Annotated in this window: 51 protein-coding genes (1 of these 51 running past the window's edge); 24 read left to right on the top strand and 27 right to left on the bottom strand. The window is 72.5% G+C overall.

Features of this window, described 5'->3' with window-relative positions; genetic code table 11:
• Window positions 1-423: the beginning of a TerD family protein gene (locus SSP24_RS14115; protein WP_141309939.1), read on the bottom strand. The gene continues 798 nt to the left of window position 1, outside the view; the window shows 423 of its 1,221 coding nt (coding positions 1-423); the start codon lies at window positions 421-423; its stop codon lies off the left edge, out of view.
• A 296-nt stretch (window positions 424-719) separates the two neighbouring features.
• Here SSP24_RS14115 and SSP24_RS14110 point away from each other — a divergent pair, with 296 nt between their 5' ends.
• The 4 genes from SSP24_RS14110 (at window position 720) to SSP24_RS14095 (ending at window position 5,400) form a co-directional block, all read left to right on the top strand.
• Complete coding sequence (locus tag SSP24_RS14110) at window positions 720-1,154, top strand: DUF6643 family protein (protein WP_141309861.1); 435 nt, start codon at window positions 720-722, stop codon at window positions 1,152-1,154.
• 40 nt (window positions 1,155-1,194) lie between these two features.
• Complete coding sequence (locus tag SSP24_RS14105; RefSeq protein ID WP_141309860.1) at window positions 1,195-2,019, top strand: MOSC domain-containing protein; 825 nt, start codon at window positions 1,195-1,197, stop codon at window positions 2,017-2,019.
• 178 nt (window positions 2,020-2,197) lie between these two features.
• Window positions 2,198-2,800, top strand: a complete 603-nt coding sequence (locus tag SSP24_RS14100; protein WP_141309859.1) for an Rv1733c family protein — start codon at window positions 2,198-2,200, stop codon at window positions 2,798-2,800.
• 158 nt (window positions 2,801-2,958) lie between these two features.
• Window positions 2,959-5,400 carry a right-handed parallel beta-helix repeat-containing protein gene (locus SSP24_RS14095; RefSeq protein WP_167529580.1) on the top strand — a complete coding sequence of 814 codons (2,442 nt, stop codon included), beginning with the start codon at window positions 2,959-2,961 and terminating at the stop codon, window positions 5,398-5,400.
• Between the two features lie 4 nt (window positions 5,401-5,404).
• Here the strand turns inward: SSP24_RS14095 and SSP24_RS14090 are convergent, their stop codons facing one another.
• Window positions 5,405-7,732 carry a hypothetical protein gene (locus SSP24_RS14090; protein WP_373306721.1) on the bottom strand — a complete coding sequence of 776 codons (2,328 nt, stop codon included), beginning with the start codon at window positions 7,730-7,732 and terminating at the stop codon, window positions 5,405-5,407.
• A 302-nt stretch (window positions 7,733-8,034) separates the two neighbouring features.
• Here SSP24_RS14090 and SSP24_RS14085 point away from each other — a divergent pair, with 302 nt between their 5' ends.
• Both SSP24_RS14085 and SSP24_RS14080 read left to right on the top strand, forming a co-directional pair.
• The gene (locus tag SSP24_RS14085; RefSeq protein ID WP_141309858.1) at window positions 8,035-8,865 is read left to right on the top strand and encodes a DeoR/GlpR family DNA-binding transcription regulator; all 831 of its coding nucleotides are present in this window, start codon (window positions 8,035-8,037) and stop codon (window positions 8,863-8,865) included.
• Window positions 8,866-8,946: 81 nt separating this feature from the next.
• A complete protein-coding gene (locus tag SSP24_RS14080) occupies window positions 8,947-9,417 on the top strand; it encodes an SRPBCC family protein (RefSeq protein WP_141309857.1) in 471 nt (156 codons plus the stop codon).
• 266 nt (window positions 9,418-9,683) lie between these two features.
• Here the strand turns inward: SSP24_RS14080 and cds1 are convergent, their stop codons facing one another.
• Window positions 9,684-10,808, bottom strand: a complete 1,125-nt coding sequence (gene cds1, locus SSP24_RS14075) for an L-cysteine desulfhydrase Cds1 (protein ID WP_141309856.1) — start codon at window positions 10,806-10,808, stop codon at window positions 9,684-9,686.
• 522 nt (window positions 10,809-11,330) lie between these two features.
• On the opposite strand from cds1, the gene SSP24_RS14070 reads away from it, so the two are divergent.
• Both SSP24_RS14070 and SSP24_RS14065 read left to right on the top strand, forming a co-directional pair.
• The gene (locus tag SSP24_RS14070) at window positions 11,331-11,654 is read left to right on the top strand and encodes a hypothetical protein (RefSeq protein ID WP_141309855.1); all 324 of its coding nucleotides are present in this window, start codon (window positions 11,331-11,333) and stop codon (window positions 11,652-11,654) included.
• Window positions 11,655-11,921: 267 nt separating this feature from the next.
• Window positions 11,922-12,446: an ATP-binding protein gene (locus tag SSP24_RS14065; protein ID WP_141309854.1), complete on the top strand. Its 525-nt coding sequence runs from the start codon at window positions 11,922-11,924 to the stop codon at window positions 12,444-12,446.
• Window positions 12,447-12,494: 48 nt separating this feature from the next.
• Here the strand turns inward: SSP24_RS14065 and SSP24_RS14060 are convergent, their stop codons facing one another.
• Genes SSP24_RS14060 through SSP24_RS14050 form a run of 3 tightly spaced genes read right to left on the bottom strand, consistent with a single transcriptional unit; the run spans window position 12,495 to window position 16,092 of the window.
• On the bottom strand, window positions 12,495-15,056 hold the full coding sequence (locus SSP24_RS14060; protein ID WP_141309853.1) for an ABC transporter permease: 2,562 nt from the start codon (window positions 15,054-15,056) through the stop codon (window positions 12,495-12,497).
• Window positions 15,053-15,805, bottom strand: a complete 753-nt coding sequence (locus SSP24_RS14055; RefSeq protein WP_141309852.1) for an ABC transporter ATP-binding protein — start codon at window positions 15,803-15,805, stop codon at window positions 15,053-15,055. Before SSP24_RS14055 ends, SSP24_RS14060 begins: the two co-directional genes overlap by 4 nt.
• Complete coding sequence (locus SSP24_RS14050) at window positions 15,802-16,092, bottom strand: SHOCT domain-containing protein (protein ID WP_141309851.1); 291 nt, start codon at window positions 16,090-16,092, stop codon at window positions 15,802-15,804. Before SSP24_RS14050 ends, SSP24_RS14055 begins: the two co-directional genes overlap by 4 nt.
• Before the next feature lie 164 nt (window positions 16,093-16,256).
• On the opposite strand from SSP24_RS14050, the gene SSP24_RS14045 reads away from it, so the two are divergent.
• The 6 genes from SSP24_RS14045 to SSP24_RS14020 all read left to right on the top strand — a co-directional run bounded on the left by SSP24_RS14045 (window position 16,257) and on the right by SSP24_RS14020 (window position 21,270).
• Window positions 16,257-16,844: a TetR/AcrR family transcriptional regulator gene (locus SSP24_RS14045; protein WP_167529579.1), complete on the top strand. Its 588-nt coding sequence runs from the start codon at window positions 16,257-16,259 to the stop codon at window positions 16,842-16,844.
• 4 nt (window positions 16,845-16,848) lie between these two features.
• Window positions 16,849-17,433: a DUF4865 family protein gene (locus SSP24_RS14040; RefSeq protein ID WP_141309849.1), complete on the top strand. Its 585-nt coding sequence runs from the start codon at window positions 16,849-16,851 to the stop codon at window positions 17,431-17,433.
• Window positions 17,430-18,338, top strand: coding sequence for a phosphotriesterase family protein (locus SSP24_RS14035; protein WP_141309848.1), 909 nt, complete (start codon window positions 17,430-17,432; stop codon window positions 18,336-18,338). The genes SSP24_RS14040 and SSP24_RS14035 overlap by 4 nt, the downstream gene beginning before the upstream one ends.
• Before the next feature lie 76 nt (window positions 18,339-18,414).
• Window positions 18,415-18,999 carry a TetR/AcrR family transcriptional regulator gene (locus tag SSP24_RS14030; protein ID WP_141309847.1) on the top strand — a complete coding sequence of 195 codons (585 nt, stop codon included), beginning with the start codon at window positions 18,415-18,417 and terminating at the stop codon, window positions 18,997-18,999.
• A 59-nt stretch (window positions 19,000-19,058) separates the two neighbouring features.
• Complete coding sequence (locus tag SSP24_RS14025; RefSeq protein ID WP_268255089.1) at window positions 19,059-20,453, top strand: MFS transporter; 1,395 nt, start codon at window positions 19,059-19,061, stop codon at window positions 20,451-20,453.
• A 52-nt stretch (window positions 20,454-20,505) separates the two neighbouring features.
• The gene (locus SSP24_RS14020) at window positions 20,506-21,270 is read left to right on the top strand and encodes an SDR family NAD(P)-dependent oxidoreductase (protein ID WP_141309845.1); all 765 of its coding nucleotides are present in this window, start codon (window positions 20,506-20,508) and stop codon (window positions 21,268-21,270) included.
• Window positions 21,271-21,337: 67 nt separating this feature from the next.
• Here the strand turns inward: SSP24_RS14020 and SSP24_RS14015 are convergent, their stop codons facing one another.
• On the bottom strand, window positions 21,338-22,582 hold the full coding sequence (locus tag SSP24_RS14015) for an ROK family protein (RefSeq protein WP_141309844.1): 1,245 nt from the start codon (window positions 22,580-22,582) through the stop codon (window positions 21,338-21,340).
• A gap of 43 nt (window positions 22,583-22,625) precedes the next feature.
• Window positions 22,626-23,276 carry an alpha-ketoglutarate-dependent dioxygenase AlkB family protein gene (locus tag SSP24_RS14010; protein ID WP_141309843.1) on the bottom strand — a complete coding sequence of 217 codons (651 nt, stop codon included), beginning with the start codon at window positions 23,274-23,276 and terminating at the stop codon, window positions 22,626-22,628.
• A gap of 67 nt (window positions 23,277-23,343) precedes the next feature.
• On the opposite strand from SSP24_RS14010, the gene SSP24_RS14005 reads away from it, so the two are divergent.
• A complete protein-coding gene (locus SSP24_RS14005) occupies window positions 23,344-24,477 on the top strand; it encodes a methyltransferase (RefSeq protein WP_141309936.1) in 1,134 nt (377 codons plus the stop codon).
• Here SSP24_RS14005 and SSP24_RS14000 read toward each other — a convergent pair.
• Both SSP24_RS14000 and SSP24_RS13995 read right to left on the bottom strand, forming a co-directional pair.
• A complete protein-coding gene (locus tag SSP24_RS14000; RefSeq protein ID WP_141309842.1) occupies window positions 24,467-25,330 on the bottom strand; it encodes a class II fructose-bisphosphate aldolase in 864 nt (287 codons plus the stop codon). The two genes, SSP24_RS14005 and SSP24_RS14000, sit on opposite strands and share 11 nt — an antisense overlap.
• 675 nt (window positions 25,331-26,005) lie before the next feature.
• Window positions 26,006-26,881 carry an SIS domain-containing protein gene (locus SSP24_RS13995; protein WP_141309841.1) on the bottom strand — a complete coding sequence of 292 codons (876 nt, stop codon included), beginning with the start codon at window positions 26,879-26,881 and terminating at the stop codon, window positions 26,006-26,008.
• Window positions 26,882-27,009: 128 nt separating this feature from the next.
• Between SSP24_RS13995 and SSP24_RS13990 the strand changes: the two genes are divergently transcribed.
• Both SSP24_RS13990 and SSP24_RS13985 read left to right on the top strand, forming a co-directional pair.
• Window positions 27,010-27,789 carry a DeoR/GlpR family DNA-binding transcription regulator gene (locus SSP24_RS13990; protein ID WP_141309840.1) on the top strand — a complete coding sequence of 260 codons (780 nt, stop codon included), beginning with the start codon at window positions 27,010-27,012 and terminating at the stop codon, window positions 27,787-27,789.
• A gap of 145 nt (window positions 27,790-27,934) precedes the next feature.
• Window positions 27,935-29,767 (top strand): glycoside hydrolase family 15 protein, encoded by a 1,833-nt coding sequence (locus SSP24_RS13985; protein ID WP_141309839.1) that lies wholly within the window; start codon window positions 27,935-27,937, stop codon window positions 29,765-29,767.
• A gap of 46 nt (window positions 29,768-29,813) precedes the next feature.
• On the opposite strand, the gene SSP24_RS13980 is transcribed toward SSP24_RS13985, so the two are convergent.
• From SSP24_RS13980 to SSP24_RS13930, 11 genes are all read right to left on the bottom strand, one after another.
• Window positions 29,814-31,073: a phosphodiester glycosidase family protein gene (locus SSP24_RS13980; RefSeq protein WP_141309838.1), complete on the bottom strand. Its 1,260-nt coding sequence runs from the start codon at window positions 31,071-31,073 to the stop codon at window positions 29,814-29,816.
• Between the two features lie 157 nt (window positions 31,074-31,230).
• Window positions 31,231-32,787 (bottom strand): ABC transporter ATP-binding protein, encoded by a 1,557-nt coding sequence (locus SSP24_RS13975; RefSeq protein ID WP_141309837.1) that lies wholly within the window; start codon window positions 32,785-32,787, stop codon window positions 31,231-31,233.
• Window positions 32,784-33,584, bottom strand: coding sequence for an ABC transporter permease (locus tag SSP24_RS13970; protein ID WP_141309836.1), 801 nt, complete (start codon window positions 33,582-33,584; stop codon window positions 32,784-32,786). The genes SSP24_RS13975 and SSP24_RS13970 overlap by 4 nt, the downstream gene beginning before the upstream one ends.
• Window positions 33,581-34,534, bottom strand: coding sequence for an ABC transporter permease (locus SSP24_RS13965; RefSeq protein WP_141309835.1), 954 nt, complete (start codon window positions 34,532-34,534; stop codon window positions 33,581-33,583). The genes SSP24_RS13970 and SSP24_RS13965 overlap by 4 nt, the downstream gene beginning before the upstream one ends.
• Window positions 34,531-36,102, bottom strand: a complete 1,572-nt coding sequence (locus tag SSP24_RS13960; RefSeq protein ID WP_141309834.1) for an ABC transporter substrate-binding protein — start codon at window positions 36,100-36,102, stop codon at window positions 34,531-34,533. The genes SSP24_RS13965 and SSP24_RS13960 overlap by 4 nt, the downstream gene beginning before the upstream one ends.
• A 30-nt stretch (window positions 36,103-36,132) precedes the next feature.
• On the bottom strand, window positions 36,133-36,927 hold the full coding sequence (locus tag SSP24_RS13955; RefSeq protein WP_141309833.1) for a class I SAM-dependent methyltransferase: 795 nt from the start codon (window positions 36,925-36,927) through the stop codon (window positions 36,133-36,135).
• Window positions 36,928-36,936: 9 nt separating this feature from the next.
• On the bottom strand, window positions 36,937-38,178 hold the full coding sequence (locus SSP24_RS13950; protein WP_141309832.1) for an MFS transporter: 1,242 nt from the start codon (window positions 38,176-38,178) through the stop codon (window positions 36,937-36,939).
• Window positions 38,175-39,209, bottom strand: a complete 1,035-nt coding sequence (locus SSP24_RS13945) for a dipeptide epimerase (RefSeq protein WP_141309935.1) — start codon at window positions 39,207-39,209, stop codon at window positions 38,175-38,177. The genes SSP24_RS13950 and SSP24_RS13945 overlap by 4 nt, the downstream gene beginning before the upstream one ends.
• A gap of 11 nt (window positions 39,210-39,220) precedes the next feature.
• On the bottom strand, window positions 39,221-40,300 hold the full coding sequence (locus SSP24_RS13940) for a PLP-dependent cysteine synthase family protein (protein WP_141309831.1): 1,080 nt from the start codon (window positions 40,298-40,300) through the stop codon (window positions 39,221-39,223).
• On the bottom strand, window positions 40,297-41,124 hold the full coding sequence (locus tag SSP24_RS13935) for a Rossmann-like domain-containing protein (RefSeq protein WP_141309830.1): 828 nt from the start codon (window positions 41,122-41,124) through the stop codon (window positions 40,297-40,299). The genes SSP24_RS13940 and SSP24_RS13935 overlap by 4 nt, the downstream gene beginning before the upstream one ends.
• A complete protein-coding gene (locus tag SSP24_RS13930; protein WP_174864645.1) occupies window positions 41,121-42,377 on the bottom strand; it encodes an ATP-grasp domain-containing protein in 1,257 nt (418 codons plus the stop codon). The genes SSP24_RS13935 and SSP24_RS13930 overlap by 4 nt, the downstream gene beginning before the upstream one ends.
• A gap of 147 nt (window positions 42,378-42,524) precedes the next feature.
• On the opposite strand from SSP24_RS13930, the gene SSP24_RS13925 reads away from it, so the two are divergent.
• Window positions 42,525-44,021 carry an alpha/beta hydrolase gene (locus tag SSP24_RS13925; protein ID WP_229865351.1) on the top strand — a complete coding sequence of 499 codons (1,497 nt, stop codon included), beginning with the start codon at window positions 42,525-42,527 and terminating at the stop codon, window positions 44,019-44,021.
• Between the two features lie 182 nt (window positions 44,022-44,203).
• Window positions 44,204-44,692 (top strand): GNAT family N-acetyltransferase, encoded by a 489-nt coding sequence (locus SSP24_RS13920; protein ID WP_141309933.1) that lies wholly within the window; start codon window positions 44,204-44,206, stop codon window positions 44,690-44,692.
• A 21-nt stretch (window positions 44,693-44,713) separates the two neighbouring features.
• Here SSP24_RS13920 and SSP24_RS13915 read toward each other — a convergent pair whose 3' ends face one another.
• Window positions 44,714-46,159: a glyceraldehyde-3-phosphate dehydrogenase gene (locus tag SSP24_RS13915; protein WP_141309828.1), complete on the bottom strand. Its 1,446-nt coding sequence runs from the start codon at window positions 46,157-46,159 to the stop codon at window positions 44,714-44,716.
• A 238-nt stretch (window positions 46,160-46,397) separates the two neighbouring features.
• On the opposite strand from SSP24_RS13915, the gene SSP24_RS13910 reads away from it, so the two are divergent.
• Window positions 46,398-46,907: an RICIN domain-containing protein gene (locus tag SSP24_RS13910; RefSeq protein WP_141309827.1), complete on the top strand. Its 510-nt coding sequence runs from the start codon at window positions 46,398-46,400 to the stop codon at window positions 46,905-46,907.
• Between the two features lie 110 nt (window positions 46,908-47,017).
• Window positions 47,018-47,758, top strand: coding sequence for a maleylpyruvate isomerase family mycothiol-dependent enzyme (locus SSP24_RS13905; protein WP_141309826.1), 741 nt, complete (start codon window positions 47,018-47,020; stop codon window positions 47,756-47,758).
• A gap of 21 nt (window positions 47,759-47,779) precedes the next feature.
• Here the strand turns inward: SSP24_RS13905 and SSP24_RS13900 are convergent, their stop codons facing one another.
• A complete protein-coding gene (locus SSP24_RS13900) occupies window positions 47,780-48,175 on the bottom strand; it encodes a MarR family winged helix-turn-helix transcriptional regulator (RefSeq protein ID WP_141309825.1) in 396 nt (131 codons plus the stop codon).
• Between the two features lie 86 nt (window positions 48,176-48,261).
• Between SSP24_RS13900 and SSP24_RS13895 the strand changes: the two genes are divergently transcribed.
• On the top strand, window positions 48,262-49,743 hold the full coding sequence (locus tag SSP24_RS13895; protein ID WP_141309824.1) for an MFS transporter: 1,482 nt from the start codon (window positions 48,262-48,264) through the stop codon (window positions 49,741-49,743).
• Window positions 49,744-50,000: 257 nt separating this feature from the next.
• On the top strand, window positions 50,001-50,285 hold the full coding sequence (locus SSP24_RS13885; RefSeq protein WP_141309823.1) for a DUF6332 family protein: 285 nt from the start codon (window positions 50,001-50,003) through the stop codon (window positions 50,283-50,285).
• Here SSP24_RS13885 and SSP24_RS13880 read toward each other — a convergent pair.
• The 3 genes from SSP24_RS13880 to SSP24_RS13870 are packed head-to-tail and all read right to left on the bottom strand — an operon-like array spanning window position 50,246 to window position 54,332.
• Window positions 50,246-50,911 carry a response regulator gene (locus SSP24_RS13880; protein ID WP_141309822.1) on the bottom strand — a complete coding sequence of 222 codons (666 nt, stop codon included), beginning with the start codon at window positions 50,909-50,911 and terminating at the stop codon, window positions 50,246-50,248. The two genes, SSP24_RS13885 and SSP24_RS13880, sit on opposite strands and share 40 nt — an antisense overlap.
• Entirely contained in the window at window positions 50,908-52,125 is a 1,218-nt protein-coding gene (locus SSP24_RS13875) for a sensor histidine kinase (protein WP_141309821.1), read from the bottom strand. The genes SSP24_RS13880 and SSP24_RS13875 overlap by 4 nt, the downstream gene beginning before the upstream one ends.
• Window positions 52,126-52,178: 53 nt before the next feature.
• A complete protein-coding gene (locus SSP24_RS13870; protein ID WP_141309820.1) occupies window positions 52,179-54,332 on the bottom strand; it encodes an MMPL family transporter in 2,154 nt (717 codons plus the stop codon).
• A gap of 144 nt (window positions 54,333-54,476) precedes the next feature.
• On the opposite strand from SSP24_RS13870, the gene SSP24_RS13865 reads away from it, so the two are divergent.
• Window positions 54,477-55,271: an AfsR/SARP family transcriptional regulator gene (locus tag SSP24_RS13865; RefSeq protein ID WP_141309819.1), complete on the top strand. Its 795-nt coding sequence runs from the start codon at window positions 54,477-54,479 to the stop codon at window positions 55,269-55,271.
• Between the two features lie 236 nt (window positions 55,272-55,507).
• Here the strand turns inward: SSP24_RS13865 and SSP24_RS13855 are convergent, their stop codons facing one another.
• A complete protein-coding gene (locus tag SSP24_RS13855; protein ID WP_141309818.1) occupies window positions 55,508-56,758 on the bottom strand; it encodes a geranylgeranyl reductase family protein in 1,251 nt (416 codons plus the stop codon).
• Window positions 56,759-56,799 lie beyond the last annotated feature (41 nt).

Here is a 56,799-nt window from a genome sequence, read left to right as displayed (position 1 = left end):
CCGGTAGAACTCACCGAGCACGAAGGCCGTTTCCACGGTCGCGCCCGCGCTGTCGAACCGGGCGGCCACCGTGCCCTGGGCGGCGTCCTTGACCTCGATGTACAGACCCGGCACCTGCGCGAACGTCCCGCCGTCCGCCGACGCGACGAGCACGATCGTCTCGATGGCGGGCTCGACGCGCGCGAGGTCGACGAGCAGCGTGTCGGTGACCCGGCCGCCGGCGTCCCGCTTGCCCTCGTGCCGGATCGCTCCGGAGGAGTGCTGCGGCTGGTTGTAGAAGACGAAATCCGCGTCCGAGCGCACCTTTCCGCCCACCAGCAGCAGCGCCGAGGCGTCGGTGTCGGGGACGCCCGGTCCGGAGCGCCACCCCAGTTCCACCCGCAGCGCCGTCGTCGGCACCGGGACATTCGATCCCTTCGGCATTGACATGTCCGCCCCCATCACCTGTCACCGCCAGGTCGCGTCCCGGCAGCCCATCGGGTTCTCCGTGCGTTCCAACGTATTGCCCATGACGTCGAACGCCCATGGGGAGTGCGAAAGACGAGTGGCCAACCGCCGGTAACCCCCTGGGAACTGAGCCTTTACACGATTCTGCCGCCGCTTGGCGCCCCTTTTTCCCAAGTTCGCTCGCATTGGGGATCCCACGTCACCACGGACGCAGAAAACAACCCTCTTATCGGTCTCCCCAACCAGCACATCGTGGGCTTAACTTATGTGCCATGACCTCCCCCCGCTCCACCTATGGCGGCGGCTACTACTCCGCCTCCTTCCCGGACACTCCGATCTACGACTCGCTCGTGGCCGAGCGGGGCACCCCGCAGATCGCCCCGATCCGGGTCCCCGCCGCGTACGACACCCCGGGCAGCCACCTGCCCGCGCTCCCGTCCGCGCTGCCCGCCCTCCCGGCGGCACCGTCCCAGCCCTCCTACGGCTACCCCCAGGCGCCGCAGCCCGCTCCGCTGCAGCAGGCGCCGACCGCGTACATCCCGCAGCAGGCGGCCGCGCCCCGGGGCTACCCCGGCCCGCAGCCGCAGCAGCCGCGCCCCGCGGCGCCCGGCGGCACGGGGTACGAGGCGATGCGCCCGGCGGCTCCCCGGCCCACCCCGGCGCCGTACCAGGACCCGTACAACAACCAGCAGTACCGCGGCTACTGATCCCCGCGTGGTTGTCGGTGCCGCCTGGCACGATGGCCTCATGGGGAACGCGGAGCTGCATTCGATTCACGTCCATCCGGTCAAGGCGTTCCGGGGCCTGGCGCCCCGTGAGGCCGTTGTGGAGCCCTGGGGGCTGGCCGGGGACAGACGCTGGGTGCTGATCGACGACGGGGGAAAGGTCGTCACGCAACGCCAGCAACCGCGCCTTGCGCTGGCCGCCGCCGAGCTGCTGCCCGGCGGCGGCGTCCGGCTGTCCGCGCCGGGTCTCGACCCCCTGACCGTGCCCGTCCCGGAGCCGGCCGCCATGGTCACGCTGGACATCTTCGGGACCAAGGTGGAGGGGGTCCTCGCCGCCGACGCCGCGCACGCGTGGTGCAGTGCGTACGTCGGTGCGGGCACACGTCTGGTCCACATGGACGACCCGGCCACCCGTCGGCCCGTCGACCCGGACTACGCGCTGCCCGGTGAGACGGTCTCGTTCGCCGACGGCTATCCCCTGCTGCTCACCTCGGTCGCCTCCCTCGACGCCCTGAACTCGCTGATAGCCGAGGACGGTCTGGCCGAGGAGGGCCCGCTGCCGATGAACCGCTTCCGGCCGAACGTGGTCGTCGCGGGCACCGCACCCTGGGCCGAGGACGGCTGGCGGCGCATCGCCATCGGCGAGGTCGAGTTCCGTGTCGCCAAGATGTGCGGCCGGTGCGTCGTGACGACGACCGACCAGGGCACCGCCGAGCGCGGCCGGGAGCCCCTGCGCACCCTCGGGCGGCACCGCCGGATCGACGGAAAGCTGATCTTCGGTCAGAATCTCGTGCCCAGGTCCCAGGGCACGATCCGGGTCGGTGACCCGGTCCGTGTCCTCGAATGAGCGATATCGCCGGGAAGTCCGGTCGGGCGGGAACCCATGCGCGCCACCTGGGCGTTGGGCCTTTGTGAGTCGTTCATGAGAGGCCCGGGGCGCACGTGATGTCGCTCTCTCTTTGACCGGGACCGCCTGTGAGCGGCTCCGCCGGGGGTTGTCATGGAGCGGGAAGGGGGTGCGGGACATGCGCGCTGTTCGCGGCCTGTGGCGCTGGCGGCACAATCCGCTGCGCCGCACGACCGACCTCGTCGAGGCCTGGGTGGCGCTGACCGCCCTGCTGCTGATACTCCTCGTCGCGCCCGTGATCGGCTCCCTCGTCGGCTCCGTCGCCGAGGACAGCCTCCAGAAGTCCGTCCGGGAGCAGCGCGCGTCCCGGCACCTGGTGACGGCCACCGTCGTCCGGGAGCTGGACCGCGCCCCGCTTGCCGCCGACCCCGAGACGGCCTCGCGGGACAGCAGGACGCGCGTGCTCGCCCATTGGACCGCCCCGGACGGCACCTATCAGAACGGCCCGGCACTGACCCGCCTCAAGTCGCCCGAGCCGGGCGACCGGTTCACGATATGGACCGACGAGCAGGGGCGCATGGTGGCCCGCCCGCTGGACCCCGCCACGGCGTCGACGCACGCCGTCCTCGCCGGGTTCGGCGTGGCGCTGCTGACCGCGTGCCTCGTGGAGGGCGGCAGACGGCTGATCGTCTGGCGTATGGTCCTTCGCCGGTACGCGCGTTGGGACCAGGCATGGGAGCGGGCGGGCCCGGACTGGGGCAGGACCGGCACCGGCAGCTGACAGCCTTCCGGCTCCGGTCAACCCGGCGTCCGCGCGCACGCTACGGTGGACCGGCCGAAGCCGACTTCGGCATCGACCTGCGCGCGAGCGAGCTTCAGGGGCGCGCCCCGAGGGCGAACAAGCCATCAGTACGACCGAGGTGGGGGCACAACAACGCCATGGCACAGGGCACGGTCCAGGTGACGCACGCCGGTACATCGCGGTGGCGGCGCCGCACGGGTGAGTACACATCGCTCGCCGCCGCCCTGGAGGCCGCGGCCGACGGTGATGTGCTCACCATCGCCCCGGGGACCTACCGGGAGAACCTCGTCGTCCAGCGGGCGGTGACCCTGCGCGGACCCGAGGGCTCGCCCGGCTCCGTGCGGATCGCGCCCGTCGACGGGGTGCCGCTCACCGTGCGCGCCTCCGCGGTGGTCCAGGACCTGCATGTCGAGGGCCAGGACGCGGCCGTGCCCGCGCTGCTCGTCGAGGAGGGCGCGCCCGAGCTGACCGACGTGCGGGTGGTCACGCGGTCCGCCGCCGGGATCGAGGTGCGCGGGAGCGCGCGGCCGACCGTGCGGCGGTGCACCGTCGACAATCCGGCGGGCATCGGGATCGCGGTGGTCGACGGCGGGGGCGGCGTGTTCGAGGACTGCGAGGTCGTCGCGGCCGGGCAGGCCGGCGTGGCGGTGCGCGGCGGCGCGCATCCGCGTCTGGAGCGCTGCCGGGTGCACCACGCCTCGGGTTCGGGCCTCACCGCGACAGGTGAGAACTCCGCGCTGGAGGCGGTCGGTTGCGAGGTGTACGAGGTCCGGGGCAGTGGTGTGCAGATCACCGGCCGGGCCACCGCCCACCTCACCGACTGCGATGTGCACCGCACCACGGCCGACGGTGTCACCCTCGACACGGACGCCGTGCTCACCCTCGCCGACTGCCGCATCCACGACATTCCCGAGAACGCGGTAGACCTGCGCTCCCGCTCCGTGCTGACGCTGACCCGCACCAGCGTGCGGCAGTTCGGGCGCAACGGCCTGTCGGTGTGGGACCCGGGCACGCGCGTGGACGCCAACCAGTGCGAGATCTTCGACAGCACCGGCGACTACCCGGCGGTCTGGGTCAGCGACGGCGCCACGGCGGTGCTGGACTCCTGCCGGGTGCACGACGTGCCCGACGCGCTGTTCGTCCTGGACCGCGGCTCGCGCGCGGACGTCGTCGACAGCGACCTGTCCCAGGTGCGCAACACGGCGGTGTCGGTGAGCGACGGGGCGACCGCGCAGCTCGACGACTGCCGGATCCGGGACGCCGCGACCGGCGCGTGGTTCCGCGACCACGGCAGCGGCGGCACCCTCAACAACTGCACGCTGGACGGCACCCAGACCGGCGTGATCGTCACCAAGGGCGCCGACCCCACCATCGAGCGGTGCACGGTCGACTCCCCCGCCGAGGCCGGGTTCTACGTCTCGGCGGGCGGCCGCGGCAGCTTCCTGAACTGCCGGGTGCGGGGCAGTGGCGGGTACGGCTTCCATGTGCTCGACGGCTGCCGTACGACGCTCAGGAAGTGCCGTACGGAGCGTTGCGCGCGCGGCGGTTACGAGTTCGCGGACGGCGGTCCGGACGCCGAGTCGGGCGCGGGACCGGTCGTCGAGGACTGCACCAGCGACGAGAGCGCGGGGCTGCGCATGCCCACGGCACCTCCGGAGCCGGCCGTCCAGACGGCCGCTCAGTCGCCGGGGCTGCTGGGGGCGATCCCCGGGCAGCGCACGACCGAGCAGGAGCCGCTCGTCGCCGCCGCACAGCCGCAGACGCCGGCCCGGACGTCCAAGGCCGTCCTGGGTGAACTGGACGCTCTGGTGGGCCTGGAGAGCGTCAAGCGCGAGGTGCGGGCCCTCACCGACATGATCGAGGTGGGCCGGCGCCGGCAGCAGGCGGGCCTGAAGGCCGCGTCGGTCAAGCGGCACCTGGTCTTCACGGGCTCCCCCGGCACTGGCAAGACCACGGTCGCGCGGCTGTACGGCGAGATCCTCGCCTCGCTCGGTGTGCTGGACAAGGGCCACCTGGTCGAGGTGTCCCGTGTCGACCTGGTCGGCGAGCACATCGGCTCGACCGCCATCCGCACCCAGGAGGCGTTCGAACGGGCGCGTGGCGGCGTGCTGTTCATCGACGAGGCGTACGCGCTGTCCCCGGAGGACGCGGGCCGGGACTTCGGCAAGGAGGCCATCGACACGCTGGTGAAGCTGATGGAGGACCACCGGGACGCGGTCGTGGTGATCGTCGCGGGCTACACGGCCGAGATGGAGCGCTTCCTGTCCGTCAACCCCGGGGTGGCGTCCCGCTTCTCACGCACCATCACCTTCAGCGACTACGGCCCCGAGGAGCTGCTGCGGATCGTGGAGCAGCAAGCGGAGGAGCACGAGTACCGGCTGGCGCCGGGTGCCGCCGAAGCCCTGCTGAAGTACTTCACGGCGATCCCGAAGGGCCCCGCGTTCGGCAACGGCCGTACCGCGCGGCAGACGTTCGAGGCGATGGTGGAGCGCCACGCGAGCCGGGTCGCCCAGCTCGACGAACCGAGCACGGACGACCTGACTCTGCTGTACGCGGAGGATCTGCCCGACCTCACGTGAGCTGCTAGAGCGCGTCCCCGGGGCGCTGGCCCGGCAGGTCGGGGCGGAGCCGGTCGAGCAGTTGCCCGCGTTCCCGGTCGAAGGTCGGGTCGGCCTGGTAGTCGGAGTGGCCGAGGATCGGGGCGGGCAGTGGGTGGAGGGCGGTGCGGCCGTGCGCCAGGGGGTCCTTCATCGGCGCGCAGTCGACCGCCGTGCCGTCGCCGTCGGGCAGTCGTACGGGGCCGCCGATCGGGTCGGTGACGCGGTACAGGTTGCGCCAGCAGTCGACCTCGTCGTGCAGGGCGGCGAGGGCGGCCGGGCCGAAGTGGGCCGGGAACCAGCGGCCGTACAGGCGCTCCAGGGGTGAGCCGTACGTCAGCAGCGCGACCCGCTTGCGCACGGCCGGAGTCAGTTGCCAGGCCGCGGCGGCGGCCAGGACGCTGCCCTGGGAGTGGCCGGAGATCACCAGACGGCCGCCCGTGGTGCGGGTCCAGGTGCTGATCCGCCAGGTCAGGTCAGGCACCGCGCGCTCGGCGTAGCAGGGCGGTGCGAAGGGGTGGGCGGCGCGCGGCCAGAAGGTGCCGACGTCCCACAGGACGCCGACGGTGCGCCGCGCGGACCTGTCCTTGTAGGCGCGCCGACCCAGGGTGACGAACAGGATGAAGCCGAGCCCGATCAGCCAGGAGCCGAGGGCCTGGGCGGTGTCCACGGCGCCGTGGACGAAGGGGTGGGCGTGCTGCGCGGCGTGGCTCGGGGTCTTGTCGGTCGTCAGCGCGCCGAGCAGCGCACCGGTGCCCAGGAGCAGGGTGACGGTGGAGAGGGCGGCGACGAAGAGTGGGCCGCGGTCGGTGAGCGTGGCCATCGCGCGCGTGCGGGCGATACGGCGGGTGCGGTCGGGGTCCTTGGCCTCTCCCGCGTAGTCCTGTTCGACGGCGGCACGCTCGGCGCGGGCCAGCCGCAGGGTGCGCCAGGCCTGCGAGCCGGCGAGCAGCAGCAGGACCACGAGCAGCGGCGGGATGACGGACGCCTGCCAGGTCAGCAGGACCGGTGCGCCGGGGATGGAGGCCCGGGTGCCGTCCACCCAGTCGGCGACCCGCTGGGACACGCCGCCGGACATCACGCCCCCCAGTGCGCAGGCCAGCATCGCGACGGCGGGACCAGCCAGGCCCCGCATCGCGGAACGTGGGTCGGGATCGCTGCGGTAAAGCAAGTGGGCGACGACAGCGAGGACGATCACCAGCAGGCCCTGGACCAGGGCGATGCCGCCGAACGCCGCGTCGCCCGGCAACCGGCCGTCCGATTCCCACGCCGGGCGCTCCCAGCAGGCGTACACCAGGGTGAGGGCGAGCAGGACGAGGGCGGCGAGCGGCAGGTGTCGTACGAGGGAGGCGTCGATCTCCCGGTCGAGGTGCTTCTCGCTGCGGCCGCGTCGGCAGACGGCCACGACCACCATCACCGCGCCGAGCACGAGCGCTGCCTCCAGCAGCCACCCCAGCGTCTCCAGGGCGGCCGGGCCACCGGCCTCGCGGTCGTGCCGGGCGGCGGCCTGGGCGACGGCGGCGGCCACCGTCAGCAGGCCCGCGGCGGTGTGGGCGCCGCGCAGCCGGGCGACCAGGCGCCGGCCGTACCAGAAGCCGGGGCGGCCCAGCGCGCTGCGGGCGGTGTCCTCGTCGGGTTCGCGGACGAGCGGCTGCTCGGATTCGTACGCGCTCCAGGTGCGCCGGGAGAGGTACCAGAGGAGGCCGACCAGGGCGATGGGCACCAGGGACGCCAGGGCCAGGCGGCGGCCCGGCGGGCTCCACCAGCCGTCGCCCGAGGCGGTGGGCGACAGGAAGCCCAGCCAGGTGTGCCGCTCGGCGCACGCGCGCGTGCCCGCGCACTGCCACGCCGTGAGGTCCAGGGCGACCTCGCAGGCGGCCGCGACCAGCAGCACGGTCAGACTGAGGCCGACGAGCCGCACCAGCAGCCCGTAGAGACGGATGGTGCGCGTGCGATCGTGGGCCGTGGGGCGCATCCAGTGGGCGAGGTTCGCCACCATGAACGGCAGTAACAGCAGCCACAGGGCTCGCGCGCCGTTTCCGGAGGTGAGGTTGCACCAGACGTACGCCTCCGGCACCGGGCGGCCGTCCGGGTCTACGGGACGCTTCTCCGCCTCCACGTCGTCGGCACGCCGGAACACGGCCGCCGTGTCGTCACCGGAGACCCGCACGGTGCGAGGATCGTCGAGCATGTGCTCGGGCGTGGCCCCGCCCACGCCGTGGACCAGCAGTTCCAGGGCGGCCCCGGCCTGCGCGGGCCGGGGCGCGGGGCCGGTCGCCCCGTCGTTCAGGCCGCGTTCCTGCGTGCTTTCCACTTTTCGTACTTCCCCCGTGTCTTGTGCAGTTCCCCCAGGACGCGCCATCGGCATGTCCATGCGGGACCAGGATCTCCCCTGGCGGTGCGATGCACACCCCTCGTCACGGAATCTCCCCGATCCTAGTGAGGAACGAGCAACCGATGAGACGCAGGTGACATGTGCGCGTCGAGCAGCCGGTGGCGCGACCCGGGCCAACCCGTGCGAATATGGGACGCCAACGCACCGGGGCGGCAAGAATGTCCTAGTCGGAGCAGGTGCGAGGGTGTGTCAGACGGCTTGAGGAAAGGACCGGAGCGTACGTGAGCGAGAATCAGAACCTCCTCGCGGAGCAGCGGCGCGCCCTGATCCTGGACGAGGTGCGGCGGCGCGGCGGCGTGCGGGTCAACGAGCTGACCCGCAAGCTCGGCGTGTCGGACATGACCGTCCGCCGCGATCTGGACGCGCTGGCCCGCCAGGGCGTCCTGGAGAAGGTGCACGGCGGTGCGGTGCCGGTGCTGGAGGCGAGCACCCACGAGCCGGGCTTCGAGGCCAAGTCGGGCCTGGAGCTGAGCGCCAAGGAGGACATCGCGAAGGCCGCGGCGGAGCTGGTGGCGCCGGGTTCCGCGATCGCGCTGTCGGGCGGTACGACGACGTACGCGCTGGCGCATCATCTGCTGGAGGTCCCCGACCTCACCGTGGTCACGAACTCGGTGCGGGTGGCCGACGTCTTCCACTCCGCGCAGCGCTCGGCGGGCCAGCGGCAGGGCGCGGCCACGGTGGTGCTGACCGGCGGGGTGCGCACGCCGTCCGACTCCCTGGTGGGGCCGGTGGCCGACCAGGCGATCGCCACGCTCCACTTCGACGTGCTGTTCCTCGGTGTGCACGGGATATCGACGGAGGCCGGTCTGTCGACGCCGAACCTCGCGGAGGCCGAGACAAACCGGCGGCTGGTGCAGTCGGCGCGCCGGGTCGTGGTGGTCGCCGACCACACCAAGTGGGGCACGGTCGGCCTGAGTTCGTTCGCGACGCTGGAGCAGGTCGACACGCTGGTGACCGACGCGGGGCTGCCCGCCGAGGCGCGGGAGGAGATCGCGGAGCATCTGCGGCATCTGATCGTGGCGGGTGAGGACGAGGGCGCCGACGCGCTCTGACGCCGTCCTGGGCGCAGACATCGGACGGATCGCCAACTAGGGTGAGCGGCCCGGTCCCTGCTCGTCGCACAGGGGGTTCGTATGGCGCGCCGTCTGCGTCCGGTGGACGTTGACTTCGTCCGGTCCGCTCCGGTACGGCTGGTCTTCGCACGGGAGATCGCCGCTCCCCCGGAGCCTGTCTTCCACGCGCTCGCCGAGGACGTGGCCGGCTGGACGGAGTGGTTCTCGGCGGTGACGCTGGCCCGGCCGACCGACGGCGGTGCCGGGCGGGAGGTCCGGCTGCGGGGCGGTACGCGGTTCGCGGAGACGATCCTCGTGGCGAAGGCGCCCGAGGCGTACGCGTATCGCGTCGACGAGACCAACGCACCGGGCGTCCGCGCACTCGTCGAGGAGTGGCGGCTGACACCTGCCGGTGCCGGTACACGCGTGCAGTGGACGTTCGCGGCCGACGGACCGCCCGTGTTCCGCGCGGTGCTGAGACTGGCCCGGCCGGGCCTTGGGCGGGCGTTCCGGGACGCGGTGACGGCGCTGGACCGGCGGCTGGCGCGGTAGGTCGGTCTCGGTCCGGCCGGACGCCCGTGGGCAAAGCGACTCGACCCTCGGCCGACGCAGCAGGGCACCCAACCCAGGCCGGACACCCGTGACCACGGCGGACTCGGCCCGCGCCTGGCGCGGTAGGGGGAGCCTCGGTCCCGCCGGACGCCCGTGGGCAAAGCGACTCGACCCTCGGCCGACGCAGCAGGGCACCCAACCCAGGCCGGACGCCCGTAGCCGCGGCGACTCGACCCGCGGCCGGCGCGGTGGGCGGCCTTGGCGCGTCAGTCCGGCCAGATGCCCGTCGCCAGCAGCGACTCGATCGCCGCGGTGTACGGGGTGATGTCCAGGCCCTGCTCGGCCAGCCAGGCGTCCGAGTAGTACTTGTCGAGGTAGCGGTCGCCCGGGTCGCACAGCAGGGTGACGACGCTGCCGGTACGTCCCTCGGCGACCATCTCCGCGACGATCTTCAGCGCGCTCCACAGCCCGGTGCCCGTGGAGCCGCCCGCCTTGCGGCCGATGGCCTGCTCCAGGGCGCGTACCGCGGCGACGCTCGCCGCGTCCGGCACCTTCATCATCCGGTCGATCGCGCCGGGCACGAAGCTCGGTTCCATACGGGGCCTGCCGATGCCCTCGATACGGGAGCCGCAGTCGCAGGTGACGTCCGGATCGCCGGTGGTCCAGCCCTCGAAGAAGCAGGAGTTCTCCGGGTCGGCGACGCAGACGCGCGTGTCGTACTGCATGTAGTGGACGTAGCGCGCGATGGTCGCCGAGGTGCCGCCGGTGCCAGCCGTGGCGACGATCCACGCGGGCTCCGGGAACCGCTCCAACTCCAGCTGGCGGAAGATGGATTCGGCGATGTTGTTGTTGCCGCGCCAGTCCGTGGCCCGTTCCGCGTAGGTGAACTGGTCCATGTAATGGCCGCCGGTCTCGGCCGCGAGGCGGGCGGACTCCTCGTACATCCGGCGGGAGTCGTCCACGAAGTGGCACCGGCCGCCGTGGAACTCGATCAGGCGGCACTTCTCGGCGCTGGTCGTGCGCGGCATCACCGCGATGAAGGGAACGCCGATCAGCTTCGCGAAGTACGCCTCGGAGACCGCCGTCGAGCCACTGGACGCCTCGATCACCGGGCGGCCCGGGCGGATCCAGCCATTGCAGAGGCCGTAGAGGAACAGCGAGCGGGCGAGGCGGTGCTTGAGGCTGCCGGTGGGGTGGGTCGACTCGTCCTTGAGGTACAGGTCGATGCCCCAGTGTTCCGGCAGCGGGAAGCGGAGGAGGTGGGTGTCGGCCGAGCGGTTGGCGTCGGCCTGCACCTTGCGGACGGCGTCCTTGAGCCAGACGCGGTAGGCGGCGTCGGTGCGGTCGACGTCGACGGTGGCGCCGGTCCGGATCTGCTGGGGGGTGGTCACGGCGGGGCTCCTTAGGGCTGCACGCCGACGGCGCGTCGCGCGGCCGACACACCGATCATAAGCAGCTTGCGCACGCTTCTCACCTGCATAAACGCATCTTTGGGCGGCTCAAAGGCGGCACTGGGGGTGGAGTCGTCGGACAGTTCGACCGCTGAGCGCGGCAGCCTACGGGGGACGTCGCGCAGCCGCCGCGCCGGACCCGCGAAAGGACGTCGCGTCGGCTCCTCGTAGCGGACCGCCGCACCGGCCCCTCGACCCCTCACGAGAGCCCTTCACGCACAGCCTCACCAGGCACCGTTACGCGCTGCATCGGGGACGACTGTCACGCACCAGCGCTGCCGCGATCCGCCGCACACCACACCCCCGCCCCAGCCCCCTCGGGGGCGCATTCGCGTGAGTGCACCGGGTGGCCTATGCCTGGGTGACGTGCGCACTGGTGCGCGACTTCGGTGGCGTGCACACTGCACCGGGTGGGACGGACACCCCGAACAGGACCCGCGGGCGACGAAGGGGCGGGAGGGCATGGCGGAGCCGGAGTTCACGGCCTTGGGCGTGCGGATCGGGAAGGGCCTGCGCTCTCTCACGCGGGCCGGGCAGGTCCGGATCAGCGGCGGCCGGGTCGAGTTGCTCACCAGCTACGGCAGCGAGATCGACAGCGCGCCGGTGCAGGCGGTGCGGGCGTCGAAGCCGTGGTTCGCCTCCGGGGACCGCGCGCTGGCCGACCTCAACGGCAAGCGTTATGTGCTGACCCTGGGCGAGCACGACCCCGCCCCGGGCGAGCCGGGCCCACCCGCGGCACGCCGGTTCATAGAGGCCGTACGCAGGGCAGCGGGCCGTGGCAGCTGACGGGCGGTGACGTAGGGGCCGGGCCGCGGACCGGTGGCGGCGGCGCACCACGGTGGCCGAGAACGCGCGGGCCCACCCGACGCCCCGAACGCCGCGAGTTGCGGCCCTACACCCCGTACGTCACTCTGGTTTCACGTCACTCTGGGTTTACCGGCGATAACGCTGCGAACCAGCCCGCCGGACACGACAGCAGGCGGCCATTTCACGCAGGCGCTGCTGGATCCGAACTCCGTGTTCTTCCGGACCTCACGTCGGGGAGTCGCAGCCGTGATCAGTCACCCAAGCAGGCACTGCACGGTGGAGCTCCAAGCCCTGCCGTCGCGGATCGGCCAGGTCCGCAGAATCGTATCTGCGCAGTTGCGCTACTGGCATCTGGATCCCCTGATAGACCGAGCGGCGCTCGGTGTGACGGAGTTGCTCTCGAACGTCCACCGGCATGCCCAACCCGACAAGACGTGCACCGTGGAGATCGAGCTGCTGCTCGACCGACTCATGGTCTCGGTGCGCGACCACGACCCGCGTCTGCCCGTCGTGGCGGACGCGGATCCGCTGGCCACCTGCGGGCGCGGGCTCGCGATGGTGGCGGCGATGAGCGAGAGCTGGGGTGTACGGCCCGACGGCGACAGCGGCAAGGTCGTCTGGTTCACGCTGCCCACGACGACGCCCGCCGTAAAGGCACCGCCGCGCCCGGCCCGCCGTACGGCCACGGAGCCCGCACGCCGCTTCGCGGAGGTCGAGCCCGTCGGCCGCGCGCCCGAACACACTCCCGCCCGGTCGGCCGTTGTCGGCTGACCGGGCGGTGAGCGGACCACGCGGGCACGCGGGACTCGCTGAACGGCGTCACTCCGTGGCGATCGCCCGCAGTACGTCCAGCCGGGCGGCGCGCCGGGCCGGGCGCAGCCCCGCGAGGGCCCCCGCCGCGAGGCCGACCAGCGCCACGACAGCGAGTTGCAGAGGCGGCACGGCGAAGGCGAAGGCGCTGTCGCTCGCGCCGTCGGAGGCCGTCACCAGCACCCAGCCGAGGAAGGCACCAAGCCCGAGCCCGCCCGCCGTACCGAACGCCGCGACCAGGACGGACTCCCAGCGGACCATGGCCCGCAGTTGGGGCCGGGTCTGGCCGACGGCCCGCAGCAGGCCCAGTTCGCGGGTGCGTTCGTGGATCGCCAGCGTCAGGGTGTTGGCGATGCCGAGCAGCGCGATGAGCACGGCGAGCGCGAGCAGGGCGTAGACGAGCGTGAGCATCATGTCGATCCCGCCGGCCGAGGACTGCGCGTACTCGTCGCGGGTCTGCACGTCCGGGTTGCCGTACCGCGCGGCGGCGCGTTCCACGGCGGCCTTGCCCGCGTCCGCGCCCACACCGTCCCTGAACGTTACGGCGACCAGGCGGTCGGAGTCCTGGATGCGGTGCGGGGCCCAGGCGGCCCGGGTGATGACGTAGTCCCCCGCCAGCTCGGACTGCCCGTACACCGCACGGACGGTGAACGTCTCGGTCGCGCCGTCGGTGAAGGCCAGCCGGACCTTGTCCCCCGTCGCGAGGCCCTGCTGGTCGGCCTCGTTCTCGGTGATCGCGATGCCGTCGGTGCCGAGCGCGTCCAGGGAGCCCCGGACCTGGCCGAGGTCGAAGGTGCGCCCCAGGGCGACCGGGTCGGTGACGGTCAGGGCGCGCCCCTGTCCCGCCACCTCGGCGACTCCGCTGCCGAGCCCGACGGCCGTGTCCACCTCGGGCAGTCGTCCTATGGCCTCCGCGAGCGCCGGGCTGAGCCCGCTGCCGCCCCCGCCGAGGGACGGGGTGCTGATGGCGACGTCGCCCGCGAACGACCGTGACACGGTCTGGTCCATCGTGGCCTTCAGGGACGCCCCGAACACCGTGAACAGCGATACGACCGCCACGCCGATCATCAGCGCGCTCGCCGTGGCGGCCGTCCGCTTCGGGCTGCGCAGGGCGTTGCGCCGGGCGAGGCCGCCGGTGACGCCGCGCAGCCGGTCGAGGGGGCCGCCGAGGAAACGTACGGCGGTGGAGGAGGCGACCGGGCCGAGGACCACGAAGGACACCAGGGCCAGCACGGCGCCGCCGCCCGCGAGCCACACCGAGGGGGACACCAGGACGCCGGTGAGCGTGAGTGCCAGCGCGAGGGCGGCGAGGGCGGCGCCGGTGACGGCGCGGGCGCGGGAGGCGCCGGAGGAGTCGACGGCCGTCTCCCGCAGGGCGGCCAGGGGTGCGGTGCGGCCGGCGCGGACGGCGGGGAGCAGGGCGGAGCCCAGGCAGACCACGATGCCGACGGCCAGCGGCAGCAGCATCGACAGGCCGCTGATCACCAAGTCGCCCTCGGGGAAGGGGAATCCGATCGCCGGGAACAGCGCCTGCAGTCCGGCCGCGATCCCGATGCCGCCCGCGAGCCCGGCGGCCGACGCGGTCACCGCCACGGCACCCGCCTCGACGAGGGTCGACGCGGTGACCTGGCGGCGGGAAGCACCGAGGGCCCGCAACAGGGCGTTCTCCCGGGTGCGTTGGGCCACGACGATCGCGAAGGTGTTGTGGATGGAGAAGGTCGCGACCAGCAGGGCGACACCGGAGAACACGAGCAGGAAGGTGGTGAAGATGCTCAGGAACTGGCTGGAGATCATGTCGGTGTTCTCCTGCGCCGACTCCTGACCGGTGATGGCCTCGACCCCCTTGGGCAGTACGGGCGTCAGCCGCTCGACCAGCTCCCGCTCCCCCACGCCCGGACCGGCCCGCACGAGAATGCTCGCCGCCTCGCCCGGCCGTGCGGTGAGGTACTTCTCGGCGTCGGCCCGGGTCATGCCCGTGAAGGTGACCTGGGCCATGCCGTCCGCGCCGCCGAAGGTCGCGAGGCCGACGATCCTGACCTCGACCGGATCGGGCGTGCGCAGGGTCGTCGTGTCGCCGATCTTCAGACCGCCGAGCTCCGCGGTGCCACGGTTGACGACGACCTCGCCTGACCGCTCCGGGGCACGGCCTTCGGCGAGTTCGTACGGGTTGAGCTCCGGATCGCTGATCCAGTTCCCGGCGACGGTGGGCGGGCCCTGCCCGCCGATGGGGTCGCCGTTCGCGCCGAGCAGCTGACCGGCGCCCTCGATGCTGGGCTCGGCGGCCGCGACGCCGGGCACCTGCGCGACGGTCTCGGACAGGTCGGCGTCGACCGGCCGGCGCACGCCCTGGCTCTCGCCGGGTGTCGTGATGGCGCCGGCGCTGCGGACCACGGCGTCCGTGCCGCTGGTCGCGCTGCCGAACATGGAGTCGAAGCTCGCCCGCAGCGTGTCGCCCATCACCAGCGTCCCGGCGAGGAAGGCGACCCCGAGGAACACGGCGAGGAACGTACCGGCGAAGCGGCGCTGGTGCGCCCGCAGCGAGGACACGCTCAGGCGTACGGAGGCGTTCATGAGGGCACCTCGAAGGCTTTGAGACGGTCCAGGACCTTGTCGGCGGTCGGGGATTCCATACGGTCGACCAGGCGCCCGTCGGCCAGGAACACGACCTCGTCGGCGTGGGCGGCGGCGACCGGGTCGTGGGTGACCATGACGACCGTGCGCTCCATCTGGCGCACGGCCCGGCCGAGCAGCCCCAGCACCTCCTCGCCGGAACGGGAGTCGAGATTGCCGGTCGGCTCGTCGGCGAACACCACGTCCGGGCGGCCGGCGAAGGCGCGGGCCACGGCGACGCGTTGCTGCTGGCCGCCGGAGAGCTCGGCGGGCCGGTGGTGGAGCCGGTCGCGCAGGCCGACGACGTCGACCAGCGCGTCGATCCACTCCGCGTCGCCCCGGCTGCCGGCGAGGTCCAGCGGCAGGGTGATGTTCTCGGCGACGGTCAGCGTCGGCACCAGGTTGAACGCCTGGAAGACGAAGCCGATCCGGTCGCGGCGCAGCAGGGTCAGGCGGCGGTCGTCGAGGGCGCCCAGGTCGGTGTCGCCGATGTAGGCGGCGCCGGAGGTGAGCGTGTCCAGTCCGGCCGCGCAGTGCATCAGGGTGGACTTGCCGGAGCCCGAGGGCCCCATGATCGCGGTGAAGCGTCCGGCCGGAAAGCCGACGCTCACCCCGTCCAGGGCCCTCACGGCCGTGTCCCCCGAGCCGTACACCTTGACGGCGTCCTGCACGCGTGCGGCGGTACGGCTCGCGGTGGTCACGACGGTCATGCCGCACCGCCCTTGCCGGTACGGCCGAACTGCTCTTCCAGGACGGACAGTCGGCGCCAGTACTCGTCCTCGTCGATCTCGCCGGAGGCAAAGCGGCGGCCGATGATGGCGATGGGCGAGTCGCCGGACGGGCGGGTGTCGTCCATGGGGCGCCATGGCGCCCGACGGCCGCTCCAGACGGTGCGGCGCAGAAGGGTGACGGCGCCCAGTATCACGGCCGCCCAGATCAGCGGGAAGAGCAGGATCCAGGGGCCGGGACCGCCGTCCCAGTGTGCGAGGGTCTGCACGGTGGTTCATCTCCCAGTAGGTCTCTGAAGGTCTCGTTCGATGACGCTTCGAGACTGGCTCCGGGGAGGGTGCCGGGTCGTCGTACGGCCAGCGGCTGTGCGCGTACCTCCCGGGGAGTAGGCAGGCGTCTGTGAGCTGCTCCATGGATTCTGTAACTACTAGTATGTACATTGACCGTATGAGCACCTCGGAGCGACTGATCGAGTCCACCCGCGAGCTGCTGTGGGAGCGCGGCTATGTGGGCACGAGCCCCAAGGCGATCCTGGAGCGTGCGGGCGCCGGGCAGGGCAGCATGTACCACCACTTCAAGGGCAAGCCGGATCTCGCCCTGGCCGCGATCCGGCGGACCGCCGACGAAATGCGGGCTACCGCCGAGGGAGTACTCGGCGGGCCGGGAACGCCGTACGAGCGGATCGCGGCGTATCTGCGACGCGAGCGCGATGTGCTGCGCGGCTGCCCGGTCGGCCGGCTGACCATGGACCCGGACGTGATCGCGAGCGACGAGCTGCGCGCACCCGTCGACGAGACCCTCGACTGGCTCCGCGAACGGCTCGCCGGACTGTTCGAGGAGGGCCAGGAGCAGGGCCAGTTCGCGCCGCACCTGGACGGCGAGGAGATCGCCGCGGCGATCGTCGCGACCGTGCAGGGCGGTTACGTCCTGGCCCGCGCGTCAGGGTCTCCGGCCGCCTTCGACACGGGGGTACGCGGGCTGCTCGCCCTGCTGGCCCCGCCGTCCACCCGAGGGGACTGATCCGATGCACGCCATGCAGTACGAGCGCACGCTGCCCGCCGACTACGAGATGGGCGTCATCCGCGCCCGCGTGGCGCGTCTCGGGCATCTGCTGGACGACTGGCCGGGCCTGGGCTTCAAGGCGTATCTGATCCGCGAGCGCGGGGTGCACGGATCGCCCGTCAACCAGTACGCGCCGTTCTACCTCTGGCGCACCGTGGAGGGCATGAACTCCTTCCTCTGGGGAGGCGGATTCCAGGGCCTGAGCGAGGACTTCGGGCGGCCCGTGGTGCGGCAGTGGACGGGTCTGGCGTACGAGGAGGGCGGCGCCGTCGGTGGGCACGCGCGGGTGGCCGTACGCAGGAGCACACCCGTGCCAGAGGGCGTGGTGTTGTCCGACGTCGTCGGGGACGCGGTGCGAGAGGCGGGGCGGCTGGCCGCCGAGGACGGTGCGGTGTGCGCGGCGGCGGCCGTGGACACCGCACGCTGGGAACTCGTCCACTTCTCGCTGTGGGCGGACCACCCGGCCAAGGCGGAGGGTGAGGTGTTCCAGGTGCTGCATCTGTCCGCGCCGGAGCGGGAGTCGCTGCCGCGGGGACGCCAGTGGTGAGCACGCTCCGTACGGTGCTGGGCGATGTCCTCCCCGAGCAGCTGGGCGTGTGCGACGCCCACGATCACCTGTTCCTCTCCACTCCCCTGCTGCCCGGTCAGGGACTGCGGGACGCCGCGGCGGCGCGGGCCGAGCTGGCCGCGTTCCGCGCGCAGGGCGGGGGCGGCGTGATGCAGTGGACGCCGTACGGGCTGGGGCGGCGGGCCGCCGACCTGCCCGCGCTCGCCCGGGAGAGCGGGGTGCATGTCGTGGCCGCGACGGGGCTGCACCAGGCCGGTCACTACGGCGAGGGCACGCTGGAGCGGCTGCGCGGGCGGCTCGCGGAGGTGTTCGTCGCCGAGCTGACGGAGGGCATCGGCGCCTCGGGCGTCCGTGCGGGGTTCGTCAAGGTCGCGGCCGGGTTCCACGCGCTCGACGCGCACGCGCGCTGGACCATGGCCGCCGCGGCCGAGGCCCACCACGCGACCGGCGCACCCGTCGCCGTCCACCTGGAGCTGGGCACGGGCGCACTGGACGTACTCGACCTGCTGTGCGGGGAGTTGGGCATGCCGCCTGACCGGGTGATCCTCGGGCACCTCAACCGCTCCCCCGACTTCGTCGTGCACCACCAGGCCGCCGAGGCGGGCGCCTACCTCGCCTTCGACGGCCCGTCCCGCGCCCACCACGCAACCGACTGGCGCATGCCGAACGCCGTACGGGCACTGGCCGAGGCCGGATTCACGGATCGACTGCTCCTCGGCGGCGACACCACCACCGCCGGGGCGCGCTCGGTGAGCGGCGGCCCCGGGATGCCGTATCTGCTGCGACGCGTGCGGCCGAGGCTGGAAATGGCGGTGGGAGTGCAGGTGGTCGAGCGCATGCTCACCGAGAACCCGGCACGGGCCTTCTCCGTGGAGTGGCACTGACGCGCGTAATTGGCCAGCAGCATTTATTGACCGATTTTATTGACCGATCGTTCTCGAATCGCCTAGGGTCGGGGTTATGGCCAGGACCAAGGAATTCGATCCGGACACCGTGCTCCAGTCGGCCCTCGAACTGTTCTGGGAGCGGGGTTACGAGGCGACCTCGATGGCGGATCTCGTCGAGCACCTCGGCATCGGACGCGCCAGCATCTACGCCACGTACGGCAATAAGCGGGACCTGTACATGAAGGCCCTGGACCGCTATGGCGAGGCCATGAATCCCCTGCTCACGCGGGAGCTGTCACAACCGGGCCCGGCGCTGCCGGCCGTGCGCGCGGTGGTACGCAGGTTCGCCGAAGAGGCCGCGAACGAGGCCCGGCGCACGATCGGCTGCCTGGTCACCAACACGGCGGCCGAGCTGGCCCCGCATGACACCGCGGCCGCCCGCCGGGTGGAGCTGAGCTGGGAGCACGCCGAAACGCTGCTGCACTCGGCGCTCGTCCGCGCCCAGGCGCAGGGCGAGCTGCCCGAGGACAGGGATCCGCGGGCGCTGGCCCGGATGCTGCTGGTGCTGATGCAGGGGCTGCGGGTGACCGGGAAGGCGTCGTCGGACCCGGCGCGGGTGCGGGACGCGGCGGAGCAGGCGTTGATGCTGCTGGACTGATCGCCCGGCCTGCACGCCGACGTCCGGCGGCGATGCGAGCTGGACGTGTGCCTCAATAATTGACCGGTCGGTCAAGAAAGAAGGGTTTCATGACCACGCTCGACAGCACCCCGGCGCCGGTCCGGCCACGGCACGCCGTTCGACGTTCCTTCGCCCTGCTCGGCTCGCTCCAGGTCACGCTGATCTTCACTCTGGCCGCGATTGCCGTGCCGTTGCCGGAGATCGGTCGGCAATTCGGCCTGGGCCGGGACGACTTGGTGCTGCTGAGCGCCGCGTACGGGCTGACCTTCGCCGGGCTGCTGTTGTTGGGTGGACGGCTCGCCGACCGGTACGGCGGGCGCCGGACGCTGATCGCCGGGCTGCTGCTCTTCGCCGTGGCCTCCCTCGCCACACCCCTCGCTCCGGGGTACGGCACGCTGCTCGCGGCGCGGTTCGCGCAGGGCGCCGGCGCGGCCGTGATCGCCCCGGCCGCCATGGCCGTACTGCGCACGCTCTTCCCGGAGCCGTCCGCGTACCGGCGCGTGATGGCGACCTGGGGCGGCCTGTCGGTGCTCGGGGCCACGGCGGGGAATCTGCTCTCCGGTGTCATCTCCGCGCTGTCGTCCTGGCGTGGGGCCCTGGCCGTACCGGCGGCCGTCGCCGTCGTGGCGTTGTCGCTGGCGCCGCGGATGCTGCCCGGCGGCGGCGGGCCGAGGCGGAGCGGCCCGCTCGATACCCCGGGAGCCGTGCTGGCCACGGCTGGTCTCGTCGCGGCCAGTTATGGGCTCGTCCGCACCGACGCGTGGTCATGGGGCTCGGCCCGGGTGCTGGGCCCGCTGGCCGTCGGTGCGGTGCTGCTGGTCGTCTTCGCCGCCGTCGAACGCCGGGCGCGTGATCCGCTGTTGCCGCCGAGCTTCCTGCGGGACGGGCGGCGGATGTTCGGGCTCGCGGCCACCGCGCTCACCGCCGCCGGAACCAGCACCGTGTTCGTGCTGTTCTCGCTGCATCTGCAGGACGAACGCGGCTGGTCGGCGCTACGGACGTCGGCCGCGTTCCTGCCCTTCGCCGCCGCGCTCCTGGTCTCCGGCCGGGCGGCGGGGCGACTCGTGGGACGGTACGGGCCGGGTGCCGTCACCGGCGGCGGGCTGGCGCTCGGCGCGGCCGGGCTCGGACTGCTGGCGCTGACCGGGCTCGACGCCGATATCCCGTACGGCACCGGAATCCTGCCCGGTTTCGTGCTGCTGCCGGCCGGGGCCGCCGCCTCCTTCGCGGGAGCGGCCGTACTGGCCACCGACCGGGTGCCCGCCGGACGTACCGGACTGGCCGGCGGTGTCCACAACACGGCGATGGAGGTCGGGCCGACCGTCGTCTTCGCCGCGCTGCTCGCCGTCGGCGGCGACCGGGCGAGCCTGGCGGCCGCGGCGGGCCTGTTCACGGTGGCCGCGGTCGCGGCTCGCCTGTCCGGCCGACGCTGACCTCACTGTCGTACCAGTGCTTCAACTCCCCCTGTCGAAAGGAAACTGACACATGTCCAGCAATCGCTTCTCCGGTCGTGCCTTCCTCGTCAGCGGTGGCGGGTCCGGTATCGGCCGGGCCGTCGCTCTCGCGTTCGCCGCCGAGGGTGCCCGGGTGGTCGTGGCCGGGCGTGGGCGCGCGACGCTCGACGAGACCGTGGCGCTGGTGCGGCAGGCCGGTGGGACCGCCGTCGCCCAGGTCGCCGATGTGGCACGGGCCGACGAGGTCGAGGCGCTCGTCGACGCGGTCGTGGAGCGGTTCGGATCGCTCGATGTCGCCGTGAACAACGCCGGGGTCTTCCGGGGCGGGCCGCTCGCCGAGCTGGCCGAGGAGGACTGGCGGACGGTGCTCGATATCAACGTCACCGGCGTCTTCCTGGCCATGTCGGCCGAGATCCGGCGGATGCGGACGCAGGCCGGTGGCGGTGTGATCGTCAACGTCTCGTCGAACCTCGGGCGGCACAAGCAGGTGCCGGGTACCACGGCGTACTCGGCGACCAAGGCGGCCGTCACTTCGCTGACCCGCGGGGCCGCCCTGGAGTACATCGCGGACGGCGTGCGGATCAACGCGGTGAGCCCCGGTGCGTCCGACACGAGCATGTCGCTGCGTGCCGGGGAAACCGAGGCCGAGCGGGCCGCGCGGATGAAGGAGGAGTCGCCGCTGGGCCGCATCTCCACGACGGAGGAGGTGGCGCAGGCGGTGCTGTATCTGGCGTCGGACGCCGCCGGGTCCGTCGTGGGGACCGATCTGGTCATCGACGGCGGCGCCACGCTGTAGCAGCGGCACCCGTCGCGCCCGCCCCTGTACGGCACCCGTCGCGAACGCCCCTGTACGGCGCCCGCCGTCACGCCGCCGTCAGCGCCCCCAGCGGATCGTCCAGCACCGGCTGCCAGGCCAACTCCGCCGCCCCGACCAGGCTGTTGTGGTCCAGGGAGCAGGCGAGGATCGGCACTCCCCCGCTCTGCCCCCACAGGCTGCGGTCGGCGACCACCGCCCGCAGCCGCTCGGGATCGGCGTCCAGGAGGGTGCGGTGCAGGCCGCCCAGGATGATCCGGTCGGGGTTGAGGATGTTCACCAGACCGGCGAGTCCGAGGCCGAGGCGGTCGATGAGGGCCTCTGCGGCGGCGCGGACGGCGGGGTCGGCGTACTCGTGCCGGATCAGGTCGTTGGCCTGCTTCAGCAGGGACACCTCGGGGCCGGGGTCGTGGCCCGCCGTGGTGAGGAAGGCCAGCGGGTCGGCCTCGACGTCCAGGCAGCCGCGGCTGCCGCAGTGGCAGGGGCGGCCCTCGGGGTTGACGGTGAGGTGGCCGACCTCCAGCGCCAGGCCCGAACTGCCCGTGTGCAGCCGTCCGTCGAGCACCAGCGCACCGCCCACACCCCGGTGCCCGGTGGCCACGCACAGCAGGTCGCGGGCGCCCCGCCCGGCGCCGTGCCGGTGCTCGGCGAGCGCGGCGAGGTTGACGTCGTTGGCGGCGAACGCGGGCCCGGTGATCCCGGCCGCGCGCACGCACTCGGCGAAGATCTCCCGCACGGGCGCCCCCGCCGGCCACGCCAGGTGCAGCGGGTTCAGCGCCAGCCCGGCCGGTTCGGCGACCGCCGACGGCACCGCGAGCCCGGCACCCACGCAGCGCCGCCCGGTCTCGCGCAGCAGCTCGGCGCCCGCCTCCACCACCGACCCGAGGACCTTCGCCGGATCGGCGTCGACGGTCTCGCAGCCGGGCGCGGTGGCGACGATCCGCCCGCCGAGGCCGACCAGGGCGGCCCTGAACCCGTCGGCGTGCACCTGCGCGGCGAGCGCCACGGGGCCGTCCTCGGCGAGTTGCAGCCGGTGCGAGGGGCGGCCCTGGGACCCGGCGGCGGCACCCGGCCGGGCGTCGACGCGGATCAGGCCCAGCGCCTCCAGTTCCGCGGCGACCGCGCCGGCCGTGGCCCGGGTCACGCCGAGTTCGGCGGTGAGGACGGCGCGGGTCGGGGCGCGCCCGGTGTGCACGAGCTCCAACGCGGGCCCGAGCGCTCCGCGCCCCCGGTCCAACCGCGTTCTCGAGGTGGTCCCTTCCCCCGCCGCCCGGGGGTCCGCCTTGCCGCTCATGAAGGCGAGTCTCCCATGATCCGTTCGTCCGACGGCCGGGCGCCTACAAGCCGCTCACCCGCAGGGTGATGTTCAGCCGCCCGGTCAGTCCCAGCCAGTCCGGCGCCGTCCCCGGCTGCACCCGCGGCACCCCGTGGTAGGCGAGCCGCGACGGCCCACCGAAGACGAACAGGTCGCCGCTGCGCAGCTCGACGTCCGTGTAGGGGCGCGACCGGGTCTCGGTGTTGCCGAAGCGGAAGACGCAGGTGTCACCGAGGCTCAGGGACACCACCGGCGCGTCCGACTTCTCGTCGCTGTCGCGGTGCATGCCCATGCGGGCGTCTGAGTCGTAGAAATTGATCAGTGCGATGTCGTACGACGCTCCGGTCGCCGCCTCGGCACCGAGCGCGTCGGTCACCGCGCGTCGGCCGAGTTCGCCGAGCCAGGCCGGGAAGGGCTTCACCGGGGTGCCGTCGCCGTCGACGACCGTGCGGGCGTAGGCGTACGGGTACCAGTGCCAGCCCAGGCAGACCTGCCGCGCGGTCATGGTGCCGCCGCCCGGGGTGCGGACCGTGCGCAGCCCGGCGGGCGGACGCGCCCACTCCCGGCAGGCGCGCAGCAGCTCACGCTGACCGTCCCCGTCCAGCCAGTCCGGCACGTGCACGGCGCCGGGCGCGACCTGCGTACGGTCCCTGGGGAACAGCTCGGCGTCCATGCCCTCCATCCTCCCGCACGGCCGTGAGCTGGGGCTCAGCTAGCCTGGTCGGACGATGAACGACCGTATGACGACGCCCTGGGGCGAGTTTTCGCTGGCCCGTTTTCCCGAGGACCAGCGTGATCGCCTGCGCGCGTGGGACGCCTCCGACGAGTATCTGCTCAGGCACCTCGCCGACCAGGACGTGGTGCTGTCCGGCACGGTCGTGGTGCTCGGGGACCGCTGGGGCGCGCTGGTCACGGCGCTCGCGCAGCACGCGCCGGTGCAGATCACGGACTCGTACCTCGCCCAGGAGGCGACCCGGGTCAACCTCGCCCGGAACGGGATCGAGCCGGGCACCGTGTCGCTGCTCACCACGCAGGACGTGCCGCCCGAGCGAATCGACGTCCTCCTCGTACGTGTCCCGAAGAGCCTGGCGCTGCTGGAGGACCAGCTGCTGCGGCTGGCGCCCGCCGTGCACGAGGGCACGGTCGTCGTGGGCACCGGCATGGTGAAGGAGATCCACACCTCGACGCTGGATCTGTTCGAGCGGATCCTCGGCCCGACCCGCACCTCGCTCGCGGTCAAGAAGGCCCGGCTGATCTTCTGCACGCCGGATCCGTCGCTGGAGCGGCCCGCGAACCCGTGGCCGTACAGCTACACGCTGCCCGAGGGCATCGGCCCGGTGTCCGGGCGCATGGTCGTCAACCACGCGGGCGTGTTCTGCGCCGACCGGCTCGACATCGGCACGCGGTTCTTCCTCGCCCATCTGCCGCGGACGCGCGGGGAGCGCCGGGTGGTGGACCTGGGCTGCGGCAACGGTGTCGTCGGTACGGCGGTGGCGCTGGCCGATCCGGCCGCCGAGGTGCTGTTCGTGGACGAGTCGTTCCAGGCCGTGGCCTCGGCGGAGGCGACGTATCAGGCGAACGGGGTGCCCGGGCACGCCGAGTTCCGGGTCGGGGACGGGCTGGCCGGGGTGCCGTCGGGCAGCGTCGACCTGGTGCTGAACAACCCGCCGTTCCACTCGCACCAGGCGACGACCGACGCGACCGCGTGGCGGATGTTCACCGGGGCGCGGCGGGCGTTGCGGCCGGGCGGTGAGCTGTGGGTGATCGGAAACCGGCATCTCGGGTACCACGTGAAGCTGCGGCGGCTGTTCGGGAACAGCGAACTCGTGGCGAGCGATCCGAAGTTCGTGGTGCTGAAGGCCGTCAAGCGGTAGGGGGCGCGCCGAGCGTCCGCAGGATCTCCGCGACCGTCCGCACCATCGCCTCCCGGCCCACGCTGAGGTACTCGCGCGAGTCGACGGCCTCCGGGTGTGCGGCGAGGAAGTCCCTGATGGCGCCGGTCATGGCGATGTTGAGGGCGGTGCCGACGTTGACCTTGGCGATGCCGCCCGCGACCGCCGCCGTCAGTTCCTCGTCCGGGACTCCGGAGGAGCCGTGCAGGACGAGGGGGACGTCCAGGGTGCCGGAGAGGCGTTTGAGGAGGGCGTGGTCGAGGGTGGCGGTGCGGGTGGTCATGGCGTGGCTGCTGCCGACGGCGACGGCCAGCGCGTCCACCGCCGTGTCCGCGACGAAGGCCCGGGCCTGGTCGGGGTCGGTACGCGCGCCGGGCGCGTGGGCGTCCAGCGGCGGCCGTCCGTCCTTGCCGCCGACCTGTCCCAACTCCGCCTCGATCCACAGCCCTTGGGCGTGCGCCCAGTCGGCGGCGGCACGGGTCGCGGCGCGGTTCTCGGCGTAGGGCAGGCGCGCGGCGTCGTACATGACGGAGCTGAACCCGGCATCCGGCGCCTGCCGGAGCAGGCTGTCGCTCTGGACGTGGTCGAGGTGCAACGCAACAGGTACAGCGGCCCGTTCGGCAGCGGCGACGGCGGCGCGGGCGAGCGGGAGCAGGCGCCCGTAGCGGAACTTGACGGCATTCTCGCTGACTTGGAGGACGACGGGGCTCCGGACGGACTCGGCGCCGGCGATGACGGCCTCGACGTGTTCCAACGTGATGATGTTGAAGGCGGCGACGGCAGAGCGGGCCTCGACGGCCCGCGTGACAAGCTCGCCGGTGGTCACGAGGGGCACGACTTCTCCTTGCTGGTGCGGCTGAGAGGATCACGTGGGCACGGGGCTCGGCTTCGCCCTTGCGGGCGCGGCTCGGAGGATCACGGGGTCACGGGGGCTCGGTTCCGCCCTTGCGGACGCGGCTCGGAGGATCACGGGGTCACGGGGGCTCGCTTCCGCCCTTGCGGACGCGGCTCCGGGACCACGCGGGTAGGGCGGCGGAACGGCCTCTTCTTCCGGACACGGCTCACGGACAGGACGGGCACAGGGGCGGCGGCGCTTCCATGCGGGCACGGCTCACGGACCACCCGGCACGGGGACCGAACCCCCGCCTTGCCGACGCGGCTCACGGCCCAGCCGGGCACAGGGGCGGTAGCCGTTTCCATGCGGACGCGGCTCACGGACCACCCGGCACAAGGACGGAAGCCCGCCTTGCCGACGCGGCTCACGGCCCAGCCGGGCACAGGGGCGGTAGCCCTTTCCGTGCGAACGCGGCTCACGGACCACCCGGCACAGGGACGGAACGGCACTGCCTTGCGGACGCGGCGCAGAAGACCTCGCGGCCACCGGCGCTCAGCCTCCCCCCGCGGACGCGGCACAGACGACGACCCGGCCACAGGGGCCCAGCCCCCCTCGCGGACGCCGCGCAGAAGACCACACGGCCACCGGCGCTCACCTTCCCCTCACGGCCGCGACTCAGAGGATCACCGACCGCGTCAGATGGCGAGGCCGGTCGGCGTCCAGCCCGTGGGCTGTTGCCACCGCGACGGCCAGGCGCTGGGCGCGGATCAGTTCGGCGAGCGGGTCGAGGCCGCCCGACACCCACTGTCCGCCCGTGGACCGCACCTGTTCGGCGAGTCCCTCGGGCGCGGGGCCGAGCATCCAGGTCGCGGTGCCCTGGGTGGTAATGCTCAGGGGGCCGTGCCGGTACTCCATCGCCGGGTAGGACTCCGTCCACGCCTGGGCCGCCTCGCGCATCTTCAGGGCAGCCTCGTGGGCGAGTCCCACGGTCCAGCCGGTGCCGAGGAAGGTGAACTGGCCGCAGTCCACCAGCCCTTCGGGCAGGTCGGCGTCCAGCGCGGTGCGGGCGTCCGTGACCACGGCGTCGGCGTGCAGGCCCAGGTGGGCGCGGAGCAGGGTGAGCGCGGTGGTGGCGAAGCGGGTCTGTACGACCGACCGCTCGTCGGCGAAGCCGAGTACGACCACGTCGTCGGCGGCGTCCATGACCGGCGTGTGCGGGTCGGCGGTGATCGCGGAGGTGCGGGTGCGTCCGTTCACCTTCCGGAGCAGGTCGAGCACCTCCGTGGTGGTGCCGGAGCGGCTCAGAGCGAGGACCCGGTCGTAGGCGCGGCCGTACGGGAACTCCGAGGCGGCGAAGGCGTCCGTCTCGCCCTGCCCGGCACCCTCGCGCAGAGCCGCGGCCGACTGCGCCATGAAGTACGAGGTGCCGCAGCCGACGATCGCGACCCGCTCCCCCGGCGTCGGCAGCGCCCCACGGTGCTCCGGCGCGAGCGCCGCGGCCCGGGTCCAGCACTCCGGCTGGCTGTGCAGCTCATCCTCGACATGCATCATGCCGTGCCCTCCCCGCAAAAGCAAATGATTGTTCCTGCAAGATACAGCGCACTTTCGCGCAGGATCAAGCAATCCGGCCCGGAGGGAGGTGCGCTAGGGTCACGGGACGAACACGGATGGAGGTGCGGATGTCGCGGGACGCCCGCTGGAAGGCGCTGCTGGAACTGCTCGTCGAGCGCGGCCGACTGGACGTCGAGGAGGCCGCCGCCGAGCTGGAGGTCTCGGCCGCGACGATCCGCCGGGACTTCGACCGGCTCGCCGAGCAGCAGATGCTCGTCCGCACTCGTGGCGGCGCGGTCGTGCACGGAGTGTCGTACGAGCTGCCGCTGCGCTACAAGACCGCCCGCCGCGCCTCCGAGAAGCAGCGCATCGCCCAGGCGGTCGCCGACCTCATCGCACCCGGCGAGGCGGTCGGGCTGACCGGCGGCACGACCACCACCGAGGTGGCGCGGGCCCTGGCCGTGCGCGGCGACCTCGCGTCCGGCTCACCCGCGCTGACCGTCGTCACGAACGCGCTGAACATCGCCAACGAGCTGGCCGTGCGACCCCAGTTCAAGATCGTGGTAACGGGTGGGGTCGCGCGGGCACAGTCGTACGAACTCATCGGGCCGCTCGCGGACGGTGTGCTGAGCCAGATCACGCTGGACGTGGCGGTGCTCGGGGTCGTCGCCCTCGACGTCGTGGACGGGGCGACGGCACACGACGAGGCGGAGGCCGCGATCAACCGGCTGCTGTGCGAGCGCGCCGAGCGGGTGGTCGTCGCGGCCGACTCCAGCAAGCTGGGGCGCCGTGCCTTCGCCCGGATCTGCGGCACCGAGCTGGTGGACACGCTGGTCACGGACACGGCGGTGGAGGAGGAGACGGTGCGGCGGTTCGAGGAGGCGGGCGTGGCGGTGATCACGGTCTGACCGACCCCCTCGGCACACCCGGACCACCTGGTCCACCTGGTCCACCTGGTCCACCTCGTCCATCGGACCTTCCCTCCACCCCGCCCACCTGTTCGATCCCGCCTAAGCTGGAACCTCGCGGTAGGGGCCGGCCAGGGAGGCGGCGATGGTCGAAACACCGAGCGGCAGGGCGTCCGGGCGCTCCCGGTATCTGCCGATCGCCGAGCACGGCCTGATCGGCGATCTGCGCAGCGTTGCCCTGGTGGGCACCGACGGCACGATCGACTGGTACTGCTGCGGCGCGTTCGACGCGCCGAGCGTGTTCGCGTCGATCCTGGACGCCGAGCGCGGCGGCTGTTTCGAGCTGGCGGCGGTTGTGCCCGCGCGGACCAAGCAGTTCTACTTCCCCGACACCAACGTCCTGATCACCCGTTTCTTCACCGAGGACGGCGTCGGCGAGGTGCAGGACTTCATGCCGGTCAGCGGCGCGCCCCTGGAGGCCGAACGGCACCGGCTGATCCGGCGGGTGCTGTGCGTCCGTGGTTCCATCCCGTTCCGCGCGCGAGTGGCGCCCCGGTTCGACTACGGCGCCCAGCCGCACACCCTGCGCATGGCCGACGACGTGGCCGTCTTCGAGTCCCCCAAGCTGTCGCTGGGACTCACCGCCACGGTCCCCCTGGAGGCCGACGAGCTCGACGCACGCGCCGACTTCAAGCTCGCCGAGGGCGAGTCGGCGGTGTTCGCGCTGGACCAGGTCGGCGGCGACGTGGCGCCGCGCTGCTGCCCGCACATGGAGGCGGAGCACCAGTTCGCGGCGACGGTGGCGTACTGGCGGCGCTGGCTGTCCGCGTCCAAGTACCGGGGCCGGTGGCGGGAGATGGTGCACCGCTCCGCGCTCACCCTGAAGCTGCTCACCTATGCGCCGACCGGCGCGATCGTGGCCGCGCCTACCACGAGCCTGCCCGAGAAGTTCGGCGGCGAGCGCAACTGGGACTACCGGTACGTGTGGGTGCGCGACGCCGCCTTCTGCGTGTACGCCCTGCTGCGGCTGGGCTTCACCGGCGAGGCCGCCGAGTTCATGAAGTTCGTGACCCGGCACATCAGTCCGGGCGACGGCAAACCGTCGGGCCCGCTGCAGATCATGTACGGCATCGACGGCCGTACCGACCTGCCCGAGCGGGAACTCACCTATCTGGAGGGGCATGAGGGCTCGGCGCCGGTGCGGATCGGCAACGGCGCTGCCGAGCAGCTCCAGCTCGACATCTACGGGGCGCTCATCGACTCCATCTACCTGTACGACAAGTGGGCGGAGCCGATCTCCAGCGACCAGTGGGACGACGTGTGCGAGCTGGTCGACTGGGTGTGCGAGAACTGGGACCAGCCGGACGAGGGCATCTGGGAGACCCGCGGCGGCCGCAAGAACTTCCTGTACTCGCGGCTGATGTGCTGGGTGGCGATCGAACGCGCCATCCGGATGGCCAACCGGCGCGGTCTGCCCGCCGACATCGTCCGGTGGCGGGGCGTCCGCGACACGATCTACCGGCGGATCATGAGCCGCGGCTGGTCCGAGCGGCGGCAGGCGTTCGTCCAGCACGAGGACGACGAGGTGCTCGACGCGGCGGTGCTGATGATGCCGCTGACGAAGTTCATCGCCCCCACCGACCCCAAGTGGCTGTCCACGCTGGATGCCCTCACCAACGATCTGGTGTCCGACTCGCTGGTCTACCGCTACGACCCCGTGGCCAGCCCCGACGGACTGCACGGCGACGAGGGCACGTTCTCGATCTGCTCGTTCTGGTACGTCGAGGCCATGGTGCACGCCCGTCGGGTGGACGAGGCGCGGCTGGCGTTCGAGAAGATGCTCACCTACGCCAACCATCTCGGCCTGTACGCCGAGGAGATCAGCCACACCGGCGAGCAGCAGGGCAACTTCCCGCAGGCGTTCACGCATCTGGCGCTGATCAGCGCCGCGTTCAACCTGGACCGGGCCCTCGGCTGACCGGCCGGGCACGCGGCTCGGCCGGTCAACGAGGTAGCGGCCAGGGTCAGTCGCGGAAGATCAACGCGTCACCCACGGCCCGCTCGGTGCTGCCACTCGGCCGGTTCACCAGCTCGCCCCGGACGGACATGGTGGTGGAGCCGCCACCGTCGAGGTTGACCGCGTCGTGCAGGCCCAGCGCGTGGGCGACGGCGGCGGTCTCGTCCATGGTGGTGCCGACGCTGCTCGTCATCCGGCCGTCGATGGTCGCGAGGACGATCCGGCCGTCCTGCGTCGTACCGGCGACGGTGCGGGGGTTGCGGGCGAAGAAGCTGCCCGAACCGTCCGGCACGACGATCTGGCCGTCGGCGGTCAGCCGGTAGCGGCCGTTGACTCCGGACAGGCTCTTGCGCAGCGGGAGCCGGTCGCCCTTCTCGTCGACGAGGACGGAGGTCGTCCGCAGGCAGTCCTTGCCCGCCACCTGCACCAGGGTGGCCGCCTCACGGCCGGTCGCCTGGAGTGAGGTCTGACCGGCGGTCAGCTCGGTGCCCCGGGTCGTCGAGGTGCGGACCACACAGCCACGCCGGTCGAGGACCACCTCGACACCGGCGCCGGACGGCGTGGCCGCGGCGAACTCCGGTGTGAAACGGACGACATCGCCGGGCTCGGTGCACTCGGTCTGGTCCGCGAGCGCCGCACAGCCGGCGGGGACGACCGGCGGGTGGTTGAGGAACTCCAGCGGCAGGCTCGCCCCGGTCTTGCGGTTCTGCACGCTGCCGGACCAGCTCAGCTTGCCCATGAGGACCCGGTCGCTGCGGGAGTCCACGACGAAGTTGACCTCGGCGGGGTCACTGGTCGGCTCGCTGAGCAGCTTGCCGCCGTACAGGCCGAGTCCGACCGGGTCGCCCGGGTACTGACGGTTGGCGGTGAAGGTGAAGAACGAGCCGTTGACGCCCACGAGTGCCTCGGTGGCGCGGACGAGGTCGGTGGTCTTCTCGGTGCGGGCGAGATCGGGGCCGTAGGTGGCCGTCAGGTGGCCGCGGGTCTTGCGCGGGTCGATGGTCAGGACGTTGACCACCCAGGGGCCGCGGGTCGTGGTGTCGATCTGGTCGGCCGGGGCGGGCTCGGTGCCCCGGACGATCCGGGTGAGGGTGACGCCGGCGGCCAGGGTCTGGCTGGTACGGGTCTCCGCCAGATCGGGGTCGCCCAGGGGCAGGCCCGGGTCGGCGGCGGCGGCCTGCCCGGAAGGGGCGGCCAGGAGTGCCAGCGCCGCGGCGGTGGCCGCGACGGCACGCGACAGTCCGGCTCTGTACGAGGTCGTTGTCATGCCCGCGAGGGTCCGAGCCGCAGGCAACAGGCACCGTTGCGCGAGTTGGCGACACAGCACCGCCCGAGTTAACAACGGCCCGCAGGGCAAGGCAAGTTGCCCGGCAGGTGCGGCCACGGGGAACGGGATGTTTCCGGCCGGTGACGCCGACGTGCCGTCAGGTTCCGGCCGCCAGCCGCGCCGTCGTCTCCGTGAGGGACACGGTGAAGGGGTGCCGGGGCTCGCTGAGCACCTGCTCGGCCGGTCCCTGTTCGACGAGTTCGCCCGCGTCCAGGACGGCGATGCGGTGGGCCAGGCGGGCGGTGTCCAGGTCGTGGGTGATGAGGACGAGGGAGAGGTCGTCGCGGTCTCTCAGCAGACCGGCCAGGACGTCGAGGATGCCGCGGCGGGTGACCGTGTCGAGGCCGGAGGTGATCTCGTCGCAGATCAGGACCCGGGGGTGGGCGAGCAGGGCGCGGGCGAGGGCGGCGCGCTGGAGTTCGCCGCCGGAGAGCCGTGCGGGGTGACGGCCGGCCAGTTCCTCCGGCAGGCCGAGACGGGTGAGCGTGGTGAGTGCCTCCGCCCGAGCGGTCCGCTCGTCGACGCCGCGCAGGCGTACGGCCGTACGGGCGACTTGGGCGAGGACGGGCCGGTACTCGTCGAAGGCGGAGCGGGCGTCCTGGAAGACGTACTGCACCGCCGCCAGTTGTTCACGGTCACGTTGCCGCAGGCTGCGCGGCAGGGCGCGGCCGTCGAGCCGGATCTCTCCGCTGTGGTCGCGGTGGAGTCCCGCCAGACAGCGGGCCAGGGTGGTCTTGCCGCTGCCGGAACGGCCTACGACGGCCAGACACTCACCCGCGCGCAGGGTGAGCTCCGGGACACGGACCGCCACCGTGGCACCACGGCTCCCGTCCCGGTGACGGGCGGTCAAGTCCTGTACCCGCAGCAGTGTCCCTGCGTCGTCCGACACGGTCTCGTCCTTGGCCACCGGTGCCTGCGCGTCCAGCAGCCGCCGCGTCCACTCGTGCCGCGGCGCCACCCACAGCCGCTCGGGCGGGCCCGACTCGACGACCTGCCCCGCGCGCATGACCAGCACGTCGTCGGCGAGGGCGCGAACGACATCGAGATCGTGACTGAGCAGCACCACGGCGATGCCCTGCGCCGCGACCGCCGAGAGTTCGTCGACGATCCGGCTCTTGGTCAGCGCGTCCTGACCGGTGGTGGGTTCGTCCGCGACGATGACACGGGCGCCGAGCAGGAGCGCCTGGGCGAGGACGACGCGCTGCTGCTGGCCGCCGGACAACTGGTGCGGATAGCGGCCCAGCAGGGCTTCGCCGTCCGGGAGTTGCGCGTCGGCGAGCGCTCGCAGGACGTGTGCGCGGGCCGCCGCCTTCCGCTCACGGCGGTGCAGATGCCGTACCCGGTCGCGGGCGATGTCGTAAAGGAGCGCCGAGACGCGGCGGGCGGGGTTGAGTACGGCCGCCGGATGCTGGGGCACATAGCCGACGCCCGCCGGTGCGCGCACGTCACCGGTGACCCGGGCGCCCGGCGGGTACTCCCCGAGCAGCGCGAGGCCGGTCGTGGTCTTGCCGCTGCCGGAGGCGCCGACCAGGGCGGTCACCTTGCCGGGCAGGACCCGCAGGTCGACGCCGTCGACGATGGCCCTGCCGTCGATCTCGACGCGCAGGTTCGTGATCTCCGCGACGGGGTCCGGTTGTGTCAGCTCGTCGTTCACGGCCGTCGTTCCTTCTGTGTACTGCGCTTGTCCAGTGCGGCGTCGAAGAGCAGGTTGCTGCCCGTCGTCAGGGCGACGATCAGCAGGGCGGGCACCACGACGGCCCAGGGCTGCACGGCGAGCCCGGTGCGGTTGCGGTCGACCATGACCGCCCAGTCGGCGGCGTCCGGCGCGACGCCCACGCCGAGGAAGGCGGCCGTCGCCACCAGGTAGAGCACGCCGGTGAGGCGGACGCCCGCGTCGGCGGCGAGGGTGCGCAGGGTGGCGCGGCCGACGTAGCCGACGGCCATCCGCCACCAGGTCTCGCCCTGCATGCGCAGCGCCTCGACGGCGGGCCGCGCGGCGACCTCCGCGGCGGCCGCGCGGACGATCCTGGCGGCGTCCGGGATGTTGACCACCGCGACGAGCAGCGCCAGTCCGACCGCGCCGGGCTCGAACACCGACGCCACCAGCAGGATCAGCAGCAGCGACGGCACGGCGAGCAGCACGTCCAGGGGCCGCATCAGGAGTTCCTCCAGCCAGCGCCGGTGTGTGAGGGCGCTGAGCAGGCCGAGGGGCACGGCGACGGCGTACGCCAGGGCGGTGGCCGCGAGCGCGGTCAGCACCACCGGGCGACCGCCGTGCAGCACCTGCTGCCAGACGTCCCGTCCGACGAAGTCGGTGCCGAGCCAGTGCCCGTCCCCGAGCGCGAAGGACATCCCACGCGGGTCGGGTTCGCCCGCGAACAGCGGCCCGAGCAGGGCGAGTACGAGGGGTACGCCGATGACGACCCCACCCAGCACGAATCGGAACCTCACGCGGCCACCCCCGCACGCGGCGCGAACCTGTGGGCGACCAGGTCGGCACCGAGGTTCAGTACGACGGTCAGGACACCGAAGACGACGGCGAGTCCCTGCACGACCGGCACGTCCCGTTCGGCGACGGCGTTGAGCAGGACCGTTCCCAGTCCCGGGATCACGAAGAGGGCCTCCACGACGATGACGCCGCACAGCAGCCAGTCGACAGTGCGGGCGAGTTGCTGCGCGGCCGGGGCGAGGGCGTTGGTCAGGGCGTGCGCGTAGCGGACGCGGGCGCCTGTGATGCCGTAGCGGCGGGCGTGCACCGCGTACGGCGCCGCCAGGGCGTCGACCATACCCGCCCGCACCAGACGGGCCAGCGAGCAGACGGGCCGGGAGAGCAGCACCAGCACCGGCAGCACCAGCGCGGCCGGATGGGCGAGCAGGTCGGTGCCGTAACCGACGGCGGTGGGCGGCAGCCAGCCCAGCTGCAGCGCCAGCACGCTGACCAGCAGCACGCCCAGCGCGAACTCCGGGACGGCGTACACGGCGAGCGTCACCGAGCTGACCAGCCGGTCGATCAGCCGCCCCGCGTGCTGGGCGGCCAGCACGCCGAGGCCGAAACCGAGCGGCACCAGCAGGACGACGGTGAGCGCGGCCAGCAGGAGGGTGGGGCCGAAACCGTCGGCGATGTACTGACTGACCGGCCGGCCGGAGGCCAGCGACGTGCCGAAGTCGCCGTGCAGCAGGCCCGCCGCCCAGTCGGCCAGCCGCTCGTACGCCGGCCGGTCCAGCTGCATGGCCTCCCGGATCGCCGCGATACGCGCCGGGTCGGGCTGGTCGCCGGCCAGGGCGACCGCGGCGTCGCCCGGCAGCGCCTCGGTGAGCGCGAAGACCAGCAGCACCACGGCCACGGTCTGCGCGACGCCGAGGAGCAGCCGCCGGGCGACGAAGGAGCGCAGTCCGCTCACGCGATCCACACCTTGTCGAACCGCGCCCAGTCGAGGGTGTTGGCGGGCGCGTCCCGCTCAACGCCCTTCACCTTGCGGGCCGTTCCGAGGATCCAGTCGGCGAAGCCCCACACCAGGAAACCGCCCTCGGTGTACAGGCGGCGCTGCATGCGCTCGTACACCGCCGCCCGTTCGGTCTTGTCCCGGGTGGACTGGGCCTGCTGGTAGAGCGCGTCGAAGTCCTTGTACTGCCACTTGGTCGCGTTGGTCGTCGAGTCGGTTAGCAGCCGCTGGGAGATGTGCGCCTCGATGGGCATGGCGCCGGAGCGGTAGCAGGCGAGGGTGCCGGAGTCGAGGATGTCGCTCCAGTACGAGTCCTTGCTGCCCATCTTCACCTCGATGGTGACGCCCGCCTTCTTCGCCTGGTCGCGGAAGATGCTCGCCGCCTCCGTGAACCCGGCGGCGACGGCCGAGGTGTCCAGGGTGACCTTCAGGTTCTCGGCGCCGGCCTGCTTGAGCAGGGTGCGGGCCTGGTCGAGGTCCTGCTCACGCTGCGGGAGACCGTCGGCGTAGTACTCGTAGCCCTTGCCGAACAGGTCGTTGCCGACCTCCCCCGCCCCGGACAGCGCGCCGTCGACGAGTTCCTTGCGGTCGGCGATGAGGAAGAAGGCCTGGCGGACCCGCTTGTCGTCGAAGGGCGGCCGGTCGGTCTTCATCACGAACGCCTGCATGGCGCTGTTGCGCAGCCGGACGATCTCGATCTGGCCCTGGTTCTCGTGGGCGCGGGCGGTGGTGGGGTTGAGTTCGTGGGCGTACTCGACCTGACCGCCGAGCAGGGCGTTGACGCGGGCTGACTCCTCGTTGGCGATGACGAACTCCAGCTCGTCGAGGTACGGGGCGCCTTCCCAGTAGTCGTCGTAGCGGCGGACCACGGCCGAGCGGCCGGGGGTGAAGGACACGAACCGGAAGGGGCCGGAGCCGATCGGCTTCTTGTCGAAGTCGGAGGCGTTCTCGGGCACGATGTACGCGCCGAACGCGGCCAGGACGTTGGGGAATTCGGCGGTCGGCCGCTTGAGCACGAACTCGATGCGCCGCTCGCCGGTGGCGCGGCTGGCGTCGAGGTCGATGGGCTCAAGGGACGCCTTGGCGCGGAAGGCCTGCTTCGGGTCGGCGATCCGGCGGTAGCTGTAGAGCACGTCGGCGGCGGTGACCGGCTTGCCGTCGTGGAAGGTGGCCTCGCGCAGGGTGACCTGCCAGCGGTCGAGGGTCTTGTTGGCCTCCCACTTGGTGGCGAGGCGGGGTTCGGCGGCCAGGTCGGGCCCGTAGTCGGCGAGCTTGTCGAACAGCGCCTTGGCGCGGGCCGCGTCCACGAAGAGGTTGGCCAGGTGCGGGTCGAGGGTTTCGCTGGCACCGCCCCCGGCGAAGGCGGCACGCAGCCGTCCGCCGCGCTTGGGTTTGCCGTCGCCCTCGCTCGCGGCCGGGCCGTCGGAGGATCCGCAGCCGGTGAGGGCGAGGGCGCCGAGGGAGGCGGCGCCGGTGGCGGCGAGGAAGCCGCGGCGGCGCAGGCCTGGGAAGCGTTCGTCGTGCATGAGGGTTCCTTGGGGAGAGAGAGGGATGGGTCAGTGGGGGGTGGTGAGGCGCGCGACGACGTGCAGCCGGTCGGCGTCGGTGGTCGCGCCGGGCAACTGGCCCTCGTGCCAGGGAGGTTCGGTGCGCGGTCCCGGGCCGTCGTACAGCGCGAGCACCTCGAAACCGTGCGCGGCCAGCACGTACCGCAGCTCCTGCGGGAAGAGCAGCCGCCAGGCGGAGCGCTGCTCCACGGGCGCCGATCCGTCGTCAGCGGTCCATGTCCTGACCCGGCGCAGGAGCTGGGCCGTGCGGTCCACGGTGAGGGTGGTGGTGGACCGGTACTGCGTGCCGCGCCAGGTGAAGGAGTTGAGCTTCGGCGTATCGAGCAGGTCGGTACGGCCCAGGAAGTAGGCACCGTTGCGCATCTCCGCGACCAGCAGACCACCCGGGGCGAGAGCCTGGCGGCACGAGGTCAGGAAGCCGTCGAGCTGGTCGTTGGTGTGGCAGTACAGCAGCGCGCTGTCCAGGCACACCACCGCGTCGAACGCACCCCGGCCCAGATCGAAGCCGTGCAGGTCCGCGCGGACGTACGCGGGCCCGGGGTGGTGCGCGCGGGCGTGCGCGAGCATCGCCTCGGAGAGGTCCGCGCCGGTCACCCGGCGCCCGGCGGCGTGCAGATGGGCGGCGTCGCGCCCGGTGCCGCAGCCCATGTCCAGGACGCGGGGTCCGGCGCCGTACCGCCGCAGGCAGTCCTCGGTCCAGCGCCCGGCCAGCCGGTCGGGGTCGGGGAAGCGGGCCTCGTACAGCTCGGGGTTGTCGGTGAGGAGGTTGGCGGCAGTGGTCATCGGGGCTCCTCAGGCCGGGGCCGGTACGGCCGTCTGCGACGGGGTCGGCAGTGCGTTCCGGCGGTGCAGCAGGGCCACGCCGAGCGCGGAGGCCAGTCCGAACAGGGCGCAGCACGCCCAGGGCAGCCACGGGGCGCCGTCCTCCCCGGTGTCCATGGCCCAGCCGACGACGGTGTTGCCGAGGGCGGCGGCGATGCCGGAGACGACGTAGAAGATCCCGTAGTAGGTGCCGGTCAGCTCGGGGCGGCCGAAGCCGGGGATCAGCTCCATGACGAACGGGGAGGCGATCATGATGCCGACGTAGAGCATCAGCGTGCCGAGCAGGAGCGGTACGGCGTCCAGGAGCCCGGCGGAGCCGGTGCCCGCCACGGTGGCCGGCGGCAGGAAGGCCAGGCCCATCAGCGACAGGCCGGTGCCGATCCAACGGGCCCTGCTGCCACGCTGCTTCAAGGCGCGGGTCACGCGCAGTTGCAGGGTGAGGTTGGTGAGGGTGCCGATGAGGAAGACCAGACCGGCCGCGCCGTCCCAGCCGGTGGCCTGGCGGGCGCCGGACGGCAGCAGCAGGTAGAGCTGGTTCTCCAGGGTGAACATGCCGACCATGGCCAGCGCGAACGCCAGGAACGCGCGGTTGCCGACGACCTCCCGCCAGTCGGCGAGCACCCCGCCCTTGCTCGGCTCGACCCGCCGCGCCGGCAGGACCAGCGCCTGCGCGACCGTGAGGACCGCGAAGATCGCGGCAGCGGTCAGGGCGGATGTGCGGAAGTCGACGAGCAGGAGCACGCTGCCGAGCAGGGGGCCGATCAGCGCGCCGGTCGTGGCGAACACGTTGAACAGCGCGAACGCCTCCGCCTTGCGCTCCCCCGACTCCTGCGCGAGATAGGCCCGCACGGCGGGGTTGAACAGCGCTCCCGCCAGTCCGCTCAGCACGGACGCGGCGAGCAGTACGGCCAGCCCGTCGCCGAGCGCGAACAGCCCGAACCCGACGGTCCGCAGCGCGCACCCGGCGATGATCACGCCCCGCGCCCCGAGCCGGTCGGAGGCGGAGCCGCCGATGATGAACAGGCCCTGCTGGCTGAGGTTGCGCACGCCGAGGACGATGCCGACGACGGCCGCCGACATGCCGAGGTTCTCGGTGAGGTGGGTGGCGAGATAGGGGATGAGGAGGTAGAAGCCGGTGTTGACGCCGAGCTGGTTGACCAGCAGGAGGCGTACGGCGAGCGGGAACCGACGTATCTCGTGCCATGTCTTCACGCCGCCGCCTCCTCGACGCCGAGCCCGGGAAGGTCGCTTGCGCGGACGAAGCCGTCGGCGCCGCCGATCCCGGTCCACGGGTCGTGCGCGAGCAGCAGATGCCCGTCGAGGTCGGCCCAGCGGGCGCGGTCGGCGAGGTGGACGGCGGGGGCGAGGCCAAGGGTGCTGGCGGTGAGGCAGCCGAGCATCAGCGCGGTGCCGCTGCCCTCGATGGCCTCGGCGATGCGCAGCGCCGCGTGGACGCCGCCGCACTTCGCGAGCTTGACGTTGACACCGTGCACGCGCCCGGCGAGGCGGCGGGCGTCGTCGAGGCTCACGGCGTCCTCGTCTGCGATGACCGGCAGCGGGGAGCGCTCGGCGAGGGCGCCCAGCGTGTCCGGGTCGCCGGGGGCGAGGGGCTGTTCGACGGCTTCGACGCCGAGGTCGGCCAACCGGGGCAGCAGGGCGTCGGCCTGCGCCGGTGTCCAGGCCCCGTTGGGGTCCAGGAGCAGCCGGGCGCGCGGCGCGGCGTCGCGGATGACGCGGACGCGCTCGATGTCGTCCTCGGGGTCGGGGGTGCCCGCCTTGACCTTGATGACCTCGAAACCGGCGGCGGCCAGGCGCCGGGCCTCGGCGGCGGCGTGCAGGGGCGCGCAGATGCCGATGGTGCGGGCGGTCGCGGCCACGGGCGCGGCAGCGGCGCCGAGTAGGCGGTGGACGGGGCTGGCCGCGCGCTTGCCGACGAGGTCGAGGAGCGCGGCCTCGACGGCGGCGGTGACAGCAGGCGGACAGTCACCGGCCAGCTCCCCTGCTCGCAGCGCCTCAAGGGCGCCCTCCGGATCGGCGAAGCGGTGCAGGTCGACGGCCGCGAGGAGGCGTCCGAGGGTGTCGGTGTCGAGGCCGTAGTACACGCTGGTGACGGCCTCTCCATGGCCGTACAGCCCGTCGTGTTCGATGGTCAGCCATACGGCGTCGCGTGCGGACATGGTGGAGCGGGAGATGCGCAGCGGCTCGGTGAGGTCGAGGCGTACAGTGCGCTGGGTGGCCTTCAGCCGGGTGGCCTTCACTTGTGTACTTCCGGGGAGTCGAGCGGATCGGTGACACGGGTGCAGCGCACCCATCCGGTGGCCTCGGCGGCGCGCGGGTGCGCGATCTCGACGGGGCGCCGGGCCGCGCCGGCGGGGTCGATGCCGTGCGCGGTGGTGAAGTCGTCGTCGAAGACCGTGGCGAGGTAGCGGTGCGGGCCGTCGGGGAAGACGGTGGCGACCACCGCGCCCGGGTGGACGCGGGCCGCCCAGGCGGCGACGAGCGCGACCGCGCCGGTGCTCCAGCCGCCGGTGACGAAGCTGCCTCGGGCGAGCCTGCGGCAGCTGTCCACCGCCTCGGCGGGGCCGACCCAGTGCACCTCGTCGAAGGCGTCGTAGGCGACGTTGCGCGGATGGATGCTGCTGCCCAGGCCGCGCATCAGCCGGGGCCGGGCGGGCTGGCCGAAGATCGTCGATCCGGTGGCGTCGACGCCGATCAGCCGCAGGGCGGGCCAGTGGCGGCGCAGCGGGCCGATGATCCCGGCGCTGTGGCCGCCGGTGCCGACGCTGCACACCAGGACGTCCAGATGATCGAGCTGGACGGCGAGTTCGGCGGCGAGCGAAGCGTAACCGGCGGTGTTGTCCGGGTTGTTGTACTGGTCCGGCCAGTACGCGTCGGGCAGATCGGCGAGCAGCTCGCGCAGCCGGGCGAGGCGGGCCGCCTGCCAGCCGCCCTGCGGGGCGGGCCGGTCGACGATCTCCAACCGCACGCCGTGGGCGCGCAGCAGCTGCCGCATGGACGGCTCCAGTTCGCTGTCGCCGACCAGGACCACGGGGTGGCCGAGGGCCTGTCCGGCGAAGGCGAGCCCGAGGCCGAGCGTCCCGGACGTCGACTCCACGACCGGCGCGCCGGGCCGCAGCTCACCGCGCTCGCGGGCGCCGAGCAGCATCGACACGGCGGCCCGCGCCTTCATCCCGCCCGCCGCGAGCCCTTCGAGTTTGGCCCAGAAACCGGGGTGCGGGCCGGCCAGTTCGGTGCCGATCCGGACGATCGGCGTACGGCCGAGGAGGTCGAGCAGCTCGGGGCGTGCCGGGGCGCGTACGGCGGTGGTGGTCATCGGTCGCCCTCGCGGTAGCGGTGGATGATGCCGGGCCCGCCGTCCAGCCAGAAGAAGGGGTACGGCTCCGCGCACACCGCGCTCACGCCGTGGCCGAGGAAGCGGGGCAGGACGGCGCTGCCGGTCTGGGCGAACATCACGAGCTGCTTGCCGTGCCGCAGCGCGTGCCGGCGCAGCGGGTCGAAGGTGCCATTGCCGAGGGTCATACCGGAGACGAGCAGCGCGTCGCAGCGGTCGGCGGCGGCGAGGGCGTCGGTGACGACCGGTTCGTCCCACTCGGTGACACCGCCCTTGAGGTCGCAGGGCAGGTAGCCGATCCCACGTGCACGCAGCGCCTCCAGCAGCGAGTTGACGACACCGACGACCAGCACGGTCGCCCCGGCGGGCACATCGAGCAGCTCGACGACGGCACGCGCGCGGGCCCGTGACTTCTCCAGCGAGGACCCGGCGGGCAAGCGCACCGAGTCCGCCCCGTGGTCCGGCGTGTGCGGGGTGACGTGCATCAGATAGGCGTCCAGGGCGGCCACGCGCACCGGCAGCAGCGGGTGGTCCAGGAGCCGGGCCACGTCGGCGCCCACACAGTCGTCGAGGGCGCTCTCGGGCAGTGCCCCGGGTTCCACGGCGCAGGAACCGACGGCCTCGGCGAGGCGCAGGCTGAGGACCTCGTTGCGGTAGCCGGTGCCGCGTCCGGAGTGCCGTACGGCCTGCCGGGTGGTGAAGGCGACGGCGATGCGCTGGGTGGCGGGGTCGGGGCCGAGTTCTCCGGCCCGGACGCGGTCCACGAGGTCGGCCGGCGTCCGATACGTCGCCATGTCGACGGTCATCGGATCACCAACCCGGCGCGCAGCCCGGCCAGCAGGGCCTCGACGCGGTCGCGGGCACCGGGCCCCTCGGCGTCGCCGGCCATGACGTGCCCGAGGTACTCGTTGTTGCTGCCGGCAGCCTTCACGGGCTTGCCGGGCTCGGCGAGCTGGACCTCCAACACGCCAGGCGTGTCCTGGAGTTCGGTGCCGTCGAGGGCTTCGAGGGTGCCCGCGGTGTGCGGTACGAGGAAGCCGATGGCGGCGCTGCGCAGACCAGTGTCGGTGCGGCGCAGGTCGGGGGTGCGGCCGAGGGCGACGTCGACGAAGGCGGCGGCGAGGTCGATGCCGGTGACGTGGCGGACCAGCTCGGTGATGCGGTTGCCCGCGGGGCGCGGGTTGACCTCGACGACGCGCGGCCCGGCGGACGTCAGCTTGACCTCGGTGTGCGCGACCACGCCGTCGGTCAGACCGAGCGCCTTCAGGGCGCCCAGCGCGGTCTGCTCGGCGGCCTCGGTGTCGGCGGGGCTGAGGGCGGCCGGGAACATGTGGCCGGTCTCGATGAAGGCGGGCGCGCCGCCGATGCTCTTGTCGGTCACGCCGACCACGTGCACCGCGCCCCCGTGCGAGACGGTCTCGACGCTCACCTCGGGCCCGTCCAGCAGTTCCTCCAGGAGCACGACGGGGGCCCGCCGCTGTCCGCGCGCGTTGACCGGGAAGCCGGCCAGCGCCCGGAAGGCGGCGGCGAGTTCCGCCTCGTCGTCCACGCGCCGTACGTACATGCCCGCGCACAGGTCGACGGGCTTGACGACCAGCGGATAGCCGATCTCCCGTGCGGCCCGTGCGATGTCCGCCCACTCCTCGTGGACGGCGAAGCGCGGCTGGGGCAGCCCGGCGTCGGCGAGGATGCGGCGGGTGGCGTCCTTGCGGCAGGCGTTCTCGACCGCTTCCGGGCCGGGCCCGGGCAGGCCGAGGCGGCCGGCGATCCGGGCCGCCGTCGGCAGGTAGTAGTCGCAGGACGTGAGCACGCCGTCGAAGCCCAGCACCGCGTGCAGCCGTTCGACCTCGGGCAGCAGGGCCTGGAGGTCGTTGGTGTCGGCGGTGACGATGTTGCGGGCGCCCAGCAGCGGATGCGCGGTCCCCTCCGGCGCCGACCGCAGATAGTGGTGCAGGTCGCGTGTGAGGAACGTGAACTCGTGACCGCCCTCCCGAATCGCACGCGGCAGCAGCCTGCTCATCGAGCCGACCCAGCTCTCGACCACCAACAGATGACCCACAACTCCCCTTTTCAAGCGCGTAGTTCAGACCTCGGCGCAGCCCGACGGGGGCCCCTGCTCGGGCAGGGCGCCGGGTTGTGCGCAGGCCACGCTAGCGATAATGATTCCCATTGTCATCTGATCATCAGGCAATTTTCCGGAGTGCCCGTGCCTCTTCCCCCACGCCGCACCGGCCTGCTGTGCGCCCTCGCGGCCGCCGCCGCGACCCTCGTCCCCGCGAACCCGGCACCAGCCGCCCCCAGCCCCACGCTCCGCTTCGGCGCCTGCCCCGACTCCATACCCACCCCTCCCGCACCGGACCGCGTCGAGTGCGGCAGCATCGCCGTACCGCTCGACTGGGACCGCCCGCAGGGACGGCGTATCAAGATCGCCGTCTCCCGTGTCCCCGCCTCGGGCACGCCCGCCGAGCGGCGCGGAATCCTGCTGGTCAACCCGGGCGGACCGGGCGGCTCCGGACTGCCGTACGCGGTGACGAAGCGGGCCAAACTCCCCGAGAGCGTGCGGCGTTCGTACGACGTCATCGGCTTCGACCCGCGCGGCGTCGGCCACAGCGCCCCCGCCGACTGCGGTCCGATGGGCGGCCTCTTCGACAGCCCGGGCGCGGACCCGGTGCCGATGGGTCCGACGGCGGAACGCGCGTACCTCGCCTCGCTCCGGGACATGGCCGACGATTGTGCAGCGGGCGCGGCCGGTGTACTGCCGTATCTGTCGACCGAGCAGACCGCGCACGACATGGACGCGATACGGGCCTCGCTCGGTGAGCCGTCGACGAGCTTCCTGGGGGTGTCGTACGGCAGTTATCTCGGCGCGGCGTACGCGGCCCTGTTCCCGCACCGGGTGGGCCGTCTGGTCCTCGACAGCGTAGTCGGCCCGTGGAGTTGGTACGACTTCGATGTCGTCCAGAGCCGGGCGCTGCTGCGGCAGCGCGACCGCTTCTACGCGTGGACGGCCGCGCACGCGGACCGCTTCGGGCTGGGCGGTCGTACGGCGGACGTCCGCGCGGCCTATCTGCGGGTGCGGCGTGGGCTGGCGGAGCGGCCGGTGGAGGGTTTCGGTGCGGCGGAGTTCGACCGGGCGGTGTACCGCGCCCTGGGCCGCACGGAACGCTGGACGGGGCTGGCCGACGGTCTGCGCGCCTACCTGCGGGACGGCACGGTGACGGACCTGCGCCCGGCCTCACCCTTCGACAGCGCGGCCTCGCGCAACTACGAGGCGGCGAACCGCATCGTCAAGTGCGCCGACGGGCCCGCACCCACACCGAACCGCATCCTGACGGACATCCGCCGCACCCGCCGCATCGACCCCCAGCCGGTCCTGACCGGCATGGAGGCGTCGACGTGCGCCTACTGGCGCCATCGCCCCGCTCACCGCACCCCGCTCGGCAGCCCGGATGCGCCTCCGCTGCTGCTGGTGGCCTCGGCGCACGACCCGGTCACGCCCATCGCGGGCGCGCGGGAACTGCGTCGACTGCTGCCGGGCTCACGGCTGGTAACGCTGGAGAACGACTACTCGCACGGCGTGTTCGCGAGCCGGGGGAACGCGTGCGTGGACGACACGGTGGCGGCGTATCTGATCGACGGGACGGTTCCGGCGGGGGATGTGCGGTGTGCGGGGCCGGGACTGCCGGAGCCGTCGGGACGATGACAGGCCGTCACCCATACGACGGACACATGTGAAAACGGTTTTCATCTAGCTGCTAGGGTGACGCACACGTCGGCCGGAGCAAGCGCGAGAAAACAGGAGAGACCCCCGTGAGCAACACCCAGCACCGCGACTACACCGTGCGCCCCGCGACCCCGGCCGACGTGGAGGGCGCGCGTCGCGTCATGCTCGACACCTTCTACCGGGAGTTCGGGTACGGGTACGTACCCCAGTGGCACCGGGATGTGATGGACATCGAGGGCACGTACCTGGACGACCCCCGCCATCTGCTCCTGGTCGCGGTGCGGGACGGCGAGGTCGTCGCCACGACCGGCGTACGGTCGGCGGGGCCCGCCCATCCGCCGCACCCGCTCTGGCTCGCCGAGCAGTACCCCTCGGGCAGCACGGCCCAACTGGTCCGTGTCTACGTCAGTCCCGAGCACCGGCGGCGCGGGCTCGCCGGCACACTGGTCGACGCCGCCTGCGACTTCGTCGCCGGCACGCCCGGGTACGAGCGCATCTATCTCCACACCAACACCAACGTCGATGGCTCGGAGGCCTTCTGGCGCAGCCTGGCCAAGGAGATCTTCGACGCCCGGACCACGGGTGAACACGGTCCGGGCGTCGCGACGGTGCACTTCGAGATCCCGATGCCGCCCGGCGGGCCGAGGTAGCCCGCGGGGCGGCGTGCGGGATCAGGCGACCGGTGCCGGATAGGTCGGGTACTCGACCCCGGAGACGTACTGGACGACGCGGACGACCTGGCAGGAGTAGCCGAACTCGTTGTCGTACCAGAGGTAGAGGATCGCGTTGTCGCCCTCGACCTTGGTGGCGCCGGCGTCGACGATCGAGGCGTGGCGCGAGCCGATGAAGTCGCTGGAGACCGCGTCGGGGGCGGTGATGAAGTCGATCTGGCGCTTGAGCGGCGAGGTCAGCGACACCTCGCGGAGGTGGTCGAGGACCTCCTCGCGGGTGGTCTCGCGGGCGAGTTGGAGGTTGAGGATCGCGATCGAGACGTCCGGCACGGGGACGCGGATCGAGCTGCCGGTGATCTTCGCCTTGAGGTCGGGCAGCGCCTTGGCGACGGCGGAGGCGGCGCCGGTCTCGGTGATGACCATGTTGAGCGGCGCGGAGCGGCCCCGGCGGTCGGCCTTGTGGTAGTTGTCCAGCAGGTTCTGGTCGTTGGTGAACGAGTGGACGGTCTCCACGTGGCCGCGCAGCACGCCGAACTCGTCGTCCATCGCCTTCAGCGGCGGGACGATCGCGTTGGTGGTGCAGGACGCGCAGGACAGGATGTTCTCGTCCGGCTTGAGGGTGTCGTGGTTGACGCCGTGCACGATGTTGGGGACGTCGCCCTTGCCGGGGGCGGTCAGCACAACCTTGGCGATGCCCGGCTGGAGGTGCCTGGACAGGCCCTCGCGGTCGCGCCACTTGCCGGTGTTGTCGATGAGGATGGCGTCCTTGATGCCGTACGCCGTGTAGTCCACCGACGTCGGGTCGTCGGAGTAGATCACCTTGATCTCGTTGCCGTTGGCGATGATCGTGCTGTTCGCCTCGTCGACGGTGATCGTGCCCTGGAACTGGCCGTGGATGGAGTCGCGGCGCAGCAGCGAGGCGCGCTTCACGATGTCCTGCTCACCGCCGCCCCGCACGACGATGGCGCGCAGCCGCAGGCCGTTGCCGGACCCGGCCTTCTCGATCAGCAGACGGGCGACCAGGCGGCCGATGCGGCCGAAGCCGTAGAGGACGACGTCACGCGGCTCGCGGCGCTCGATCCTGTTGGCGCCGGTGGCACCGGCGACGGCCTCGGCGGTGAACTCCTCGACGCTCAGGCCGCGGTCGTCGGCCAGGTGCGTGGCGGCGAGCATGCCGATGTCGATCTGGGAGGGGCCGAGGTCGAGGGTGGTGAGCGCCTGCAGGAACGGCATCGTCTCGGTGACCGAGAGCTCGGCGCCGGCGATCTGGCGGGCGAAGCGGTGGGCTTTGAGGATGCTGATGACCGACTTGTTCACCAAGGAGCGGCTGTGCAGCAGGACGGTGACGTCCCGCTCGCGGTGCAGCTTCCCGATGATCGGAATCATCGACTCCGCGATCTCCTCGCGGTTCTTCCAGTTGGTGAACGAGTCGTCGTTGACAGTCACGGGCCTATCTTTCGAGCTAGGTGGCGCTCATATGCTAACCACACCCTCGATTCGATCATTCACCCGGTGGTCGGGCGGGATCCCGATCCTTGTTTAAAAGGTGGAAAGCACCTGATGGTATGAAAAATCAGAGGCAAATCCGGCGAATCGTTACCTCTTCGCTACGTTCATCTGGCGTGTCGCGCCCGGCGCAGGTGGGCGCGAGCGCATCGGGAAGAACCAGCAGAAGGGGCTCTTCATGCAGCGCGTCCTCACCCGGCTGAGCATCCTCCTCGGCCTGCTCTCCGTCCTCCTGGGCGGAGTGACCGTCTCGGCCGCCAACGCGGCAGACCCGACGTACCGGGTGCTCAACAACGCCACCGGCGGCAGCCTGTTGCCGCAGGGCTACGGCAACAGCTCCGCCGACGGCATCTACATGTACGCCTGGAACGCGGCCTACACGTACGGCGGCGACCAGTGGAACTTCGAGGGTTCCTACGACGGCTACCTCATCCGCAACACCAAGACCGGCAAGTGCCTCAAGCCCGGGGGGCCGTACTACGGCAAGACGTATCTGACCCAGGGCACGTGCAACCACACCCCTGAGTTCCAGTGGACCCTGGAGCAGCGGGCCGGCCTGTACAAGCTCACCAACGTCAGCTCCCGCCAGGTCATGACGCCGTACTACGGCGCGGGACTGAACGAGGTCGTCGTCCTGGAGCCCGACTCCAACATCGCCAAGGTCTGGTGGTCGATCGACCGGATCTGACGCAGCTCCCACGCAATGCCGGACGGGCGGCCGACCAGCCCGTCCGGCATTGCCCGTATTGAGGAAAGACACTCCCCCTCGACCGCACTCCATGCGGCAGACTCACGCACATGGAGATCGCCGACTTCATCAACACCCTGGACCGCGAGGGCCGGTTGCTCGCCGCGGCCGCCGCCGAGGCCGGGACCGGTGCCAAGGTGCCGACCTGCCCGGACTGGCAGGTCAGGGACCTGCTGCGGCACACGGGCATGGTGCACCGCTGGGCGACCGCCTTCGTCGCCGAGGCGCGGACCTCGTACCAGCCCGGAGGCGAACTGCCCGACCTGGACGGCGACGACCTGCTGACCTGGTACCGGGAGGGGCACCGCCGGCTCGTCGACACCCTCTACGCCGCCCCGCCCGACGTCCAGTGCTGGCAGGTGCTGCCCGCCCCCTCCTCGCTGGCCTCCTGGGCGCGGCGGCAGGCGCACGAGACGACCGTGCACCGCTTCGACGCCGAGGCGGCGCGCGGCGGTACGAGCGCGGAGATTGCCCGCGAGTTCGCGGTGGACGGCATCGACGAACTGCTGCGCGGCTTCCACGCCCGCCCCAAGAGCGCCGTGCGCACGGAGGAGCCCCGGGTGCTGCGGGTGCGGGCGACCGACGCGGACGACGCGGTGTGGACCGTACGGCTGTCCGCGCAACCGCCGGTGACGGAGCGGGACGACGCCGGTGCCGCCGACTGCGAAATCAGCGGACCGGCCGTACGGCTGTATCTCTCGCTCTGGAACCGGCTGCCGTTTCCCGAGGTCGGTGGGGACAGCGCGCCGGCCGACCTGTGGCGCGAGAAGTCCGGCATCGTCTGGCGCTGACGTCCGGCCCCGTGGCGTGGGTCAGTCCGTCAGCATCCGGGTCAGCACCGCCCGCTGCACCGGCAGCACCGCGCCGTGCAGGGCGCGTCCCTTCGCCGTGAGCGCCACCCGGACGCCGCGCCGGTCCTCGGGGCACATGGTGCGTTCCAGGAGCCCGTCCTTCTCCAGCCGGGCGACCAGCCGGGACAGCGCGCTCTGGCTGAGGTGGACCCGCTCGGAGATCTCCTGGACGCGCAGGGAGCAGGCGCCGGTGTCGGGCGCGGGGCCGGAGGCGAGCACGTCGAGTACCTCGAAGTCGCTGGCGCACAGGCCGTGTTGGTGCAGTGCGCGGTCTATCTCGCACTGCGTGCGCGCGTGCAGGGCCAGGATGTCCCGCCACTGGTCAACAAGCGCCTGCTCGGCCTTTTTCGCCGCCATGACGGCACCGTAGCAGAGAAGTGAATTTATTGCCTCAGCATTAAATGCGCTTGCATTGGATGCATGCGCATGTAGTGTTCGGTGTCATGACCTCTCCGCTCACCACCTCGGCGTCCGAGGGACGCTGGACCCCCCGGCTGTGGGGCACCCTGCTGGTGCTCTGCGCCGCGATGTTCCTCGACGCGCTGGACGTCTCGATGGTCGGCGTCGCCCTGCCGTCCATCGGCTCCGACCTCGGCCTGTCCACCTCGGCCCTGCAGTGGGTCGTCAGCGGCTACATCCTGGGCTACGGCGGCCTGCTCCTCCTCGGCGGCCGCACCGCCGACCTGCTCGGCCGGCGCCAGGTCTTCCTGGTGGCCCTGGGTGTGTTCGCTCTCGCCTCGCTGCTCGGCGGCTTGGTCGACTCCGGCCCGCTGCTGATCGCCAGCCGCTTCATCAAGGGCCTGAGCGCGGCCTTCACGGCCCCCGCCGGCCTGTCGATCATCACGACCACGTTCCCCGAGGGTCCGCTGCGCAACCGCGCCCTGGCCATCTACACCACCTGCGCCGCCACCGGCTTCTCGATGGGCCTGGTGCTGTCCGGCCTGCTCACCGAGGCCAGTTGGCGGCTGACCATGCTGCTGCCCGCGCCGATCGCCCTGATAGCCCTGATCGCGGGCCTGAAGCTGCTGCCGCGCAGCGCCCGTGAACGCGACCACAACGGCTATGACATCCCCGGCGCCGTCATCGGCACCGCCTCGATGCTGCTGCTGGTCTTCACCGTCGTGCAGGCGCCGGTAGTCGGCTGGGCCTCCGCCCGCACGCTGCTGTCGTTCCTCGCCGTCGCCGTGCTGCTCACCGTCTTCGTCGTGGTCGAGCGCCGCTCGCCCGGGCCGCTGGTCCGGCTCGGTGTGCTGCGTTCGGGCACCCAGATCCGCGCCCAGCTCGGCGCGATGACCTTCTTCGGCTCGTACGTCGGCTTCCAGTTCCTGGTCACGCTGTACATGCAGTCCCTGCTCGGCTGGTCGGCGCTGCACACGGCGCTCGCGTTCCTGCCGGCGGGCGCGCTGGTGGCGCTGTCGTCGACGAGCGTGGGCTCGATCGTGGACCGGTTCGGCACCCAGCGCCTGCTCGCGGTGGGCTTCGCGCTGATGGTCGTCGGCTACGCGCTGTTCCTCGGCGTCGACCTCGACCCGGTCTACGCGGCCGCGATCCTGCCCAGCATGCTGCTGATCGGCGCGGCCTGCGCGCTGGTGTTCCCGTCGCTCAACATCCAGGCCACCAACGGCGTCGACGACCACGAGCAGGGCATGGTCTCCGGCCTGCTCAACACGTCCGTGCAGGTCGGCGGCGCGATCTTCCTCGCCGTGGTGACGGCGGTGGTGACCGCGGGCACCCCTGAGGACGCCACCCCGCAGGCCGTCCTCGACAGCTACCGGCCGGGCCTGATCGTGGTGACGGGAATCGCCGTCGCCGGCCTGCTGATCGCGCTGTCGGGACTACGCACGAAGCGTGCGCAGCAGACCGTTGTGGTCACCCAGTCCATGGTGAAGGAGACGGAAGCGGAGCGCGTACCGGTCCGCGACTAGGGCCTGTCGTTTGGATCAGGTCGGCTGAGAGAGACTGCGCTTTTCAGCCGACCCGAGCGGGGTCTGGCGCGTGCAGCTGCAAGGCGGAGGAGGGCGGCGACGCGGCGCGTCGCCAACCGACGACAACGCGGCAGATGCGCGTGCCAGACCCCGCGACGCCGACATGATCCAAACGACAGGCCCTAGGGGACCGTCTCCGGTGTACGCCCGGCGGGGCCTGCTTGCTCCGTCGGGCGTACGCATGTTTGATGCGGGTCATGGAGACCTACGGGGGGCGGCGTACGCAGGCCGAGCGGGATGCGATCACCGTCGAGATCGGGTACGCGCTGTGCAGCGCGGCCTTCGCGGCGGCGGTGGTCGTCGGGGCGGTCGCCGGTCCGGCGTGGCTCTTCGCACTGCCCCGCGTGGTGGAGACCTGGCTGGTCCGGGCGGGACTGGTCCTCGGGCCGGTGCTGTTCGTCGTACGAGTGATCGCCGTGCTCGTCCGCTTCCGGCACACGACTCAGCCGAGCCAGCCCGGCCGCACCAGCCCCGACTCGTAGGCCAGCACCACCAGTTGGGCCCGGTCCCGCGCGCCCAGCTTCACCATCGTGCGGCTGACGTGCGTCTTCGCGGTGAGGGGGCTGACGACCAGGCGGCGGGCGATCTCCTCGTTGGACAGGCCGATGCCGACCAGGGCCATCACCTCCCGCTCCCGCTCGGTGAGTTCGGCGAGGGCGTCGGCGGCCGCGGGCTCCTTGGAGCGGGCCGCGAACTCGGCGATCAGCCGCCGCGTCACGCCCGGCGAGAGCAGCGCGTCCCCCGCGACCACCGCCCGAACCGCGCGCAGGAGTTCTTCCGGCTCGGTGTCCTTGACCAGGAAGCCGGAGGCGCCGGAGCGGATCGCCTCGAAGACGTACTCGTCCAGCTCGAAGGTGGTCAGCATGACCACCTTCACGTCCTTCAGGGCCGCGTCCTCGGTGATCCGACGGGTCGCGGCCAGGCCGTCGAGGACGGGCATCCGGATGTCCATCAGCACGACGTCGGGCCGCAGTTCACGCACCGTGCGCACCGCCTCCTCACCGTCGGCGGCCTCACCGGCCACCTCGATGTCCGGCTGCGCATCCAGCAGCGCCTTGAAACCGGCCCTGACCAGTGACTGGTCGTCGGCGAGAGTTACGCGGATCACCGGTCGTCGTCCTTTCTCGTCAGCGGCAGCGTGGCGAGCACCCGGAAGCCGCCGTCGGGTCGCGGGCCCGCCTCGATGGTGCCACCCAGCGCGGCCGCCCGTTCCCGCATTCCGGCCAGTCCGTTGCCGCTGCCGCCCGCGTCGGCACCGGTCGCCGGTCCGTCGTCGTCGATGCGCAGCCGCAGCGCGCCGCCCGTCTGATCGAGGTGCACGCGCGCGTGCCGCGACCCGGAGTGCCGTACGACATTGGTGAGGGCCTCCTGGACGATCCGGAACGCGGCGAGGTCCGTCCCGGGCGGCAGGCGGGGCGACTCGCCCTCGACCGTCACCGTCAGCCCGGCGCTCGCCGCCTGTTCGACCAGCTCCGGCAGCCGGTCCAGGCCGGGCGCCGGAGTGCGCGGCGCGTCCCCCGGCGTTCGCAGCGTGTCGAGCACCTGGCGGACCTCGCCGAGCGCCTCCTTGCTGGCGTCCTTGATGGTGGTGAGCGCCGTCCGCGCCTGCTCCGGGTCGCTGTCGAGAAGGGCGAGACCGACGCCCGCCTGCACATTGATCACGGAGATGCTGTGCGCGAGCACATCGTGCAGTTCGCGCGCGATCCGCAACCGTTCCTCGTCGGCCCGCCGCCGCGCCGCCTGCGCCCGCTCGGCCCGCTCCCGCGCCCACTGCTCACGCCGGGTCCGGGCCAGCTCCGACAGCGCCACGATCGCCACCACCCACGTTGCGGTCACGATCTCCTGCGTCCAGGCGGCGGGCGCGTCCCCGGACGGCGGCAGCCACTGGTAGAGCCAGTGCGCGACCAGCACATGCGCCGCCCACAGCATCCCCAGCGCCGCCCACGCGGCCCTGCGATGCCCCGCGACAATCGCGCTGAAACAGGCGACGGCGACGGTGAGCAGCACGGGCCCGTACGGATATCCGGCGCCCAGATACACCGCGACGGCCACCGCGTTCCCGAACACCACCGGCACCGGGAACCGCTGCCGCCACAGCAGCGCCCCCGCCGCCACCACCAGCAGCACGCGCGCGAAGGGGTCGAGCGCCGCCCGCTCCCCCTCCTGGGCGTGCGCGGCGAAGCCGGAGCCCACGAGCACGAAGGCGGTGAGCAGCACGGTGGAGCGCCACGGCCACCGGCCCAGCCGCTCCTCGTCCCAGCGGCCCGGCCACGGCGGCCCGTACCGCCACCACCCGCCACGACGTCCCCACTGCTCCTCCATGTCCGCCACGCTAGACCGCCCCCACGCCGCACGGCGTCAGCCGGGCGAGGTGATCACACGTACTCCCCGCGAAGTACGTCCTTCTCCCCACCGCCCTCCCGGACCCGCAGCCCGCGCAGCCACCGCGGCGCCCACCAGTTCGCCCGCCCCGCGAGCCGCATCGTCACCGGCAGCAGCACCACCCGGATGAGGGTGGCGTCGACGAGGATCGTCAGCGCCGTGCCGATGCCCAACTCCTTGAGGAAGACGACACCGCCGGTCGCGTACGACAGGAAGGACAGCGCCAGAATCCCGGCCGCCGCGGTGATCAGCGGGGCGCTGCGCCGAATGCCCTCCGCCACGGCCCGCACCGTGTCGCCCGTCCGGTCGTGCTCCTCCTTGATCCGCGCCAGCAGGAACACCTCGTAGTCCATCGACAGCCCGTACGCCACACAGAACATCAGCACCGGAATGCTCGGCTCGATCGACCCGGTCGGCGTGAAGCCGAGGAGCCCGGACAGATGCCCGTCCTGGAAGACCCACACCAGACAGCCGAACATCACCGACAGGCTCAGCAGATTGAGCACGGTCGCCTTGGCGGGCAGCAGCACACTGCCGGTCATCAGGAAGAGGATCACGTACGTCGCCACCAGCACGAGCGCGACGGCGAGCGGGAGCCGGTCGAGGAGCGTGGCGCGGAAGTCCGTGGTCTCGGCGGGGTAGCCGCCGACCAGCGCGGGCGCGGGGGCCGGGGTGTCCCGGATCCGGTCGACGAAGGCGGGCACGTCGCCGTACATGGCCTGCTGGGTGGGTACGACGGCCAGTCGTACGCGTCCGTCGGGTGCCGTCAGCCGGTCCTGGCCGGGGGCGCCGGTGCGGCGGCCGTCCTGGTAGGTGCCCTCGGGCGCGTCGACCTGGTGGACGCCCGGCAGGCGGGAGAGTGCGGTGGCGTACGCGCGCGTACTGACCTGTTCGCCGAGGACGATCTGGACGGTGTCCGTGGGTTCGGCCGCGAACTCCCGGTGCACGATCTCGGAGGTGGTGCGCGAGGAGGTGCCCGCGGGGAGTGTGCGCTCGTCCGGCAGGCCGAAGCGGAGGCCGAGGAGCGGGGAGGCGGCGATGAGGAGGACGGTGAGCACGCCGGCGCCCGCGACGAGCGGCCGGCGCATCGCCGTCAGCGCGGTCCGGTGCCAGAAGCCGGAGGCGGGCGCGGTGGGGCGTTCCACGCGGTGGCCCCAGCGGGCGAGGGCGGCGGGGAGGAAGAGCACCGCGCCGGCGACGGCCCAGCAGACGACGAGGACACCGGCGTACGCGAACGAGCTGAGGAAGAAGAACGGGAACACCAGCAGCGCACACAGCGACACCGCGACGGTGACCCCGCTGAAGGCGACGGTGCGCCCTGCCACGCGGGTGGCCCGGACGGCGGATGTGGGCTGATCGTGACCCGCGGCGCGCTCCTCGCGGTATCGGTTGATCACGAACAGGCTGTAGTCGACGCCGAGCCCGAGGCCGAGGACCAGTGCGAGGTTGGCGGCGAAGGTCGAGACCTCCGTGAACTGGGCGATCGCCCGCAGTCCGGCGAGGGTGCCGAGGACGGAGAGGAGACCGACCGCGACGGTCAGCAGGGCCGCCGCCGTGCGCCGGTAGACGAGGATCAGCAGGAGGAGCACCGCCGGGAGGGCGAAGGCCTCGGCGCGCAGGAAGTCGGTGCGGGCCTGTTCGCCGACCTGACGCGAGATCTCCTCCTGGCCGCCGACGGTGATGTCGAGTTGGGGCGTTGTACGCGTCAACTGGGGCGAGGTCTTGGCGAGTTCGGCGCGGGTCTCGGTGGCGGTGCCTTCGAGGCGGGCGAGGATCAGGGCGCGGCGGCCGTCCTCGCCGCGCAGGGCGGGGCTGCCGGCGTCCCAGTACGAGGTGAGGTCGGTGACGAGCGGCAACCGCTCGACCTCCGCGGTGAGTTCGCGGGCCGCCTGCTCGGTGGCCGGGCTGTCGACGTCGCCGTCGCGGGCCGTGACGAGCACGGCAAGGTTGGGGTTCCCGGTGCGGAAGTGGTCGCGCAACTCCTCCCCGGCCCGCACCGACTCCGTGCCCGGTGAGTCCCAACGGGACAGATCGAGGTCGCCCTGGGCGCCGGCGCCGTACGCACCGAGGCCGAGGAAGGCGAGCAGGAAGCCGATGAGGACGGCACGACTGTGCCGCACGGCCATCCGGCCGAGGCGGGTGAGCATGTCGGGGGCCTTTCGCCGGGGTTCGCTGTCGGGTCAGGGTGGCGGCGGGCGCTGGAAGGGGCACTGGAAGATCCGCTGGAATGTGGGGATGGGCGGCCATGGAGATGATCCGCCGGAAAAGGAGGCTCGGGATACGCTCAACGCATGGGTGAGGGGATGACCGGCACATCGCACGGCCTGCGTTTCGAGCTGCTCGGCCCGCTGCGTGCCCTGCGTGACGGCGTGGAAATCCCGCTCGGCCCGCCCAAACAGAGAGCAGTGCTCGCGGTCCTGCTGCTCCAGGAGGGGCGGCCGCTCTCCTACGACGGTCTGGTCGAGGCCGTGTGGGGCGGCGCACCGCCGGTACATGTGCGCAAGCTCGTCCAGAAGTACGTCTCCGGCCTGCGCCGCGCGCTGGGCGCCGGGCCGGAGCTGGCGTGGACGGGCGCCGGGTACCGGCTGACCGGCGCGGAGATCGCCGACCTGCGCGAACGGCGTCGGCTGGTGGACGCCGCCCTCGCCGCCCGGGACGCCGGAGAGGTGCGGCGCGCGGTCGAACTGGCGTGCGCGGCCGAGGAGTTGTGGCGCGGCGACTTCGCCGAGGGCCTCCAGGCGCCGTACTTGACGGCGGAGCGCCTGCGCTGGGCCGAGAAACGCCTCACCGTCCTCGAAGCGCGCCTGACCGGGGAGATCGAACTCGGTCGGTCCTTCGAGTACGTCCACGAACTCGTCCGCCTCGTCGCGGCGCACCCGCTGCGGGAACGGCTCGTCGAGCTGCTGATGCTCGCCCTGTGCCGCACCGGCCGCCCGGCGGACGCGCTGGCCGCGTACGAGGGTGCGCGGCAGCGGCTGGCCGAGGCGATGGGCGCGGACCCGGGTCCCGCGCTCCGCTCACTGCACGCCCGGATCCTGCGCCAGGACCCGAACCTGCTGCCCTTGCCACCGGTGCCGGTGCCTTGACGGCCCTGCCCGGCCGGGCCCTCATGCGCGGCCCGGCGGTCCAGCGCGGCTCGGCCCCTGCGGAAGGACGAGGCCGACGGTGTGGGCGAGCCGACCGACAGCATGCCGGAAGAACGCCTCGCGATCCTCCACGCTCCTCACCTCGGACAGCAGGTCGGCCGCGACATCGGCAGCCTCCGCACCGCCTCCGGCCGCAACTCCTCCGACGGGCGCCACAGAGACCGGCGCGACGGATCTCAGGGGCTGACCTCGCCGGTCTCAGCCGTCCCGGCGCCAGCCGCCCGGCGGTCCAGCGCGGTCAGGGCGCGCTGGGCCATCGGATGCGTGCGGACGAGCTCGCCCAGGGATGTGGCGCCCCGCGTGATGTCCATGAATGCCTTCCACGCCGGGCGGAACCCGGTCAGCGCCGCGTGGAAGAGCCCGGGCCGCCGCTCGAACACCGTCAGCATCCGCCTGCCGACCGCCATCTCCACACCCAGCCCGGCCTTGATCGCGAACGCGTAGTTCAGGGCCTGCCGGCGCGTGTCCACCGCGTCGTGCGCCTCCGCGATCCGCACCGCCCACTCCCCCGCGAGCCGCCCCGACCGCAGCGCGAACGAGATGCCCTCGCGCGTCCACGGCTCCAGCAGCCCCGCCGCGTCACCGCACACCAGCACACGCCCGCGCGACAGCGGCGAGTCGTCGGCGCGGCAGCGGGTCAGGTGCCCGGAAGAGACGCTCGGCTCGAAACCGGCGAGCCCCAGCCGCCCGACGAAGTCCTCCAAGTACCGCTTGGTCGCGGCGCCTTCACCGCGCGCGGAGATCACCCCGACCGTCAGCGTGTCACCCTTGGGGAAGACCCACCCGTAACTGCCCGGGATCGGCCCCCAGTCGATGAGGACCCGCCCCTGCCAGTCCTCCGCGACCGTGTCCGGCACCGGGATCTCCAGCTCCAGGCCGAGATCCACCTGGTCGAGCTTGACCCCGACGTGCGCGCCTATCCGGCTGGCACTGCCGTCCGCGCCGACCACGGCCCGCGCCAGCAGCGTCTCACCGCCCTGCAGTACGACGGCGACCGTACGCCGGTCCGGCACCGCCGACCCGTGCTGCTCGACCCGGGACACCGTGACGCCCGTGCGCAGCTCGGCGCCCGCCTTCTGCGCGTGCTCGACGAGCTGCTGGTCGAACTCGGGCCGGTTGATCAGCCCGAAGAGCATCTGCTTGGAGCGCCGGGTGCGACTGAAGCGGCCGTTGTTGGCGAACGTCACCGCGTGCACCCGGTCCCGCAGCGGCAGGTCGAACCCGGGCGGCAGCGCATCGCGCGAGGGGCCGATGATCCCGCCGCCGCACGTCTTGTAGCGGGGCAGCTCGGCCTTCTCCAGCAGCAACACACGCCGCCCCGCGACCGCCGCCGCGTAGGCCGCCGAGGCCCCCGCGGGTCCCGCGCCCACCACGACGACGTCCCACACCTGCCGCCCGTCGTCCGCCGAAGAGTTCTCGCTGCTCACGATGGTCTACTGCTCCCGATCCGCCGCCTGCCGATCTGTCC

The sequence above is a fragment of the Streptomyces spinoverrucosus genome, assembly GCF_006539505.1.
GTDB classification, from domain to species: Bacteria; Actinomycetota; Actinomycetes; order Streptomycetales; family Streptomycetaceae; genus Streptomyces; species Streptomyces spinoverrucosus.
Note: the sequence above shows the minus strand (reverse complement) of the source record. Positions and strands in the feature narration are given on the sequence as shown.

Bases quoted from the DNA above. Each gene is read 5' to 3' on its own strand.
- SSP24_RS14110 (WP_141309861.1), top strand. From the start codon at position 720: ATGACCTCCCCCCGCTCCACCTATGGCGGCGGCTACTACTCCGCCTCC.
- SSP24_RS14105 (WP_141309860.1), top strand. From the start codon at position 1,195: ATGGGGAACGCGGAGCTGCATTCGATTCACGTCCATCCGGTCAAGGCG.
- SSP24_RS14100 (WP_141309859.1), top strand. From the start codon at position 2,198: ATGCGCGCTGTTCGCGGCCTGTGGCGCTGGCGGCACAATCCGCTGCGC.
- SSP24_RS14095 (WP_167529580.1), top strand. From the start codon at position 2,959: ATGGCACAGGGCACGGTCCAGGTGACGCACGCCGGTACATCGCGGTGG.
- SSP24_RS14080 (WP_141309857.1), top strand. From the start codon at position 8,947: ATGGCGCGCCGTCTGCGTCCGGTGGACGTTGACTTCGTCCGGTCCGCT.
- SSP24_RS14070 (WP_141309855.1), top strand. From the start codon at position 11,331: ATGGCGGAGCCGGAGTTCACGGCCTTGGGCGTGCGGATCGGGAAGGGC.
- SSP24_RS14060 (WP_141309853.1), bottom strand. From the start codon at position 15,056: ATGAACGCCTCCGTACGCCTGAGCGTGTCCTCGCTGCGGGCGCACCAG.
- SSP24_RS14055 (WP_141309852.1), bottom strand. From the start codon at position 15,805: ATGACCGTCGTGACCACCGCGAGCCGTACCGCCGCACGCGTGCAGGAC.
- SSP24_RS14045 (WP_167529579.1), top strand. From the start codon at position 16,257: ATGTACATTGACCGTATGAGCACCTCGGAGCGACTGATCGAGTCCACC.
- SSP24_RS14040 (WP_141309849.1), top strand. From the start codon at position 16,849: ATGCACGCCATGCAGTACGAGCGCACGCTGCCCGCCGACTACGAGATG.
- SSP24_RS14030 (WP_141309847.1), top strand. From the start codon at position 18,415: ATGGCCAGGACCAAGGAATTCGATCCGGACACCGTGCTCCAGTCGGCC.
- SSP24_RS14020 (WP_141309845.1), top strand. From the start codon at position 20,506: ATGTCCAGCAATCGCTTCTCCGGTCGTGCCTTCCTCGTCAGCGGTGGC.
- SSP24_RS14015 (WP_141309844.1), bottom strand. From the start codon at position 22,582: ATGAGCGGCAAGGCGGACCCCCGGGCGGCGGGGGAAGGGACCACCTCG.
- SSP24_RS14010 (WP_141309843.1), bottom strand. From the start codon at position 23,276: ATGGACGCCGAGCTGTTCCCCAGGGACCGTACGCAGGTCGCGCCCGGC.
- SSP24_RS14005 (WP_141309936.1), top strand. From the start codon at position 23,344: ATGACGACGCCCTGGGGCGAGTTTTCGCTGGCCCGTTTTCCCGAGGAC.
- SSP24_RS13995 (WP_141309841.1), bottom strand. From the start codon at position 26,881: ATGATGCATGTCGAGGATGAGCTGCACAGCCAGCCGGAGTGCTGGACC.
- SSP24_RS13990 (WP_141309840.1), top strand. From the start codon at position 27,010: ATGTCGCGGGACGCCCGCTGGAAGGCGCTGCTGGAACTGCTCGTCGAG.
- SSP24_RS13985 (WP_141309839.1), top strand. From the start codon at position 27,935: ATGGTCGAAACACCGAGCGGCAGGGCGTCCGGGCGCTCCCGGTATCTG.
- SSP24_RS13980 (WP_141309838.1), bottom strand. From the start codon at position 31,073: ATGACAACGACCTCGTACAGAGCCGGACTGTCGCGTGCCGTCGCGGCC.
- SSP24_RS13960 (WP_141309834.1), bottom strand. From the start codon at position 36,102: ATGCACGACGAACGCTTCCCAGGCCTGCGCCGCCGCGGCTTCCTCGCC.
- SSP24_RS13955 (WP_141309833.1), bottom strand. From the start codon at position 36,927: ATGACCACTGCCGCCAACCTCCTCACCGACAACCCCGAGCTGTACGAG.
- SSP24_RS13940 (WP_141309831.1), bottom strand. From the start codon at position 40,300: ATGACCACCACCGCCGTACGCGCCCCGGCACGCCCCGAGCTGCTCGAC.
- SSP24_RS13935 (WP_141309830.1), bottom strand. From the start codon at position 41,124: ATGACCGTCGACATGGCGACGTATCGGACGCCGGCCGACCTCGTGGAC.
- SSP24_RS13920 (WP_141309933.1), top strand. From the start codon at position 44,204: ATGCTCGACACCTTCTACCGGGAGTTCGGGTACGGGTACGTACCCCAG.
- SSP24_RS13910 (WP_141309827.1), top strand. From the start codon at position 46,398: ATGCAGCGCGTCCTCACCCGGCTGAGCATCCTCCTCGGCCTGCTCTCC.
- SSP24_RS13905 (WP_141309826.1), top strand. From the start codon at position 47,018: ATGGAGATCGCCGACTTCATCAACACCCTGGACCGCGAGGGCCGGTTG.
- SSP24_RS13900 (WP_141309825.1), bottom strand. From the start codon at position 48,175: ATGGCGGCGAAAAAGGCCGAGCAGGCGCTTGTTGACCAGTGGCGGGAC.
- SSP24_RS13895 (WP_141309824.1), top strand. From the start codon at position 48,262: ATGACCTCTCCGCTCACCACCTCGGCGTCCGAGGGACGCTGGACCCCC.
- SSP24_RS13885 (WP_141309823.1), top strand. From the start codon at position 50,001: ATGGAGACCTACGGGGGGCGGCGTACGCAGGCCGAGCGGGATGCGATC.
- SSP24_RS13875 (WP_141309821.1), bottom strand. From the start codon at position 52,125: ATGGAGGAGCAGTGGGGACGTCGTGGCGGGTGGTGGCGGTACGGGCCG.
- SSP24_RS13870 (WP_141309820.1), bottom strand. From the start codon at position 54,332: ATGCTCACCCGCCTCGGCCGGATGGCCGTGCGGCACAGTCGTGCCGTC.
- SSP24_RS13865 (WP_141309819.1), top strand. From the start codon at position 54,477: ATGGGTGAGGGGATGACCGGCACATCGCACGGCCTGCGTTTCGAGCTG.